This window comes from Vibrio sp. 10N.247.311.13, from assembly GCF_041467595.1.
Lineage (GTDB): Bacteria > Pseudomonadota > Gammaproteobacteria > Enterobacterales > Vibrionaceae > Vibrio > Vibrio crassostreae_C.
The window spans coordinates 57,672-104,410 of record NZ_JBFSUX010000013.1; the positions used below are offsets into that span (position 1 = coordinate 57,672).

A 46,739-nucleotide genomic window follows, 5' to 3' on the forward strand; every position below is an offset into this window, starting at 1 on the left:
AATGGATAGGGAAATGCGTTTTTTGTTCGTCTTTGTCTTAGGCTTGATACGAAGGTAAGTCCTCCAAATTGGAGAAACTTAAAGGGCTGTTCTTTTCACTTAAATTATTTTTATAAAACGTGAAAAGCCAATAAGGAGGGCTAGCCTCCTTATTGGTGTAGTAGGCTTAAAGTAGAGTTACTTTAGAAGGCCCACTTCTTTGTAGTATTTTGCTGCGCCTGGGTGAAGAGGGATAGAGATACCCGCTTTAACCATGTCTTCTTTTTTCAGGTTAGCAAATGCTGGGTGTAGGCGTTTGAAAGTGTCAAAGTTTTCAAATACTGCCTTAGCAACGTTGTATGCAACTTCTTCAGAAACGTCTGAAGTTGTTACCATAGTAGCTGCAACACCGAAGCTGTTTACGTCAGCGTCAGTACCACGGTACATACCAGCAGGAACTGTGCTGTAAGCGTAGTATGGGTTTTCAGCTACGATCTTGTCGATCTGTGGACCTGTTGCTGAAACCAGTTTTGCATCACAAGACGTTGTTGCTTCTTTGATTGATCCGTTCGGGTGACCAACCATGTAGATGAATGCATCAATCTTGTTATCACAAAGTGCTTGTGAACGCTCAGAACCTTTAAGTTCAGAAGCAAGCTTGAAGCTGTCGTTAGTCCAGCCCATAGCGTCCATTACAACACCCATCGTTGCACGGTCACCAGAACCTGGGTTACCAATGTTTACACGCTTACCTGCTAGGTCAGACACATTGTTGATGCCAGCATCAGTACGAGCGATGATGTTGAACGGTTCTGTATGTAGAGAGAACATCGCGCGAAGTTTCTTGTATTCGCCCTGATCTTTGAACTTACTTGTACCGTTGTAGCCGTGGTATTGCCAGTCCGATTGAACAACACCGAAATCTAGTTCACCAGCACGGATGGTGTTAACGTTGTAGATTGAACCACCAGTAGACTCTACAGAACAACGAATGTTGTGGTCTTTGCGGCCCTTGTTCACTAGCTTACAAATCGCACCACCAGTTGGGTAGTAAACACCCGTAACTGAACCAGTACCAATCGTGATGAACTCTTGAGCGTTAACAGCGCCAGCGCCCATTACAGCAGCTGCAATAGCACCAACTTTAATAAGTTTGGTAAATGCCATGAATTTCCCTTCCTTTATTCATTATTAACCCTGAAACAAGTGTAGTTGCTTCAGGAGTTTCCTATTTGGAAACGGCACCTTTTTCAATCCATGTGATGAAAAAGTGGCTGAATAATATCAAAAATTGGCAGAAAATTACTCGAATGTTAAAAGATATAGCTAAAAAATCTAACAAATGATGTCTTGATCTCGTGTTTGATTTGCTACTGAGTTTTTAAAATCAATGGTTTAGTGTGATTTTGGAAGGGAGGTATGGATATTCTAGGATGTGATTTGGATCACGAAGCAAATAGATACTCGTGATCCATTAATAAGGCTGATAGTTATGAAACAGCGATCAATTATCCTGCGTATTCAAACAGTTCACACACTGAATCAAACAGTTGCTTAGTGGTAACCGATAACGTTGGGGTAATGAAGATAGTATCATCACCTGCGACTACGCCCAGTATACCTTCCGACTTACCTAGTGAGTCTAATAAACGAGCAATCAGCTGCGCCGCACCAGGACCTGTGTGTATCACCACCAATGCATTGTTGTGGTCAATATCTAGTACTAATTCTCGTAAAGAGCTAGAAACGGTCGGAACACCTAGCTCAGCAGGAAGACAGTAAACCATCTCCATTTTTGCGTTACGAGTTCGAACGGCACCAAACTTGGTTAACATACGCGAGACTTTAGACTGGTTGATGCTTTCAAAACCTTCGTGTTTTAGGGCATCCACAATTTCGCCTTGTGAGCCAAAACGTTCTTCTTTTAGTAAGGCTTTAAATGCACGAACTAAGTTGTCTTGCTTTTCTGTATTGCGCATATGTCATTCTTATTCATTAACAAAGATGTTTGCATATTCTCGCATACATATTCAATTTTAGCCAAAACATCCCTGTAATTTGTTAGTCATATCACTGTAAATATTTAATAGAATAATGTGTTATTTGCGACGACTTATTTTGTTATTTCAGTCGATTATCGCCATAATGCGAACTTGCTGTGTAGCACGGTTTTATTGACTTGCGCGAAGTCGCAAAGCTAGCGTTAATTGATTGTAATCACTTTGTGATTAATATAGTTTTTTAACTTAGATTTAGCTCAAGAATTACCCTACAAAGAATCTATAAGAGAAAGCTCTCAAGGAGAATAACAATGAAAGTAGCTGTTATTGGTGCCGCTGGTGGCATCGGTCAAGCCCTAGCCCTACTACTTAAGAACCGCCTACCTGCTGGTTCAGATCTTGCACTTTACGACATCGCTCCGGTAACACCGGGTGTTGCTGCCGATCTTAGCCATATCCCAACGCCTGTTTCGATCAAAGGTTACGCGGGTGAAGATCCAACACCAGCACTAGAAGGTGCGGATGTTGTACTTATTTCAGCGGGTGTTGCTCGTAAGCCTGGTATGGATCGTGCGGATCTTTTCAATGTGAACGCTGGCATTGTTAAGTCTCTTGCAGAGAAAATCGCAGTTACTTGTCCGACTGCTTGTGTTGGTATCATTACTAACCCAGTAAACACAACAGTGCCAATCGCGGCTGAAGTACTGAAGAAAGCGGGCGTTTACGACAAGCGTCGTCTATTCGGTATTACGACTCTTGATGTGATTCGTTCTGAAACGTTCGTTGCTGAACTAAAAGACAAAGATCCAGGCGACATCCGTGTTCCTGTTATCGGTGGTCACTCAGGCGTAACGATTCTTCCTCTACTTTCTCAAGTTGAAGGCGTAGAGTTCACTGATGAAGAAATTGCAGCGCTAACGACTCGCATCCAAAATGCAGGTACTGAAGTAGTAGAAGCTAAAGCTGGCGGCGGCAGTGCGACACTGTCTATGGGTCAAGCGGCTTGTCGTTTCGGTCTTGCACTAGTTAAAGCACTTCAAGGTGAAGAAAACGTGATTGAATGTGCATACGTTGAAGGTGAAGGCGAGCACGCTCCATTCTTCGCACAGCCAGTTAAACTAGGCAAAGAGGGCGCTGAAGCGATCCTTAGCTACGGTGAGCTAAGTGACTTCGAACGTAACGCTTTAGATAGCATGCTTGAAACGCTAAATGGTGACATCGAGATTGGTGTTGAATTCGCTAAATAAGCGAAACGCTATTTAACTCAGACTTAAGCTAATTAATAAGGGCCGGTCATTATGATCGGCTTTTTTGATCCTGAAGTTCAAGCTACTCGTATTTAGCTTTACAATTAATGTGAAGGTAAATGTTATGGCTACTGTTCAGAAGGGTATGAATGTCGAATATTTGGGGCACTTAGGAAAAGTATTGGTAATTGATGAGCAAGAGCAGTACGCGCTAGTAGAGACTTACAACGGGCAAGAGCAGTACGCGGTGCCAATGGAAGAGCTTGAAGAGATTGAAGCACAACTGCCGTTATCATTAGAAGCCAGTCGATATTGAATTTGGCTCACCTACAAATATTTGTTGAAAACCAAAAAAAAGAGCCCTGAGGCTCTTTTTGTTATTTATATAGAAGCTAGAAGCGAGTTGTCTATTAACCTGCTTACTTACTGCGTTTAACAGCTAAGTGTGCGAGCGTGGTTAGCGCTTGCTTATATTCTGAGTCAGGAAGTACAGAAAGCTCAGCGATGGCTTTATCGGCCTCTTCGTAGGCTTTATTTGTTGTGTACTCTAAAGAGCCTGTCTCTTTCATTACAGCCATAATATCGTCAAGACGTTCCATGCCGTTCGCTTTCTCAATCGCTTCACGAATCATGCTTGCTTGTTCAGGAGAGCTATTATGCATTGCGTAAAGCAGAGGCAGTGTTGGTTTGCCTTCGGCTAGATCGTCGCCAACGTTTTTACCCATCTCTTTACCATCTGCAGTGTAATCCATCACATCGTCTATCAGCTGGAATGCGGTGCCTAGGTATTTACCATAGTTCTGCATTGCTGTTTCGATCTCTGGTGATGACTCAGTAAGAATCGCGCCGATTTGGGTCGCAGCTTCGAACAAGCGAGCGGTCTTAGAGTAGATCACCTGCATGTAGCTTTCTTCTGTGGTGTCTGGGTTATTGCAGTTCATTAATTGTTGAACTTCACCCTCCGCAATCACGTTTACCGCTTCACTCATTAGCTCGAGGATCTTTAAGGATCCTAGCGTTGTCATCATTTGGAATGAGCGTGTGTAGATAAAGTCACCCACCAAAACGCTAGCTGCATTACCAAAAGCGGCATTGGCCGTCGCTTTACCACGTCTCATGTCCGATTCGTCGACAACATCGTCGTGAAGCAGGGTTGCGGTGTGAATAAACTCGATAAAGGCTGCAGAGGTGATATGAGCTTCACCTTGGTAACCAAGTGCGCGGGCAGATAAAAGAGCTAGCAAAGGGCGTAGGCGCTTTCCACCACCGCTAACGATATAAAAACCAAGCTGGTTGATTAAACTTACGTCAGAATTAAGTTGGGCTTGAATTGTTTCATTCACTTTTGCCATATCATTGGCAGTAAGCGTTTGGATAGCTTTAAAATCCATTGTTCATCCGGCTGAAGTTAGACCCTGTAAGGCTTATACGTTGTATTCAATTGTTGAATAATACACTAAAAAACGTTGATTAATACATCGCTAAAGGGCATGATTGCCGCACTTTTCTTTGGCGAACAGGTTTTCGCCAATTTTTTAAAAATATGGCTTGTCATAGCGCCATGATTCCCGTAGAATCTGCGCCCTATTGATTAGTTTAGCGCACACCCGAGTTGTACAATTAACAACCATAGGCTGTGCGGAAAAAGCGGAGTAAAATATGTACGCTGTTTTCCAATCTGGTGGCAAACAACACCGAGTAAGCGAAGGTCAAACACTTCGTTTAGAGAAATTAGACGTTGAAACTGGTGCAACTGTTGAATTTGATAAAGTTCTTCTTGTTGCTAACGGCGAAGAAATCGCTGTTGGTGCACCTCTTGTTGAAGGTGGCAAGGTTACTGCAGAAGTAGTACAACACGGTCGTGGCGATAAAGTAAAAATCGTTAAGTTCCGTCGTCGTAAGCACTCGCGTAAGCAAGCTGGTCACCGTCAGTGGTTCACTGAAGTGAAAATCACTGGCATTAACGCTTAAGTATTAGGAGAGTTTAACAATGGCACATAAAAAAGCTGGCGGTTCTACTAATAACGGCCGCGATTCAGAAAGCAAACGTCTTGGTGTTAAGCGTTTTGGTGGTGAATCTGTTCTTGCAGGTAACATCATCGTTCGTCAACGTGGTACTAAGTTCCACGCTGGCACAAACGTTGGCATCGGTAAAGACCACACTCTTTTCGCTCTTACTGAAGGTAAAGTGAAATTTGCTGTTAAAGGTCCTAAAAACCGTAAGTTTGTAAGCATCGAAGCTGAGTAATTTAATCTTTAATTAGATTATTTTATTAGCTTTCAAGCTGAATTCAAAAGCCCTGCCGATTCGGCAGGGTTTTTTATTTATAGCAAGAATAAAAAAGCAGACGCTCTTGTTTTGGTTTTGAGAAGCCGTTTTATTTTTTGATAAACAGTTTGGTTTTTAAGAAGCCGTTTGTTTTAAAAGAAATAGAAAGCAAAGAACCTCTCCTTATTTGTTCCTTGGTTGCAGGTCGGCCTAGATCTTAGGTGATCGATCTAAACACGGATCTGCTAGAATTTATATCACTCCTTGATGAGTGGTGACGCAACGTAAGTGCGGAGTTAAAAAATGAAATTCGTTGATGAAGCGGTAGTAAAAATAGAAGCCGGTGATGGCGGTAATGGTACAGTTAGCTTTTGGCGCGAAAAATTCGTCGCTAAAGGTGGTCCTGACGGCGGTGATGGCGGTGACGGTGGTGATGTTTACATCCAAGCGGATGAGAACTTAAACACGCTGATCGATTATCGTTTCCAACGTTTTTACAACGCAGAGCGTGGTGAGAACGGTCGCGGTGGTAACTGTACTGGTAAACGTGGTAAAGACATTACACTGAAAGTGCCTGTAGGTACTCGTGCGGTTGATATCCACACCAACGAAATCGTTGCTGAAGTTGCTGAACACGGCAAGAAAGTAATGGTTGGTAAAGGTGGTTGGCACGGTCTTGGTAACACGCGTTTTAAATCGTCTGTTAACCGTGCCCCTCGTCAAAAGACAATGGGTACTAAAGGCGAAGTTCGTGAACTGCGTTTAGAGCTTCTTCTATTAGCTGACGTTGGTATGCTTGGCCTACCAAACGCAGGTAAATCTACTTTTATTCGTTCAGTATCTGCTGCGAAACCAAAAGTGGCTGATTACCCGTTCACTACCTTGATCCCAAGCTTGGGTGTGGTAAGTGTTGTTCCTGAAAAGAGCTTCGTTGTTGCCGATATCCCAGGTCTAATCGAAGGCGCAGCTGATGGCGCTGGCCTTGGTATCCGATTCCTTAAGCACCTTGAGCGTTGTCGTGTTCTTCTGCATATGATCGACATTATGCCGATCGATCAATCTGATCCTATTCAGAATGCACTAACGATCATCGATGAGCTTGAGCAATACAGTGAAAAAGTTTCACAAAAACCTCGCTGGTTAGTGTTCAATAAAGTTGACCTAATGCCAGAAGACGAAGCAGACGAAAAGATTCAAGAAATCATCGATGCTTTGGGCTGGGAAGGCGAGTACTTCAAGATCTCTGCTGTGAATAAAATCGGCACCAAAGATCTTTGCTTCAAACTAGGTGAGTTTATGGAAAACCTACCTCGTGAAGTTGTAGAAGTTGAAGAAGAAGAAAAAGTAGACTTTATGTGGGATGACTACCATAAAGATGCGATGAGCGGTAAGAATGTCGTTACTGAAGATGACGACGATTGGGACGATTGGGATGACGAAGAGGATGACGGCCATGTTATCTATGTTCGTGACTAATCCTCTTAGTTTCTCATAACGCATCGGTCGCTTCTTACAAGTACACTGATAGTTTTATTAAACCGCAATGAAAATTGCGGTTTTTTTGTATCTAAATCATGACGTCTTACTGTTTTTTATGCAAAATTTATCTTTAGATAATTAACGCCTATGGGAAGGAAATCATGGCATCAAAGCAAAGAGCGATCTCAAGACTCGTCGCTCAATCAGGACAAATGTTATTGGCGCACGGGGCAGAGAGCACACTGGTCGGCGATATCATGCGTCGCATCGGTATTGCTTGTGGGGTGAATGAGGTTGAAGTCGCACTGTCAGCCAATGCGCTTGTTGTAACTACCGTAATGGATGATCACTGTATTACCACTACTCGAAGTTGTGCTGATCGTGGCATTAACATGCAGGTTATCACCGACATTCAACGCATTTGCATCATGATGGAGAAGGGAATTCTCGATTATGATTTGGCGTATAAAAAGATTCAAAACATCAGCCCCGAGCGCTACAACCGTTGGTTAGTGGTTGTGATGATAGGGTTGTCGTGCGCCTCTTTTAGCCACCTTGCGGGCGGAGACTGGCAAGTCTTCATGATGACTTTTATTGCTTCAGCTTGCGGTATGATCGTCAGGCAAGAGATTGGGCACCGCCATTTCAATCCGCTATTAAACTTTGCTATCACAGCATTCGTTACCACGACCATTTCAGCTCAAGCCGTACTTTACAATATTGGCGGCCAACCCACGATCGTGATGGCTTCATCTGTATTAATGTTAGTACCTGGTTTTCCTCTGATTAACTCCGTCGCTGATATGCTTAAAGGCCATATTAATATGGGGTTAGCGCGCTTTACCATGGCCAGCTTATTAACTCTGGCGACGAGCTTGGGCATTGTCGCGGCGATGAGTCTATCAGATGTTTGGGGGTGGGCAAGCTAATGAGTATTTTCGAACTGTTTTTAGGTCTGCTCAACGATATGTTTTTCGCCGCTATTCCTGCGGTTGGGTTTGCATTGGTGTTTAACGTTCCGCAACGTGCTTTAATTTATTGTGCACTCGGTGGTTCTATCGGTCATGGTAGCCGGTATCTGATGATGCACTTTGGTATTCCAATCGAATGGGCGACGTTCTTCGCCGCAACCGTGGTTGGTATGATAGGGGTTCATTGGTCACATAAACTGTTAGCACATCCGAAGGTGTTTACGGTTGCAGCTCTAATTCCTATGGTGCCAGGTGTGTTCGCCTTCAAGGCGATGATTGCGATGGTGGAGATTAACAGGGCAGGCTACACGCCTGAGTTGTTGGCAATGTTGATGGAGAACTTTTTAAAATCGATGTTCATTATCGCAGGGTTGGCGGTTGGCTTAGCTGTGCCAGGGCTGTTATTCTATCGCCGTAGACCTATCGTTTAGCGTTAATTTTCTTTTTAGGGACAGGACTTTCGATTTATGATCATCAGCATGATAGCGGCAATGGCAAACAACCGTATAATTGGTAAAGACAATCAGATGCCTTGGCATTTACCTGCGGATTTTGCATGGTTTAAACGCTCGACTATGGGTAAACCAGTCGTGATGGGACGTAAGACCTACGATTCTATTGGACGCCCTTTGCCGGGTCGGTTGAATGTCGTAATCAGCCGTGATGAGAGTTTAAAGATTGAAGGTGTAACGACGGTAACTTCTATTGAACAGGCTCTAGAGCTACTCAGTGATGTTGAAGAGGTGATGATCATTGGTGGCGGCTCTATTTATGAGAGCTGCTTACCTAAAGCGGACAAGTTGTATCTGACTTACATCGATTTCGCCGTCGATGGAGATACACAATTTCCTGACTGGGGTGAAGGTTGGAAGCAGAGCTTTAACGAGAGCTATCAAGCTGACGAGAAAAACAAACACAACATGGAGTTTGTGATTCTCGAGCGTTAACTGTGGTTATCAATAGCTAGTCTCTGAAAAATGCTTGCGTTACCCTACCAAGGTAGCGCAAGTTTCTCGTATCTTTATAGCGCTTTCTGAGTGAAAAACTGTTTATCTTCCCAGCGAAGAATTGTCAATTCACCTCCCCAGACGCATCCAGTATCAAGTCCAATTACGTCTTTTCCGTTATAGCCTTCAAGCGCAGCCCAGTGTCCAAAAACAACGGTTTTATCGAGCTTTATGCGTTGCGGAAGGTCAAACCATGGCACTAATGGTTCATCGGTAATCTCATTCGGTGGTAGCTTACATGCCATGTCGAGACGGCCATCTTCAAAACAGAAACGCATTCTTGTCAGGCTATTGATCGCATAGCGATAGCGCTCAATATCATGTAAATCCTGATGCCATAAATCAGGCGCGTTGCTGTACATGTTTTCGATTAGCCATTGCCATTTATCGGACTTTAACAAGGATACGATCTCTCGATTTTCAACACGTGCTCTTTCTAGATTCCACTGCGGTGAGATACCCGCATGGCACATCACGAACTCTGGGTGTTCTTGAAGCAAAGGCTGTTGTCTTAACCATTCGATTAGCAGTTCACGATCTTCAGCATCAAGAATCGCTTGAGTCTTATCTTTTGGTTTCGCTGGAAATAGTCCTAAGGACACCGCCAGAAGATGTAAGTCGTGGTTGCCTAATACAACCTTAGCTGCGTCACCAAGGTTACGAATAAAGCGTAACGTCTCCAATGATTTAGGGCCTCGAGCAACTAAGTCTCCGGCGACCCATAAAGTATCTTGGTGTTTATCAAAGTTAATTTTTTCAAGTAGTCCTTGAAGTTCGTCGAAGCACCCTTGGATGTCTCCGACAATGTAATTCGACACAATAATTTCCTGTAGATACGGATGTACGGCTAATTAAGAATATTAGGGATTGCGAGTCTGAATGGGTCAACTTCGGTAATAAAATCAATGCCCTTGTTATCGGTCATCACATAGTGACCTTGCATAACGCCAACAGGGGTTTCGATGACCGTACCACTTGTGTAGGTGTACTCGTCGTTGGCTTCAATCACGGGTTGTTGGCCAACTACACCATCACCCTCAATGGTGAGCTGCTTGCCGTTAGAGTCGGTAATTAACCAGCGGCGAGACATAAGTTGCACCGTTGTTTTACTTAGATTTTTGATGGTAATAATGTAGGCGAAGACATAACGATTCTTCGTTGGCTCAGATTGTTCTTCTATGTACTTAGAGTGAACCTGGCATTTGATACAAGGCGTAGATATATCCATATTCGCACCTTTTGTTGTTGATATACTTAATGTAATTAAAGTATTACATAAAAAAGGCTCCTAACCGAAGTGTAGGAGCCTTTTTTATTTATTTGTCAGCGTTATGACTGTCGTACAACCAGTTTGCCATGTCGACAAACTGCTCGAGCGTTAAGTTCTCAGGACGCATGCTTGGGTTGATACCTAGCTCTTCAAGCACTTCCTTATCGATTAAGCTCTTGTAGCAGTTACGAACTGTTTTACGACGCTGGTTAAAGCCTTCACGACAGACGCGATCTAGCCATTTCAGATCTTTTGCCGGGTAAGGCAGCACTTCGTATGGCTGTAGGCGAACGACTGCTGAGTCTACTTTCGGTGGCGGAACGAAGGCCGTTGGTGGCACTTCTAGTACTGGCGTCACTTTACAGTAGTATTGAGCCATTACAGTAAGGCGACCGTAAGCTTTGCTGCCAGGGCCAGCAGCTAGACGGTTAACCACTTCTTTTTGAAGCATAAAGTGCATGTCTTGCACGTCTTTATGGAATTCAAAAAGGTGGAACATCAATGGTGTAGAGATGTTGTATGGCAAGTTACCGAAGATACGTAGCTTATTGTTTGGCTTAACCAGTTCTTGGAAGTCGAACTTCATCGCATCACCTTCACGGATCGTTAGCTTATCAGCCAGATCTGGATGGTTACGAAGACGTTCTGCAAGGTCTCTATCCAATTCGATAACAGTAAATTTATCGACAAGCTTACCCACAGGCTCAGTAATTGCGCCTAGACCAGGACCGATCTCTACCAAGTTTTGACCTGGTAGTGGGTTAATACTCGATACGATGCCATCAATAATGTATGGATCGTTAAGGAAGTTTTGACCAAAACGTTTACGCGCTTTGTGCCCTAAGTGGACATCATTTCTCATTGCTTTTTCTCTACTAATTCAATGGCGTGCGTGAGCGCTGTTCTAAAGCTCCCTGTATCGGCTTGGCCTTTCCCTGCCAAGTCTAAGGCGGTACCGTGGTCGACTGATGTGCGAATAAACGGTAAGCCAAGCGTGATGTTCACTGAGCGACCAAACCCTTTGTATTTCAATACCGGGAGTACTTGGTCGTGATACATACCTAAAACAGCATCTGCATTTTGCAAATATTTTTCATTAAAGATGGTGTCTGCTGGCAATGGGCCAACTAAATTGATGCCATCTTCTTGGCGAATTTTTTCTAGCGTCGGGGTGATAGTTTCAATCTCTTCACGCCCTAAACAACCATCTTCACCAGCATGTGGATTCAAGCCACATACGTAGATAGTTGGTTTCTCAATAGCAAATTTCTCAACCAAATCTTTATTCAGAATAGCAATAATTTGCTCTAATCTGTCTTCGGTCACTGCTTGAGATACATAAGCTAGTGGGATGTGCGTTGTTACTAGCGCAACACGCAGCCCTTCTGTTGCCAACATCATCACCACCAGTGGTGTATTGGACTTCTCTGCAAAGAACTCGGTATGGCCGCTAAAAGCAACGCCAGCTCGGTTAATTACACCCTTGTGAACGGGGCCGGTGACAATAGCATCAAATTCATCATTCATACAGCCAATTGCTGCGGTTTCTAAAGTATTTAATACGTAATGACCATTAGCCTCATTGAGTTGACCTGCAACTGCCGTTTCAGCAAGTGGAACGTGTTTCACTACCAGTGTGCCAGCACGTTGCGGTTGCTTAGTTGCGTTTGCGTCATAATCTAGCAGATCGACTTCGATACCAAGAATTTTAGCTCGCTCGGATAGCAGTGTTTTATCAGCACAAACCACGAGTTGATGAGGCCAACTTTCTTGAGATAGAGCCAAAGTTAAATCTGGGCCTATCCCTGCTGGTTCACCTGCGGTTATGACAATACGTTTAGTTATTGTCATCTTGGTCGTCCTCAACCATCTCAACAAAGGCACTTGCTCTTACTTCTTGTAGCCAAGCACCAGCTTCTTCGTTGAATTTACGGTTAAATAGAATTTGGTAAGCTTTGTTTTTCAAAGCTGAATCGGTACGGTCGACTTCGCGACGGTCTAGTACTTCAACAATGTGCCAACCGTGTACGGTTTTGAATGGCGCACTGATTTTGCCTTCTGGTAGCGTTTCTACTTGGTGTTTGAATTCTGGTACATACAAATCTGGTGTTTGGTAGCCTAGCTCACCATCTTGTACTGCAGAACCTGGATCTTGGCTGTATTGCTGTGCAAGGTCACCAAAGCTCGCTTCCCCTGCGTTTACGCGGCGCGTGATCTCTTCAAGTTGTTCCTTCGCGCCATCATCACTCAAGATTACGGTTGGCTTAATCAGGATATGACGAGCATTCACTTCCGTTACTGCTACGGTTTCTAAGCCTTTCACATCTTCAATTTTTAGAATATGGAAACCAACGCCACTTCTGAAAGGACCGATGATGCTGCCTATATTTTGCATTTTGATTTGATCAGCAAAGATGGTTGGCATTTCTTCTTTACGCATCCAACCCCAATCACCACCTTGCAGTGCTTTAGGGCCCTTAGAGTAAGTATAAGCCATGGTGCTGAAATCTTTGCCTGAGTTCAGTTCTTCAACCAGTTCAGTAGCTTGAGCTTCTAACTCTTCTTTGGTTTGGTCATCATTAAAGCGCAGTTGAATGTGGCCAATTTTATATTGAACGGTCGCGTTAGTCTCTTGCGCTAAGATATCCGCTAGGTTATCGACTTCCGCAGGAAGAATATTGATACGACGACGAACTAAGGCGTTACGAGCTTCACTTGCTGCAATCTCTTTTCTTACTTGCTCACGAAATGCATTGTAGCTAAGGCCTTCTTCCGCAACCGATGCGGTAAGCTGTTCAACCGTTTGATTGTTGTCTTTCGCGATGCCTTCGATTGCTTGATCGAGTCTAGCATCATCAATACGAACGCCAATACGTTCCGCTTCTTGAGTTTGAATAGTATCGATGATCAGTTTTTCGAGCACTTGCTCATTGAGCACATCTTGCGATGGCAATGTTTGACCGCTTTTCTTAGCGTTTGCGCGCAGCGTCTTCATCGAAGCATCGATGTCGCTTTGTAAGATAACGCCTTCGTTAACGATAACTTTTACGCTGTCTAGCTCAACCGGTGCTGCAAAGCTTGTTGATAAAGTACAAGTCGCTGCAATAGCAATTAATGTGCGTTTCCACAATGTCATGTGTAATCCTTTAAATTTACTGATTTCTTATCAGTAAAGAAAATTAGTTGTTTAAGAAGAATGGGCGACCGTAGCTCAATGAGTTATCAGAACTGCTATCCCCAACAGCGCCTGAATCAGAGCCTAAGTTAGTACCAAAGCCGATAATACCGAAATTCACACCAAAGTTATTTTCATATTCAGGCGTGACATTTGGATCACTAATGTTATTTGTCAGCTGGTTACTATACGTAAATCCGATATACCAACAATCCGATTTATAGTTCAAGCGAGCCAACCATTCTAGATTTTCTTGTGTGGTTAAATCATAGAAATATTGAGCACTGGCATTCCACTTCCGCGAAATCTGGTAAGCACCAAGTAAGCCTGCTTGTGAGATACCATCTCTAGTTATGGATGATACGTCAAAATCTACAGTTTCATTTATGTACTCTTCTGTTACATAGCGGTAGTTGGTTTGTATATAGCCGCCGGCAAAACGGTACTCAATGGTACTGTTAGCAAGTTGCATCGAAGATGAATCAATGTCGTATTGCACACCGCCATGGTAGAAAAGGTAATCATCGTAGTTGAAATCCATTTCAATAGCCCAAGACGAATAATTAGTTTTCTTATTAGAGTCGTCGTTGTCTAAAGTCTGTTTTGTATCTTTATCAAAATAGAAAATTTGACCAAAAGATATGTTTAAGCGCTCTCGGTACTCATCATCAAAAAAGCGAGATGATGCGCCATAGCTAATTTGATTTGCTGACGCAATGCGGTCTACACCACTGTATTTGCGGCTTCTGAATAAGCCATAGTAATCAGTCTGTAGTAGTGTTGTATCGTAAAGGCCAATTTCGCTTTGATCTTCTTCTGGCACGTAAAGGTACTGAACTTGAGGTTCGAGTGTTTGAGTGTAATTACCTACAATTTTTGTATCACGTTCAAGAACGATACCTGCGTGGCTTCTAAACTCAGGTATTACACGTGTTACTGATTCCTCTAAATCTTCATACTCACTATCAATGTCATTCAGATCCTGTTGGTAGTATGTACCAAGTAATCGTGCTTCGGTTGTCCAAGTGCCCCAAGTGTTACCTACTGGGATTGTAATACCAGGTTCAACGTGAACACGAGTGGCTGATGGTTTGCCTGATGCGTCGGTATCGAACATTGATATATGACTGATTAAGTCAAAATCTAGGTAATCCATTACCTCTGGAGCATAGTAGTTATACTCGAGTTGTGGCATTAGACGATAAGGCAAGTTATTGCTGGTGGTAAGAACTTGGAAGTCTCGAACAAGTACAGACGCATCCCAATTTTGAGAACGGTATGTTGCTTGCCCTTCTTGAAGCAGTTGTCCATCTTCACGGTTACCGATATTTGAGCTCATGTCCGAAAAGTAGTCAATATCACTGACTTTAGAGTAATCAATTTCGAATAACCAAGATTGTTGGAATATTCCTGAATGTTCTAGTTGGAAACCCCAACGATCGCCTAGATCAGTGTACTTTTGATCGTCTGGTAAATATTCAGACTCGATACTACCGGAACCAAAATCGCTTAAATATCTGAATTTACTGTTGAGTTGAGTGCCACGCTCTTGCATGTACTTGAAGGTAGTTTCCAAATCGTAGTCTGGTGCTAAGTTCCAATAAACAGGAATTTCAGCTTCAAAACCATCGCTTGAACCATACGAAACTGTTGGGTACAAGAAACCGGTTTTACGTGTATCACCCACCGGTACTGTTAAGTAAGGTAAGTAAAAGACGGGAACACTTTGGATTTCAAAACGTGGATTATAAAAAGTGGCTTGTTCTTCGTCTTGGTCGACACTGATGCTCGATGCTCTTAGACGCCAAGCATTATCGCCGATAGGGCAAGAGGTAATGGAGCCATCTTCAATCTCATAAACCGCTTTACCTGTTTTTGCTATATAAACAGCATCTCCGCGACCGGGCTCGCAAAGGAATTCGTAATCGGTGTTCTCAAGCGTCATTTCATCTGTAGTCAGATTATTGGTCGCTCTGTCTGAGATAGATTTGATTTGACCATCACTAAAGTTTACGTTGCCTTCAGCTACAACGATATTTTCTTGTTGGTGCAGGGTTACGTTATCGGCAAGGATGGTCTTGTTCCCTTGCGTAACGACTACGTCACCTGAATATATTGCTTTGTCACCATTGATAGCTTCTAAGCGATCTGACTCAACATGAGCGGGTAGCTGTGTCTCGTTTTCTGCAGCGGGCTCGATCAAGCATTGATCTATAGAGGGCATTTCCTGCACACTACTATCGGTGATTGTTTCAGCTTGAGTTGTCGACACGTATAACGCCGTACTTATAGACGCGGCTAACAAGGTGCGGGAAAAAGATTGCATGAAGTTGAACTATCCTGTGTCACTAGATGAAGGGTTGATCTAGTATCAATCCAATTAATAAAGCATTTTCCTTATGATAAAGGAAATAATAGCATTCAGCATCATCAGACAGCATTACTCAGATAAAATTCATAGATAGAGAACACATAATGCAAATATTTGGCAAAATTTTGGGCGCGTTTTTTGGCTTTTTATTTGGAGGGCCACTCGGTTTAGTTTTTGGTCTGTTTTTAGGACACCAATTCGATAAAGCTCGCGGATTGAACCAATCAGGCTTCAATAGCTCTGGTTTTGGTCGAGGTCCAAGCCAAGCAGAAAGACAGAACGAGTTTTTTAAATCCGCTTTTGCGGTTATGGGGCACGTTGCTAAAGCGAAAGGGCAGGTAACGCCAGAAGAGATTCAACTCGCTTCTACCATGATGGAGCGTATGAACCTGCATGGCGAACAGCGTAAAGCAGCGCAAGATGCATTCCGTGACGGCAAAGAGAGCGACTTCCCTCTGAACGACGTACTTGAGCGAGTTAAAATCTCATCGGGTGGTCGTTTTGATCTTCTGCAGTTCTTTCTAGAGCTTCAGGTATCTGCCGCATTTGCGGATGGAAGTTTGCACCCGAGTGAACGTCAAGTTCTGCATAAAATAGCGCAAGGGCTTGGGTTTTCGGCAGCACAACTAGAACGCCGCTTGCAGATGCAAGAAGCTGCGTTCCGTTTCCAACAGCAAGGTGGAAGCTTTGGTGGCCATCAGGGTCATGGGCAATCATCAGGTTGGCAACAGGCTTCGCAACAGAACCAACTTGGCGACGCATATAAGGTTCTTGGTGTGAGTGAAAGTGCTGACGGTAAAGAGGTGAAGAAAGCCTACCGCAAGCTGATGAATGAACATCACCCAGATAAACTGATGGCGAAGGGCTTACCGCCTGAGATGATGAATGTTGCGAAAGAGAAATCGCAAGAAATTCAGAATGCTTATGACCTGATAAAGAAAGTAAAAGGTTTTAAGTAATTGAACACTAAACCGAGTAATAACAAAGTTACTCGGTTTTTTATTAAAGGGAATTATATGACGGTAACGTATCAGGATGTTCTAGAGTTTTGGTTCGATGAGTTGACGCCTAAAGATTGGTTTACTGGCGGCGCCGAGATTGACACTTTGATAGAGTCTCGATTTTCTGAATTGCATAAAGCAGCCATTCAAGGCGAGCTATTTGAGTGGCGCCAAACTGCGCAAGGACGATTGGCTGAGATTATCGTACTTGATCAGTTTTCTCGAAATATTGGTAGAAAAAGTCCGACAGCATTTTCTGCTGATCCGATGGCGTTGGCTCTAGCCCAAGAGGCGGTAGCGGGTGGTTTTGATCACCAGCTTAACGAGCAACAGAAAAGCTTCCTGTATATGCCTTATATGCACAGTGAATCTTTGTTAGTCCATGAACAAGCCGTGGAACTCTTTTCTCAAACGGGATTAGAGCATAATCTGGACTTTGAGTTTAAGCACAAGGTTATCATTGAGCGATTTGGTCGCTATCCGCACCGTAATGAGGTGTTAGGGCGAGCTTCGACTCCCGAAGAGATTGAGTTCTTGCAGCAACCGGGCTCAAGCTTTTAATTGTAGAAATACGGTCAAAGAATTGAGAAGAGGCTAGAGGTTAATAAAAACCTCTCGCCTCTTTTTTACTTTAGTGATCAACTTTAGCCTTAGAGCTAGTTTGCTTGGTTGAGCGACCAATCGTATTCATAACTGATGTTTTGAGTATTGGTTACTGCTTCAATTCGATATTGTTCTAAGTGCTGAATAAGCTGTTTCTTCGTACCAAAATCCACAGCAAACCATTCGTAAATCGATGATAGTTGAAGCTTATTGTTTGTAACCATCACGCCTTTGTCACTGCTTACAAACTCAGTTGCAGCTTGCTCTAGCAAGGCTTCAGTATTTTTAGAGGTAAAAGCGTCAGGTTGTAAGTTAGGGCAACCTAGGCTGGCACAGTTCACTGCATAATGCGTGCGAGGATCTTGCCAAATTGGTCTTAGGATTCGGTGTTCAATGTCATTGAGTGTCAGTGATTTCCCATTAACGACTACCACATCATCTCCCCACGGACCGAAACTAAATAGTCCGCCAAGTTTAGTTATGGATTTGATCGGGTAGGCATCAAGAATCAAATCGACAGTCACGGCGTTGTATAGGTTAACCCAATAGGCATACTGCTCCGCTTTTGAATAGTCGAGCGGATTCACCTGTTCGAGTTGCTTGATGTATTGTTTAAGCTTTGTTTTATCGGCGGTGTTCACTGCTTTATAGCGAACTAACGTATTTTGCCCCTGTTTAACCAAGTAGCTATCGAGGAATTGCTGCCAATCTTGATGAGATACCTGTTCTAGTTTGGTTTCGTCGCTTTGGTTCCAGTATGGCCAAAGATCGGACTTAGGCGCAGACCAAGCTAAGGTTGAGAAAAGTAGGCTGATAATAACGAGTAGTTGTTTCATGGCATTCTCCTGATGACTGACTACTAAGACCTTATGCTTTGCGATTTTCTTTCATGGCTCTTCAGTTAAATAACAGAGCAGAGCTTAATAAACACATTAAGTTAAGCTAAAAACTCAGCCAAATAAAAAAGGTTGGCATTAGGCCAACCTTTTATGTGTACACAAAACAGTGCGATTCTATTTCAAGACTTCTTATTTTAGGAAGCTAGGAATCTTAGCTTCAAACTCTGAAATCTTATCGGCGTGTTGAAGTGTTAGGCCGATGTTATCTAGGCCATTCAGTAAGCAGTGACGACGGAACTCATCAATTTCAAACGAGTACTCTTTGCCGTTCGCGCTGACTTTCATTGCTTCTAGATCAACCGTAATTTCTGCACCTTCATTCGCTTCAACGAATTGGAATAGCTCATCCACTTCTTGCTCAGTCAATCGAACTGGCACCATTTGGTTGTTGATCGAGTTACCGTAGAAAATGTCGGCAAAGCTTGGTGCGATCATTACTTGGATACCGTAATCGGCAAGCGCCCACGGTGCGTGTTCACGAGATGAACCACAACCGAAGTTTTCACGAGCTAAAAGAATTGAAGCGCCTTGGTAGCGAGCTTCGTTCATTACAAAATCAGGGTTTGGCTGTTGGCCTGCATCGTCTAGGAAGCGCCAATCGTGGAACAAGTGCTTACCAAAACCGATGCGGTTTACTTTCTGTAGAAACTGCTTTGGAATGATCGCATCAGTATCGATGTTGGCCGTATCTAGAGGAACGACTAATCCGGTGTGTTGTTGAAAACCTGACATGTTAAATCCTCTAATTAAAGTTCACGAATATCGACAAAGTGACCAGCGATAGCCGCTGCGGCTGCCATTGCTGGGCTAACTAGGTGCGTACGACCATCACGGCCTTGGCGACCTTCAAAGTTACGGTTTGATGTAGAAGCACAGCGCTCTTGTGGACCTAGACGGTCGTTGTTCATTGCAAGACACATAGAACAGCCTGGTAAGCGCCATTCAAAGCCGGCTTCGATGAAGATCTTATCTAGGCCTTCAGCTTCAGCTTGTGCTTTAACTTGCTCTGAACCCGGAACGATAAGCGCTTGAACATGTTTCGCTACTTGACGACCTTTCGCTACCGCTGCTGCTGCACGCATGTCTTCGATACGAGAGTTAGTACAAGAACCCACGAACACTTTATCTACGTTGTAATCAGATAGAGATTTACCGGCTTCAAGACCCATGTAAGCCAGCGCTTTTTCAGCTGATGCTTTTTCTACAGGGTCTGCGAAGCTTTCTGGTGCAGGGATTGGTGTGTCTACTGAGATAACCTGACCTGGGTTGGTACCCCAAGTGACTTGTGGTTTGATGTCTGCCGCTTCTAATGTAACAACTGCATCGAATTCTGCATCAGCATCGGTTTTTAACGTATCCCAGTATTCGATTGCTGCTTCTAGGTCTTCGCCTTCTGGAGAGAACTTACGACCTTTGATGTACTCGTATGTCGTTGCATCTGGAGCGATTAAGCCTGCTTTAGCGCCAAGCTCGATTGCCATGTTACATACTGTCATACGACCTTCCATCGTAAGGTCGGTAATTGCCTCACCACAGAATTCAACTACGTAGCCAGTACCGCCAGCAGCCGTTGTTTTACCGATGATCGCTAGCACGATGTCTTTTGCAGTGATGCCAGGAGTAACCTTGCCTTTTACTTCGATCTTCATGGTTTTAGCGCGCGCTTGTTTTAGCGTTTGAGTCGCTAGAACATGCTCTACTTCTGAAGTACCGATACCGAATGCTAATGAACCAAATGCACCGTGTGTAGCCGTGTGCGAGTCACCACATACGATGGTCATGCCCGGTAGCGTAATACCTAGCTCAGGACCCATTACGTGCACAATACCTTGGTATTTGTGGTTTAGATCGTAAAGCGTGACACCAAACTCTTCACAGTTCTTCGATAGCGTTTCCATTTGGATACGAGCCATCTCACCAGAAGCGTTGATGTCTTTAGTTTGTGTCGATACGTTGTGATCCATGGTCGCGAAAGTCTTGCCAACTTGGCGAACTTTGCGGCCTTTCTCACGCAAGCCATCAAATGCTTGAGGTGACGTTACTTCGTGAACTAAGTGACGATCGATATAAAGAATTGGTGTTTCGCCCTTCGCTGCAACCGCAACGTGAGCATCATAAACTTTTTCGTATAAGGTTTTTGCGTGCTGGTTTGTCGACATAGCTTTTCTTCCTTGGGAGCATCAGTCCCAGTGTTTGTTTCGAGCCAAGTCATGCGGTTTACGCTGACTTGGCTTGATATTATTCTTATGTACTTGCTTCTAATCGGAGCCTTTAGCTTATGAAGCTAAGATGTACTCAGCGATCTTGTCACCCATTTCAGAGGTAGTCAGCGCTTGGTTTTTGCCAGCAAGGTCTGCCGTTAGCTCGCCTGCAGAAAGTGCTTTAGAAACCGCTGCTTCGATGTCTTGTGCTGCCGCTTCTTCGCCTAGGCTGTAACGAAGCATTAGGGCTGCAGAAAGGATTTGCGCGACTGGGTTTGCGATGTTCTTACCTGCGATATCTGGTGCGCTGCCACCTGCTGGTTCGTATAGGCCGAAGTTGCTTTCATTTAAACTTGCAGAAGGAAGCATACCCATAGAGCCAGTGATCATTGCGCACTCATCAGAAATGATGTCGCCGAAGATGTTTGAACATAGCATTACGTCAAACTGAGATGGGTCTTTGATTAGCTGCATGGTCGCGTTGTCGATGTACATGTGGTTTAGCGTTACATCTGGGTAATCTTTTGCGATCTCTTCAACGACTTCACGCCATAGGATAGAGCTCTGTAGAACGTTCGCTTTATCGATTGAGTAAACATTTTTGTTACGTAGGCGTGCAGATTCAAACGCAATCTTTGCAATACGTTCGATTTCGTAGCGGTGGTAAACCTCTGTATCAAAAGCTTTTTCAGTTGCGCCTTCGCCTTCACGGCCTTTAGGTTGGCCGAAGTAGATACCGCCTGTTAGCTCACGGACTACCACGATGTCGAAACCGTTACCTGAGATGTCAGCACGTAAAGGCGAGAAAGACTCTAGACCTTTGTGGATTTGTGCAGGACGTAGGTTACAGAACAGTTGGAAGTGTTTACGGAGAGGAAGTAGGGCACCACGCTCTGGTTGATCGTTTGGTGGAAGGTGTTCCCACTTAGGGCCGCCAACCGAGCCAAATAGTACTGCGTCAGATTCTTCACAGCCAGTGACTGTTGCTTCTGGAAGTGGACAGCCGTGGTTATCAATTGCGATACCACCAACATCATACTCTTCACGAGAAAAGCTAATCGCATGCTTCTTTTCAATCGCGTCTAGCACTTTGTGTGCTTGCTGCATTACTTCTGGGCCAATGCCATCACCAGGTAGTACGGCAATTTTGTATGATTTATCAGTCATGTTAATCCTTTAATTCTTTGTTACTGAGCTATTTAGCTCGTTTTAAATTTTGTCCCTAAAGCCAATAACATCGGCTCTAGGGCTCTGTTATTGGGTGCTTAAATTGTTGCGATTCTTTGCTGTTTCATTTCAGCAATGGTGTCTGCGCGTTGAATGCTATTAATAACGTGCAGTAGCGCCTGACCAGAGGCCTCAACGATATCCGTTGAAACGCCTGTACCGTGGTACTTGCGGCCTTTGTAGTTCGCAATAATATCAGCTTGGCCTAAGCCATCTTCGCCTTCACCTTTCGCGGTAAGGTCGAATTTATCCAATGCAATTTCGTAACCCGTTAAGCGGTAGATACATTGGTATAAAGCATCAACCGGGCCGTTACCGACAGCCGCTTCGCATTTCTCTTCATCACCACATTGCAGCTTGATGCTGGTGGTTGACATAACACTACCAGATTGTACGCTTAGGTAGTTAAGTTTATAGAAGTCATCTTCGTCACGTAGATTTGCGAAGTGCATTAGTGCTTCTAGGTCGTAATCGAATACTTGGCCTTTACGGTCAGCCAGTTTCAAAAAGTCTTCGTACAATGAATCTAGGTTGTACTCATTGTCTTTGTAGCCCATTGCGTCCATGTGACTCTTAACGGCTGCACGACCACTGCGGCTTGTTAGGTTCAATGCTTTGTTTTTCAAGCCAATAGACTCAGGTGTCATGATCTCGTAAGTGTTCTTGTTCTTTAGCATGCCATCTTGGTGGATACCTGAAGAGTGGCTGAATGCGTTAGCACCAACGATTGCTTTGTTGTCTTGAATCGGCATGTGGCAAAGCTGGCTCACCAATTTACTGGTACGGTGGATCTCTTGGTGATCTAGGCCGGTATGAACACCTAATAACTCTTGACGAGTCTTGATGATCATTGCGATCTCTTCTAAAGAACAGTTACCCGCGCGTTCACCAATGCCGTTAATGGTACCTTCAACTTGGCGAGCACCTGCTTGTACCGCTGCGATTGAGTTAGCAACCGACATGCCTAAGTCATCGTGACAGTGAACAGAGATGATCGCTTGGTCGATGTTGGGTACGCGATCAAATAGCGTTTTGATAATGCCACCAAACTCGTTAGGTACTGTGTAGCCCACTGTGTCTGGAATGTTGATGGTTTTCGCGCCCGCGTTGATTGCCGCTTCAACCATACGACATAGGTTGTCGATAGGTGTACGACCGGCATCTTCACAAGAGAACTCAACATCGTCAGTGTAGTTGCGCGCATGCTTTACCGCTTTCACTGCCATCTCGACAACATCGTCGTAGCTGCGGCGTAATTTGTCTTGAACGTGAACCGTCGATGTAGAAATGAAGGTATGAATACGGAACTGCTCAGCCACTTTTAGCGCTTCTGCAGCGGCATCGATATCCTTCGCTACAGCACGAGAAAGCGCACAGATACGGCTATCTTTAATATTTTTTGCGATGGTTTGTACTGACTCAAAGTCGCCTGGTGATGACACCGGAAAGCCCGCTTCAATAACATCTACACCCAGTCGTTCAAGTGCATAAGCGATCTGTAATTTCTCTTTTACCGTTAAGCTTGCAGCCAACGCTTGCTCGCCATCACGTAAGGTCGTGTCAAAAATTATCACTTGATCGTTCATGGGTGCTTCCTTATATCGATAATGAATCGATTGCTATCCAAATTATTATTAAGAATGATGTTCTTTTAAAAGTGCCAGTTACAAAAAAACCCGCTCAGCGCGGGTTTTAATATTTGTGTAGTTCTTGACCCACAACTTACCCGCGCGATTGGTTCACGATAAGGAGAAGTTTCAGCAGTCGAGAAGAAGAAAAAATCATTACACAAATATCCGTAAATAAACTGTTAACACCATATTTACCGCAATTTATTCTGAGCGTCAAACAAGAAAATCCAATATCAGCGTGCTTTGGCGGTGTTTTTTTTTGGTTTGTGCTGCTTGCGTGTTGTTTGCTGGTGTTATCAGCTGATTGAGTGTTTTGTACTGGGCGGTTAGTTTATCGTTTGGCTGATGTGTAGGTTAAAACTTTGTAGTAAATCTTTTTGATGGAACGATTCACCAATAAAATTAAAAGGGTGGCTAAATTAATTAATCATTTGATTAAATAGTGAGTAATTAATCTTCTACAACCATGTCGATTTATCCCTATAATTAATCGTGTGATTAATTATAGGGATAGGTCTCAGTGATGGCAGCGCGTAAAGCAGGGCGACCTCAACAGAATCTAGATGTACGGCAGTTACTCATTGAGCACGCTCGAGATCTGTTTGTCGTTCAACCATACGACAAGGTATCGACTCGCTTAGTTGCTGAGCGAGCGGGTGTGAATATTGCGATGATTCGCTATTACTTTGGCAGTAAAGCCGGATTGTTTGAGGCGATGCTACGTGAAACCCTACGACCGATGCAATTGCAGATGCAAAGGTTGGTTGAAGAAAGCAGTCATGAGAACTTTCTTGATTTAATGCGGACTTACTACAAAGAGATGGTCAAGGTGCCCAAGTTTCCACGCTTGATTGCCCAAGTAATGAATATGCCTCCCTCTGAAGTGCAAAGAGAGTTGCTCGAAAAGGTTTTCCTCGATGTGGCCAAGCCAGCCCAAGATGTCATTTTTGAAAAGTTGGTGGCACAAGGTGTCTTAAGAAAAGAGATGGATCCCAAGCTCTGCCGCGTGTCGTATATAAGCTTGATGGTATTTCCATTCATTGCACCGCCCCCTCTATTAGCAATCCATGGTATTGAGATTAATGAAGAATTCCTTAATCGTTTAATCGAACACAACATTCAATTGATGACAGAAGGCTTTATAAACACGCCAAGCCCTTCTTCCGTGCAGGACCAAAGATAATGAAAATAAATAAAAAACTACTCTTCTTTCCAGCACTTGCGGTTGGTGTGATTGGCCTTGTCGCCGCGATTAACTTGAAGCCAGATCTTCCAACCAAACCTGCAGGTGATAGAGCTCGCTTAGTTGATACAGTGAGCCTAGAACAACAACTGATAGCGCCGTTAGCGGTCGGCTTTGGCAAAGTGGTGCCTAAAGTTGAATGGAAAGCGATTGCTGAGGTGACAGGACAGATCGTGTATCGACATCCAGATCTTGAAAAAGGGCAGGTGATCCCTGCAGGAACGGTCGTACTCAAAGTTGATCCATTGGATTACGAATTGAAACTGATACAAGCAGAGGCGGATCTAAAATCAAGCCAAACCTCATTAGCGAAATTGAATCAAGAAGAAGACAACCTTAATCAGACTCTTAAGATCGAAAAGAATCGCTTAGTGATCAGTAATAAAGAGTTACAACGTAAACAGGATCTGCGTAAGAAAGGGCTCACCTCTCAATCGGATGTCGATCTACAAAAACAAAGTGCGCTATCTCAACAGAAGTTGGTATTAGATATCGCGAACCAAATCGCATTAATGCCAGACGAAAAACGTGTTGCGCAAGCGGTGATTAAGGTCAATGTATCTAAAGTCAAAGAGGCGCAACGCTCTCTCGATAAGACTACCGTCACTTTACCAAGAGCGATGCGAGTTGCTCAAGTTTATATCGAGCAAAATCAAGTGGTTAACCTTCAGCAAGAGATGTTTATTGCTCACGGGATTGATGTCATGGAAGTGGAGGCGCAACTTTCTATTCACGATATACAAACTTTAGCCTCCAGCTTTAACCAGTTCCCTCGCGATACCGCAGGAATTCCTAATCCTTATGAAGCGCCAATCAAAGCAAGCATCCAACTTAACAGCGGTAACCTGAATCTTAGCTGGCCTGCGAAGGTAGCAAGAATCAGCGAAACGGTTGATGAAAACCAAGCGACGGCGGGGATTATTCTCGAGATCGCTCAAGACTATTCACAACTGCAGCCAGACAGCGCAACGCCGTTGGTTAATGGTATGTTTGTCAAAGCCGAGATTGAAGGTGTAGCGAATCTAAGTTGGGTGGTTCCAGAGCGAGCACTGCATGGTGATAAGGTTTACTTGATGGATGACAATCAGCGTTTGCAAGTGGTGAATGTTGAAGTGCTTTATCGCAGAGACAATCAAGTGGTTGTGAGTGGCGAGCTACAAACTGGAGATAAACTGGTTCTCAATGATGTCCTGCCAGCAATAGAAGGCATGTTACTGAGAGAGTCCAACTCTGAAGAGGCTGAGCTTGAATCAGATACTCAGGAGAGTGCGTCATGATCAAGTTTTTCTCTCGGCACCCAACAGCAGCAAACTTGTTGATGCTTGGGTTGTTGATCTTGGGTATAAGCTCACTATCAACCATCAAACGTGAAACCTTCCCCGCTTACGATCCGCCTTACATTATGGCTGCGATTGTTTATCCCGGCGCCTCTCCACAAGAAGTGGAAGAGAGCTTGTGTGTGCGAATGGAAGATGCAGTAGACGGCTTAGCCAACATTGAAGAGACTCAGTGTGAAGCCATCGAAGGCAGCGCTCGTTTAATTCTAAAGTTAAATGAAAAAGCGGACATCGGCCGAATGCTGGTGGATGTACAAACTCAAATCAACTCTATCAATGACTTCCCGACTGAGATTGAATCACCTGTTGTTCAAGAGCTAGATTGGAATGAACCGGTTGTTGATATCGCCATCACAGCAGAAACATCGTGGCCGGAGCTTAAGGCCTACGCTGAAGACCTCAAGCGTATCATGAAGCTTGATTATGATGTTTCACTGGTCGATGTTAGCGGCTTCTCTGATCATCAATACCGCGTTGAACTGGATACTCAAGCGATTCGCCAGCTGGGTTTGAGTGTCGGTGATATCGCAGACCAGATTGGCCGTCAGAATGTAAAACTGCCAAGCGGTAACGTTGAAACACCAGACAAGAATTTTCTGATTCGTTTTGATGAAAGACGAATTACACCTGTTGAGCTGGAAAGTATCGTGGTTGGATCTGCGCCCAATGGCTCTGTGATCCGTTTGAGGGACATTGCAAAAATAACCGACCGCTTTGAGCTTGATGAACAGAAGGTGTTGTTTGATGGCAAGCCATCGGCTCTGTTGAAAATCAGTAAGAATAAAGAAGATGATGCGTTACGAATCAAAGAGAACGTGACGCGATTCGTTGAAGATCAAAGCGCTATTGCTCCTGATGGCGTGACACTACAAATGACCAACGATCTCTCGTCGGTACTTTGGGATCGCCTTACTATGATGGTTCGCAATGGCTGGCAAGGTATTGTGCTGGTATTTGCCACCATGTGGCTGTTCTTCAGCTTACGCTATTCATTCTGGGTTGCGGCTGGCTTACCGGTTGCCTTCCTTGGTGGTTTATTCTTAATGGCGAACTTAGGTTTATCGATTAACATTATGTCGCTGGTCGGACTGTTGATGGCGATTGGTATCATGATGGATGACGCCATCGTGATTGCCGAATCGATAGCGTCCCATTTAGACCGGGGGCAAAACGTTGATGATGCGGTGTACAACGGCGTTAAGAAAGTGCTTCCCGGGGTCTTATCTTCTTTCTTAACTACGGTGTGTATTTTCGGTAGCTTGTTGTTCCTCGATGGAGAGATGGGCGCGGTGCTTAAGGCTGTTCCTCAAGTATTGATTTTGGTGCTGTCGTTGAGCTTGATTGAAGCCTTCCTGATTCTGCCTAATCACTTGTCTCATTCATTACACAAAGAAAAGAATGACAAGCCAGCGCTGCGCTTCAAAGTTGTGTTGTTAGAGAAGTTTGAGAACTTTCGTAATACCACTTTGATGAACATGGTTGAGAAAGTGGTGACATTCCGCTACGCCTTTATGGGCGGAGTGCTGACCCTGCTGTTGCTTTCGGTAGCCTTGATTGCTGGTGGCGTTGTTAAGTTCCAACCTTTCCCTGAGCTTGATGGTGATATTGCCGAGGCGCGTATCATTCTTCCGCCGGGGGCGTCACTGTCTCAAACCGAGATAGTGGTCGATAAGATTGTAGCATCAGCCGAGCGTTTAAATGCGCAGTGGAGCGAAGAGGTCGAAGAAGGCAACACCTTGGTTGAGCACATTACTAGCCAATTTAATGCCAACGCAGATGCCAACGAATCTGGTCCGCACTTAGCTACCGTGCGCTTAGACTTACGCGGAGCTGAGAGCCGTAACACGGTTATTGATGACTTTATTGATGCATGGCGAGAAGACATCGGTGACTTGGCTGATCCTATCTCGTTAGTTTTCAAGCAACCGACCATGGGACCGGGCGGCCGTGCGATTGAGATTCGTGCTAAGCATGATGACCTGAGCGCATTGAAATCGGCTTCTTTGGATATTCAGGAATACCTTAATCAGTTTGATGGCGTGCACGGCGTGCTGGATGACATGCGTATGGGTAAAGAAGAGATTTTGGTGAAGCTGCGTCCGGGCGCTGAGACCTACAATGTGAATGGACAGATGATCGCTTCCCAATTACGTGCGGCTTTCTTTGGTCAGACAGCGGATGAGATTCAAATCGGTGTTGAGAATATCTCGATTGAAGTTCGTCTTGATAAAGAACAAGCGGGTGATTTACAGCAGCTGGCTAACTTCCCAATCATCACTGCAGACGGCAGTCAGATTCCATTAGCAACATTGGCAACGTTAGATTTTCAGCGTAACTATGTGCGAATCCAACGTATCGATGGGTTGAGAACCATCAGTATCTTTGGTGATATTGATAATAAGAAAGCGAGTTCATCCGCGATTTTGGCTCAGTTCCAAAAAGATGAAGCCGCCAAACTTATTCAGAAGTACCCGGGTTTACGCTTTGATTTCGAAGGGGAGGCCAAGGATGCAGCCAAGACTGGCGCTTCGATGGGCAAAGGATTCTTGCTCGGCTTATTCGGCGTGTTTGCGATTCTTAGCTATCAGTTCAGAAGCTATTTAGAGCCTGTGGTCGTGATGTTAGCGATTCCACTCGCTTTTATTGGGGTGGTCGTTGGTCACTGGATACTTGGCCATTCTTTGAGTATGCCAAGCATGATGGGCTTTGTGTCGCTTGCCGGTATTGTGGTTAATGATTCCATCTTGTTGGTGCAGTACATTCGTCACCATGTCGATGAGGGAGATAGCGTGCATGACTCGGTGGTGAAAGCCAGTCGCGAGCGTTTCCGAGCGGTATTCTTGACCTCAATGACGACTGCGGCAGGTTTGCTACCGCTGTTGACGGAAACCAGCTTACAGGCTCAGGTTATCCAGCCATTGGTTATTTCGATCGTATTCGGCATATTTGCCTCGACCTTACTGGTGCTGTTTATGATCCCTGCTGCTTACGCGATATTGGCGGATTTCGGTTTGGTTAAAAAGCACGAGCCACTAGCGCTATAGCCTTTAGCGTTTAATTATTTGCGAGCTCTACTATTATTAGCGAGCTCTAGTATCATTAGCGAACGCTATAACCATTGACACGATAGAAGTAGCGTTTGCTTGCTTATATAAAGAATTGAAAACATAGAAGAATAAAGCGGCCTTGGGTCGCTTTATTTTTATCGGTCGCTTCTATCGCCATCCTGACTTGATCCATTGACCTGTCTATCAAGCATGGGAAATTTCATTTTAGTTCATTCAAAACGTCACTTAACTGTCATTTGTTGGGCATAACTTGAGCCTTAACTGAATAAGGATTGTTAAGGAGATCGTATGCGTACTATCGAACCTATTGTCCGCTGGGATGTGGCATTTTCTGTTTTCTGTTTAAAGAGCCGTTATAGCGGGCAACATGCAACGCTCAGTAAAGCGGTGTCTCATACTGGAGATGGACACCTTTATGTTTTGATTGCCTTGATTGCACTGCTGGTCGATAGCAACACCGGTCGAGACTTTCTTTTGGTGGGCTTAACCGCCTTCGCAATCGAACTGCCTATTTACTGGTTTGCTAAAAATACCCTCAAGCGCCGTCGACCAGCTGAATTCTCTTCACTACTTCACTCTCATATTGTGCCATCCGATAAATACAGTCTGCCTTCAGGGCATTCCGCTGCTGCTTTTGTTATGGCGACCCTAATCGGGCATTTCTATCCGAGCTTATACCTCTTTAGCTTGGTGTGGGCAACTGCGATTGCAGGCTCTCGAATCCTGCTCGGTGTGCACTTTTTAACGGACGTACTGATTGGCGCAGCCTTGGGCATCGCTTGTACCAGCCTCGCTATCAGCTTCATCCTGTAATTATTTTGTTGGCAACCACTGCCGAGCTTAAGTGGTAAATTTAAAGGAACATGCATGAAAATTTTATATGGCGTACAAGGCACAGGAAATGGGCACATCGCTCGAGCGAGAGCAATGGCCGTCGCTTTTCGTCAGCAAAATATTGATGTCGATTTTCTGTTCTCTGGGCGAGATGAGAGCAAATACTTTTCGATGGAAGCGTTTGGCAACTATCAGACCCGCAGCGGCTTAACTTTTTACAGCGAGCAGGGGCAGGTTAAATACGGTAAAACATTCATGAAGAACAACATCTGGCGATTTCTCCGTGAGATTAACCAGATCGATCTTACGCCTTATGACTTAGTGATTAATGATTTTGAGCCTGTCACTGCATGGGCGGCTAAGAGACAAGGTGTGCCATGCATTGGGATAAGCCACCAGAATGCGTTTCGTTATGATGTACCCAAAGAAGGGGGCAACTGGATTGAACATTCAGTGATTCAACATTTCGCCCCAACCGAGCACTCTATTGGCTTGCACTGGTATCACTTTGAACAGCCGATTTTGCCGCCTATCGTTCACACGCTGGTTGGTGAGCAACAAATAAAAACAACACAAGACTTTACGTTGGTCTATTTGCCATTTGAGGATCTTGAGTCGATCTCAGAGCTGCTGATGAAGTTCATTTCGCAAAACTTTGTCTGTTACCACCCGGATGTGATTGAGCATAGCCGAGTTGAAAATATTGAGTTCAAACCACTCAGTCATGCGGGCTTTCAATTCGACCTCAATCAGTGCTCTGGTGTGGTCGCAAATGGCGGCTTTGAATTGCCATCTGAAGCCCTAACTTTGGGGAAGAAATTGCTTCTCAAACCACTCGAAGGACAGTTCGAACAACAGAGCAATGTGGCGACGCTAGAGGCCCTTGGGTTAGCTCAAACCATGACGTTTTTAGATGCGGCTATCTTGCGCGCTTGGCTCAGTGAAAAACAGGCCGAAGTGGTCACCTATCCAGACGTGGCAAGTGCACTCGTTGAGTGGGTATTAGCAGGGAATTGGTCTAATCAAGATGATTTAAGAAAGCAACTTTGGGACAAGGTCGACTTTCCAAGTTATGCATCGCTCACCTAACTCATAAGTGCTATTTCTGAATTGACCGGTTGAACAATTCACGAGTTCAATAAATTGTAACAAATGTAACCAAACGATAGAACAGCTAAATAAGTCGAAATTAAACTCATAAGTGACGCATTTTATGTTTTTTTATAACTCTATAAATAATTGATTTTTAGATGTTGTTTAATCATTAAGGTAAAATAAAATTATTCTTTATCAATCTTGTTGGTAGCTCGAGATGCATTGGTTAATAGTAATGTCAATCCGAAAAACATCGGTCTGATAAATATAAGAATTAGTGGTTATCTATTCTCATACCATTACCAATTTAACGCTGTCGAACCGACAAGAGGCAACTTGAATGTTAGATAAGAAAGACGCAATGAGTGCTATTGCAAGCTACAGAATGGAAAGCACACTTCGTGGAGTCGACTTAAATCTTTTGACTGTATTTGATGCAGTTATGCAAGAGCAAAACATTACACGTGCAGCTCACAATCTGGGTATGTCTCAGCCTGCTGTAAGTAACGCTGTTGCTCGTCTAAAAGTGATGTTTAACGACGAACTATTCATGCGTCAAGGTCGTGGTATTCAACCGACTCAACGTGCTCGTCAGTTGTTTGGTCCAATCCGCCAAGCGCTACAGTTAGTACGCAACGAACTACCAAGTTCTGTGTTCTCTCCAGAGTCGTCTTCTCGCCTGTTCAAACTAGCGATTTGCAGCCCTTGTGATATGCGTTTTGCTCCTAAGATTATGTCGACAATCAACGAGCAAGCACCTAGCGTGAAACTGCACATGGATGCTGAATTCGATCGTCAACTTTCTGAGCGTATGCGCTACCAAGAAATCGACTTCGTTATTGATTACGCTCGTTTTGATGAGCAAGGCTTCTCAAGCACTGAAATCTTCCAAGACGAATTAGTTGTGGTTGCTTCTGCTTCTCACCCACGTATCAACGGTGAAGTTTCTGCGGCAGAGCTGCTTAACGAAAAGCACGCAAAACTGTCTCGCATCCATGGTCAACGTAGCTTCTCTGAGCAAGCTTACCGTGACCTAGATTGCACGCCTTTCTACGAAGGTACGAGCTTGAGCAACGTTCTTTACGTTGTAGGCCAATCTGAACTAGTAACAATTGCTCCTCGTTGGATGGTAGAACATGCAGCAAACAAAGAGCAGCTTCAGATTCTAGATTTCCCATTCGATAATGCGGCGATTTCTGGCTTCCTAAGCTGGCACGAATCAAGTGAAAAGGATAAAGGACACATTTGGTTACGAGATCAGTTAATGATGATCTGTGGCGAAGTAGTGGCACTTAACTAGACACTAATCCCTATGATTTATAAGCCCTAAGCTAGGAGACTGGCTTAGGGCTTTTTTATGCGCGCTATTTTAGTAGGTAGAAAACTAAGCGTTAGACGTACTATTACTTATAACTTTGAGCTTCATCAGTTGCCTTTTCCATGATCAGAGGTACACTTGTGCGCTCAAAAAAGCTTACAGGTGTAAGCCTAAAGGTAAAGAGATGGCCAATTTAGATTTTCATATCGTAAAAAGACTTCGTGACCAAATTGCCCAAGGCGGCAACCGTACAGCTTTGAAGCACAAAGTAGACAATGTATGGCAAGGCATTAGCTGGGAACAGTTTGGACAACAAATCGATACGCTTTCATTAGCACTATTGGCTCAGGGACTGAGAGTTCAAGATAAGATCGGTATCTATTCAAATAATATGCCTCAATGGACCGTGGCAGATTTTGCATCTTTACAAGCTCGTCTTGTGACTGTGCCGATTTATCCAACCAACACAGCAGCACAGTCGTCTTACATCATCCAAAATGCGGATGTGAAGATCTTATTCGTTGGTGAGCAAGTTCAATTTGACGCGGCGGTGAGCCTATTCGAAGAGTGTGAACAGCTAGAAGTGGTTGTCGCGATGTCTGATGATATCGATCTTCAAGGCCATAGCTTTGCGGTATCTTGGGCTGATTTCATGGCGCGCGGTGTTGAAGCTCAGCAAGCTGAACTTGATGCTCGTCTTGCAGATGCAAGCATGGACGACTTACTGACTCTTATCTATACCTCTGGTACTACTGGCCAGCCGAAAGGCGTAATGCTTGATTACACCAATATTGGCTATCAATTAGAAGGCCATGACGAGCGTCTAAGTTTAAGCAAAGACGATGTCTCATTGTGTTTCTTACCTCTATCTCACGTATTTGAGCGTGCGTGGACGTTCTACGTTCTCTATAAAGGCGCAACCAACTGTTACTTGCAAGATACCATGCAGGTGCGTGACGCGCTGAGCGACGTGAAGCCAACCGTAATGTGTGCGGTTCCACGTTTCTACGAGAAGATTTTCTCTGCGATTCACGAGAAGGTTTCGAAAGCGCCGTTTATCCGCAAGGTTCTATTTACTTGGGCGGTGAACATGGGAGCGAAACTCTCTGTTTGTCACCAAGAAGGTCGCACTCCTTCGCTAATGCTGAAGAAGAGCCATGCATTAGCAGATAAGCTAGTACTCTCTAAATTGCGTGCGCTGCTGGGCGGTAATATCAACTTCATGCCTTGTGGTGGCGCGAAGCTTGATGAGACGATTGGTCGTTTCTTCCATGCTATCGGCATCAACGTAAAACTTGGCTACGGCATGACAGAAACCACAGCAACGGTGTCTTGCTGGGATGACCGCTGCTTTAACCCTGATTCTATCGGTATGTCGATGCCGGGCGCAGAAGTTAAGATTGGTGCTCAGAACGAGATTCTTGTGCGTGGTCCAATGGTAATGCGTGGCTACTACAAGATGCCTGAAGAAACCGCGAAAACATTCGATGAACACGGCTTCTTGAAAACCGGTGATGCGGGTCATTTTGATGAAAATGGTAACCTGTTCATTACTGATCGTATCAAAGAGCTGATGAAAACCTCTGGCGGTAAATACATTGCACCACAAGTAGTGGAAGGCGCGATTGGTAAAGATCACTTTATCGAACAGATTGCGGTTATCGCTGACACACGTAAATTCGTTTCTGCACTGATTGTTCCTTGCTACGACTCGCTAGAAGAGTATGCAAAAGAACTGAACATCAAGTACCACGACCGTGTTGAGCTTATCAAGCACCACCAAATCGTTGAGATGCTAGAAAAGCGTGTGAATGACCTACAGCAAGAGCTCGCGAAGTTTGAGCAAGTGAAGAAGTTCAAGCTACTGCCAAAAGCGTTTTCTATGGATGATGGCGAACTGACGCCGACCCAGAAACTGCGCCGTAAGGTTATCAACGATAAGTATCAAGACGAAATCGAAGAAATGTACACTGAAAAGTCGAAAGATAAGTAGTTTTCTACTGAGATAAATTTTCAGTTGTTTAAAAATCCCCCTACGAATGTGATTGCATTTTTAGGGGGATTTTTTGTATCTAGTGATCAAGCACAATGTGCGAAAGCGCACACAGATAAGCTCGTTATTTATCGATAATTAGCGATTCATTTAAATATTAAGTGCTTTTTTTTGTTCGCTAACTAGTGTTTAAACCTGGCGTGTGGGGATGAGTTGGGTTTTATTTAATGCTTTGAGCTAATAGTTGGTTTTTTGGCACAGTTGCCGAATAACAGGTGTTAGACCAGATGATAATAAAGCGTTAAAGTTGTTTCGTATTACTGTTTGTTGTTATCACGACAGACAGCCATAGCCGAAAAAGTGGAAGTATTTCGAATTAGGCTACGAATAAGCCCTAGACTATGAAAAACCAGCCCAACATGTTCACCAAATATGATTGGAAACTGGTGAGGAGAGCAATATGACAACAAAACCTGAAACAGCCATGTCATCCGGCGCTGAAATGTTATCCGGCGCTGAGATGGTGGTGCAGTCTCTAATTGAAGAGGGTGTAGAACAAATCTTTGGTTACCCAGGTGGTTCTGTACTTGATATCTACGATGCGTTGCATGCTAAAACTGCTGAAATTAAACACGTATTAGTGCGACACGAACAAGCCGCTACCCACATGGCAGATGGCTATACTCGTTCTACCGGTAAACCGGGTGTAGTACTTGTGTGTTCTGGTCCAGGTGCGACCAATACCGTTACTGGCATTGCAACAGCCTACATGGACTCAATCCCAATGATTGTTATTTCTGGTAACGTACCAAATAACCTTATTGGTAACGACGCCTTCCAAGAGTGTGACATTGTGGGTGTATCACGCCCGATCGTTAAACACAGCTTCTTAGTTAAGAAAGCGGAAGATATCCCTGAAGTCGTTAAAAAAGCATTCTATATTTCAACGACAGGACGTCCCGGTCCTGTGGTTATTGATCTGCCGAAAGACATCTTAAACCCACAAATCAAGCTTCCTTATGAATACCCAGAAACGCTCAAAATGCGTTCGTATAACCCAACGGTTACGGGTCATAAAGGTCAGATCAAAAAGGCGCTAAAAGCCCTTCTTGAAGCGAAGAAGCCGGTACTTTATGTCGGTGGTGGTGCGGTTATTTCTGAGGCAGATAAGCCGCTGTTAAAATTAGCAGAGGCACTGAATTTACCTGTGGTAAGCACCCTAATGGGGCTTGGCGCTTTCCCTGGCACCCATAAGAACTCTTTGGGTATGTTGGGCATGCATGGTTTGTATGAAGCCAATATGGCGATGCACAATGCGGATTTGATCTTTGGTATTGGCGTACGTTTCGATGATCGAACGACTAATAACCTAGATAAGTACTGCCCTGATGCGAAGATCATGCACATTGATATCGACCCATCTTCGATCTCTAAGAACGTAAAAGTGGATCTACCGATTGTAGGTTCTGCTGAAAAGGTTCTAGAGAGCATGGTGAACTTGCTCGTTGAGCAAGGCGGCACTAACGATGCAGAAGCGATTGAAAGCTGGTGGAGTGAAATCAAGCAGTGGCAAGAGCGTGACTGCCTAGCTTATGAGAAATCGTCTGAGCGCATCAAACCTCAACAAGTAATTGAAACACTGCATAAAGTAACCAATGGCGATGCCTATGTTGCTTCTGATGTAGGTCAACACCAAATGTTTGCTGCTTTGTACTACCCATTTAACAAGCCGCGTCGTTGGATTAACTCTGGTGGTCTAGGCACTATGGGCTTTGGCCTGCCTGCTGGTATGGGCGTTAAGTTTGCTAAGCCAGATGAAGAAGTGGTTGTGGTAACCGGTGACGGCAGTATTCAAATGAATATCCAAGAGCTGTCGACTGCGCTGCAATACAATATTCCTGTTAAGATTATTAACCTTAACAACCGTTTCCTAGGCATGGTAAAACAGTGGCAAGACATTGTTTATCAAGGCCGTTACTCTAACTCATATATGGACTCTGTTCCTGATTTTGCTGCTATCGCTGAGGCTTATGGCCACGTTGGTATGCGTATTTCATCTCCGGATGAACTGGAATCAGGTTTGGAAAAAGCACTGGCGATGAAAGACCGTTTGGTATTTGTCGATATTAGTGTGGATGACACCGAGCACGTATACCCAATGCAGATCAAAGGCGAGGGTATGGATAACATGTGGCTAAGCAAAACGGAGAGAACATAATATGAGACACATTATTTCACTACTAATGGAAAACCAACCTGGTGCGCTTTCTCGTGTGGTTGGCTTGTTTTCTCAGCGTGGCTACAACATCGAGTCTTTGAACGTATCTCCAACCGATGATCCGACGCTGTCTCGTTTGAACGTCACTACTAACTCTAGCGAAATGCAGCTTGAGCAGATTCAGAAACAACTGCATAAGCTAATCGACGTACTTAAAGTACAAGAAGTGTCTGAGCTTGAGCATATTGAACGTGAGCTGTTGATGGTTAAAGTTCGTGCGAGCGGCTTTGCTCGAGCAGAAGTGAAGCGCACAGCAGATATCTTCCGTGGTCAGATTGTTGATGTCACGGCTTCTCAATATACGGTTCAAATGGCGGGTACGAGCGAGAAATTGGATGCCTTCATTCAGGCGCTGTCTGAAGTGACGGAAGTGCTTGAAGTGGCTCGAAGTGGTGTTGTTGGCATCGCACGAGGCGAACGTGCGTTGAAAGCCTAGACGATAAGTCTTTAAAAAATAACTTTAAAGCCGCTTTTTTAAGCGGCTTTTATTTTGTTAATTTTTTAGAGTGCTATAATCCCGCGCTGCACTTCCATTCATCTGAGTTAGCAATGCGAAATAAAAAATCAATAATTACATTGCTGATTATCTCTATCATATTGTCTTCTGCAGTATGTCTGTATTATTTGCAGCGTTACAAAGAAGTAAAACAGCAGAGCTTTGACTACTCAGCTAAGCAAGCCGTTCATCAGTTAGTGTATGCCAAGCGAGATTACGATCTTCTCAAGACTCAGTTAGTCTCGGTCATGGAGTTACTCAGTCATAGCCAGAGCTTGGTTAACTTTGCTTCCTCTCCCTCAGACCAAACCAAACATCTACTTGAAGAGGTCTGGCAATCTGTTCTAGTGAACCAGAAGTGGTATACACAAATTCACCTGTTAGATGTCACTGGCAAAGAATTGGTGCGCGTTAACTACTCCTCTGAGACTGGTAGAGTGACGTTTCCTCAACAACTGCAAGATAGATCGGATTCTAACTACTTCCAATACGCTCAAAAACTAGAAGCCGAACAGATTGGCGGTTGGGGTATTGAGCTTGAAACGGAGCATGGTGAAGTCACCTTCCCGTATTCGCCGGTAATCCGTGTCTTTACCCCAGTAGAAACCCCTAACAAAAGAGTCGGATACCTTGTCATCAATCTGGATGTATGGGGTCTATCGTCGCGTCTTAGCTTTTCACCAGATAACGATCTTAGAGCAGAAGTTCTCAATGACGCGGGCTACTTCATCGCGAGTAACAACAGCGGTAAATTGTTCGGAGACTCTATTCCTGAAAGAAAAGGCTACAACCTGAAAAATATCGCGCCGAAGACGTGGGATGCGATCTCCAATGATCAGGTGGGACACGTTTTTGAAGATGGTAATTTGTTTGCCTTTAACACGGTTATGCTCGCGAACAGTCAAAAGGTTCATTTGCTGATTCAACTTAATCAGAAGCAATTGATGGATAGGGCTGAACCGAGCTTAAGTGACCTCTCTCAAGAAGAAGTGTTTGTATTGCTAACGGTGCTGATTTTCGCCTTCCCATTTGCTTACCTGGTGACGCACTACCGACGCCGAAGCCTGGAGAGTAAATTGGCACGCGCCGCATTGAATGGCATGTCGGCAGTGATGATCTCTGATAAGCAGCACCGCACAATGATGATCAATAACGAATTTGAGAACATGACAGGGTACTGCAAAAAACAAGTTATCGGTCAGAATGCATTGCAACTGTTGCTTGAGAATACCGATCAAGTGCTCTCAAGCTCGGCTATTTGGAGTCATTTAGAGCAAGAAGAAGTATGGGAAGGGGAGGTTCAGTGTAAGAACAAGCTGCGTATTCCTTTTACTGCGATCATGCGAGTGCATGCGGTCAAAAACAATTCAGGCAAAGTCAGTTACTACATCACCTCGTTGGTTGATATTTCCGTAAGGAAGGAGCTTGAGGTGCGTTTGAGGATTTTAAGTGAACGTGACTCTTTGAGTAACCTCTGGAACAGACGAAAGTTCGAAGAGCAGTTGGCCTACTATTCTCGCTTGGTTGAGCGTTACCCGAACGAAGCGACCACTTGCTTAGCCTTAGTCGACATCGATAACTTCAAGCGAATCAATGATGAACTTGGCCACGACGAAGGCGACCGTGTGATCGCTGGTGTTGCTAAGCTTCTGCAAGACAGCCTTCGTGGGACGGATTTTGTTGCACGTGTCGGAGGAGAAGAGTTTGCACTCTTGATGCCACACACCTCACTGCCAGAAGCAAAGCGCGTATTGGATCGCTTACGAATCGAGATTGAGCTAGCGGCCGGAACTAAGGTAACAGTGAGTGTTGGCTTTACGGATTTAACCAGTAACAGTACTCGCTCATACAAGTGTGCGGATGTTGCGCTTTACGAATCTAAATCGTCTGGCCGTAATACGGTCTCTATGTGTCCTAGCTACGATGATGTCGCTTAGGTTCGCTTCTATCTAGTCCTGTCTTCTATTTGCTTCACCTCTTCAAGTCGCGCCCCGACTCCTTTCCCTCTTTTTATTAGGAATCTCACTTTTGAGCGACCTGTGTCACAAAATCTATACAGTTAGACTAAAGTCTAATGTTGGTGGAAATTTGAGCTAAAATGAACAGTAAGTAAACTACTTTGCTTCAGATTACATCGTGTTAAACGATGTAATAAATAGAGTGTTTACCAGATGTAAAAGGATGACACCGTTAACTTAATTCAGCTGGTTAGCTAGCCTTATCAATAACTTGAAAGGCAGCAGTAGAATTAGGTTAGCTGGAGCAAGAGTTTGGGGATCATACAGTCTGGTTAAAAGAGGCGTGGTATGTTTGTCGATTTTTTAGTTAGGTTAACCATAGGCACATTAGCCATTCTTGGCTTTCAACTTAGTGCATTGTATTTTTTACCTATGGTTGTGCTGCTCAATACTCATCACAAAGAGTTTTTTGGGTGGTAGTTCAGTCGTGGTACTGGAAACAAAAAAACGGAGCCGCTGGGCTCCGTTTTTATTTGGTTAGAATCTATCTTGGCATCATGCCGCTTCGATAACTTCTTCAATTCGTTTCATTGAACCTAGTAAGTGTTGATCAAGCAGTTCTGTTGCTTGTTCTACATTCTTAGAGAGTACTAGTTTCATGATCATTTCGTGCTCATCAATATTGAACAGATCATCTGATGCGCTTTCTGCAGACATAGCGAGGAAGCGGTAACGTTTCACTTGGTTAATTAGGTCATCAAAGAACTTAAACATGTTCTCTGAATCTGCACCTTCAAGCAGTGCGACATGGAATTGCTGGTGGCGCTCTTCCCATTCTACACAGTCAAACTCTTCAGATACGTACTGTACTCGCGATAGTTTATGGTAAGACGTTAGTACATCCAGTTCCCAGCTCTCATCACCTGCTGCAATCGCTTTTTTAAGCAGAACCGATGATACAACACGAAGGCTTTCGTATAGGTCATTCAGTTCTTTCTTTGATACAGGAGATACCCAGCAGCCTTTTTGTGGCTCTAGCTTTACGTATTTGCTCCAAGATAACTGTACCAAGGCTTCGCGAATAGGGGATGCGCCAACGTTGTAGCGTGCTTTTAGATCAGCAACAACAAGCTTTTGGCCTGGGGTTAACTCACCATTAAGAATATCTTGGCGAATCATCTTTGATACTTTGTCAGTGAGCGTAGGACTAGACATTACAAACCTCATCTATATATGATTTCTAGTCTGCTAATCCGTCTCTTAGAAAGAGTCAGTTGGAGGTTAACAGTACGTAGTTCTATTGTGATTGATAATACAGCGTACTGAAAAGTTAGGCAAGATTTTGTTTCATAAAAAAAGAGGGCTGAAGCCCTCTTTTATATTTTATGCGAATCGGTTCATTCTTATAGAACGTGAACAGATGCCGTGTTTGTAGTACCAGAAGCTACTAGAGCACCAGAAACCATAACTACGATGTCGCCTTTGTTACCTAGGCCAGATTGTAGAGCGATTTCTTTACCGTTGATGTAGAACGCGTCTGTGTTCTCGATAGAGTCAACAAGAACTGGCTTAACACCTTTAGTAAGAACTAGCTGTGCAGCTGTCTTTTCGTTAGTTGTTAGAGCTAGGATGTTTGCAGTTGGGAAGTACTTACGTACTGAACGTGCAGATTTACCGCCTTCAGTTGCAACAACGATTAGAGGAGCAGCTAGCTTCTCTGCTGTGTCTACAGCGCCTTTACATACTGCTTCAGTGATGCGTAGACGTGGGCTGTCTAGACGAGAACCTAGCTCAGCTTTAAGAGCTGAATCAGTACGGTTCGCGATTTGAGCCATGATAGTAACAGCTTCAACTGGGTACTTACCTTTAGCAGTTTCACCAGAAAGCATTACTGCATCAGTACCATCCATGATTGCGTTCGCAACGTCACCCGCTTCAGCACGAGTTGGACGTGGGTTGCTGATCATAGAGTCAAGCATTTGAGTTGCAGTGATAACCATCTTACGTGCACGGTTACACTTCTCGATCATCATCTTCTGAGCGAAGATTACTTCTTCAGCTGGGATTTCAACACCTAGGTCACCACGAGCAACCATGATGCCGTCAGAAGCTTCAAGGATTGAATCGAAGTTATCTACACCTTCTTGGTTTTCAATCTTAGAAATGATGTGGATGTTCTCGCCGCCGTTAGCGTTTAGAAGCTCACGGATTTCTTTAACGTCTTCTTCTTTACGGATGAAAGAAGCAGCAACGAAATCTACGCCTTGCTCACAACCAAACTTAAGGTCAGCTTTGTCTTTCTCAGAAAGAGCAGGAAGTTGAACAGAAACGCCAGGAAGGTTAACACCTTTGTTTTCGCCTAGAGCACCGTTGTTAAGAACTTTACACTTAACTTCAGTTTCTGTTGTTGCGATAACTTCCATTTCGATTAGGCCGTCATCAACAAGGATAGTGTTACCTGCTGTTAGGTCTTTAGCGAAACCTAGGTAAGTTACTGCTACTACGTCTTTGTTACCAACAACTGTTGCGTCAGTTGTGAAAGTGAACTCTTGACCAGCTACTAGATCTACGTCGTTACCATCTTCAAGTTTGATAGTACGGATTTCTGGACCTTTAGTATCTAGAAGGATAGCAAGTTGCTCACCTTTGTTTTCCATTACTTTACGGAAGTTCGCGATACGAGTGCCGTGCTCTGCGAAATCACCGTGAGAGAAGTTAAGACGCATAACGTTCATGCCAGCATCTACTAGTTCAGTTAGCTTCTCTACAGATTCAGTTTTAGGGCCAATCGTACATACGATTTTGGTCTTTTTCATGGAAGGTACTCTCCGGTAAGTATTGTTACAATTTGAAATTTATTTAAGTTCTGAAGATTGGTCCGCTACATCAACATTTTGTGCCTGTTGTGTAAAAGCGCGGGACTTCCAATATGTCCTTCAGAGTTGTAAGTCTTTCATCAATTTTAGTCATTTTATGACTAAAAGATTTTGATTCAATATCGGTTTTCTGTGACTTACCCCACTATATAGGGGGTAAGTTGCAAAAAAATAACAGTCAGTTTTGTAATTTTTTTTCTTTTCGGGTGCGGATTCTACCACCTAATGAGTTCAATATCACTGCTTAACAATTGTCTTAGGACAAGGTTTTATCGCTATTTATTAATTTTTTGGATCAAAATAAATGGACTAAATAGTTTCGTTGTAACTATAATATGTTTCATATCGAAACTTAATGGCCTTTTTTAAATGTCGAAACGAAACACCCAGCTCAGAAGACATGCAATTTCTAACCTAGTGAATGAAAAAGGGGAGGTTAGTGTTGATGAATTATCCGCTAAGTTCGAAACCTCAGAAGTCACTATTAGAAAGGACTTGGCGTCTTTAGAGAAAAACGGTCAGCTTTTACGCCGTTATGGTGGTGCGATTTCGTTACCGAAAGAGGTTGTCAACGAAGAACTGGGTCAACAAGTTTCGACTCGAAAGATTTCATTGGCAAAAGCCGCTGCAGATTTAATTCGCGACCATAACCGCATCGTGATCGATAGTGGCAGTACGACCGGTGCTCTAATTCAGCAGCTTAATGCTAAGCGTGGCTTGGTTGTTATGACCAACTCATTGCACGTTGCTAATGCGCTTAATGAGCTTGAAAGCGAGCCGACGTTATTAATGACTGGCGGCACTTGGGATACCCATTCGGACTCTTTCCAAGGCAAAGTTGCAGAGTCGGTACTTCGTGCTTACGATTTTGACCAACTATTTATTGGGGCTGATGGTATCGACCTCGATAGAGGCACAACCACGTTTAACGAACTGGTTGGCCTGAGCAAAGTAATGGCTGAAGTGTCACGAGAAGTGATCGTGATGGTTGAGTCGGAAAAGGTGGGACGAAAGATCCCGAACTTAGAGCTGGCATGGGAACACATTGACATCTTAATTACCGATACAGACTTAGGCGAAGAATCCAAAGCAAGTATCGAATCACATGATGTTCGAGTGATCCTGACCGATCCAGCGTAAAAACAAATTTAAGTATTATGCATTTACCTTCCTATAATTGATCTTAATGAAGATTTGGCCTTTGCTTGCTGCCAATAGGAATAAAACAAAATTGATGGAGTGAAACTATGTGTGGAATTGTTGGTGCAGTAGCACAGCGTGATGTAGCTGAAATTTTAGTAGAAGGCCTTCGTCGTCTAGAATACCGTGGCTACGATTCAGCTGGTGTCGCTGTCGTCGATACTGCATCTAACCTAACTCGTGTACGCCGCCTAGGTAAAGTACAAGAGCTAGCTGACGCAGTAGAAGAGCAACAAGTGATTGGCGGTACAGGTATCGCTCATACACGTTGGGCGACACATGGTGAGCCGTCTGAAGCGAACGCACACCCACACATGTCTGGTGATATTGCCGTTGTACACAATGGCATTATCGAAAACCACGAAGCACTGCGCGCTATGCTGCAAGAGCGTGGTTACGTATTTACTTCACAAACGGATACAGAAGTTATTGCTCACTTAGTTGAGTGGGAACTTCGCACTTCAGCTTCTTTGGTTGAAGCGCTACAGAAAACAGCAAAACAATTAGACGGTGCGTACGGCACGGTTGCGGTTGATCGTAAAGATCCTAGCCGTATCGTTGTAGCTCGTTCTGGTAGCCCGATCGTTATCGGTTTTGGTGTCGGCGAGAACTTCCTTGCTTCTGATCAACTGGCGCTACTGAGCGTAACTCGTCGCTTCATGTACCTAGAAGAAGGTGATGTTGCTGAGGTAACTCGTCGTGATGTTACGGTATTTGATGTAGCGGGTGAGCGTGTTGAGCGTGAAATCGTTGAGTCAAACGCTGAACACGACGCAGGTGACAAAGGTCAATACCGCCACTTCATGCAGAAAGAGATCTTCGAGCAGCCAACAGCGCTGATCAATACAATGGAAGGCCGTATCTCTGACACTTCGGTTATCACTAACGCGATCGGCGTTAAAGCTGAAGAGATCCTAAGCAAGGTTGAACACGTGCAGATCATCGCATGTGGTACGTCTTACAACTCAGGCATGGCAGCGCGTTACTGGTTTGAATCTCTAGCTGGCGTAAGCTGTGACGTAGAGATTGCTTCTGAATTCCGTTACCGTGATTTCGTTGTTCGTCCGAACAGCCTATTGGTGACTCTGTCTCAATCTGGTGAAACGGCGGATACGCTTGCTGCACTTCGTCTTGCAAAAGAGAAGGGTTATATGTCTGCAATGACTATCTGTAACGTTGCGGGTTCTTCACTGGTTCGTGAATCTGATTTTGCCTTCATGACTCGCGCAGGAACAGAGATCGGTGTTGCTTCTACTAAAGCTTTCACAACTCAACTAGCAGCGATGCTGATGATGGTAACGTCAATTGGTCGTCTACAAGGTCGTATCAATGAAGAAAAAGAAGCGGAAATCGTTCAAGCACTTCACCAACTGCCTGCTGATATCGAGAAAGCATTAGCGTTCGATAAAGAAATTGAAGCACTGGCACCTGATTTTGCTGATAAGCATCACACACTGTTCTTGGGTCGTGGTGAGTTCTACCCAATCGCGATGGAAGCGTCTCTTAAACTGAAAGAGATCTCTTACATCCACGCAGAAGCATACGCAGCTGGTGAGCTTAAGCACGGTCCTTTGGCTCTTATCGATGCAGATATGCCTGTAGTCGTTATTGCACCAAGCAACGACTTACTAGAGAAGCTGAAATCGAACGTTGAAGAAGTGCGTGCTCGTGGCGGTCTACTTTACGTATTCGCTGATGAAGATGCGGGCTTTGAAAGCGATGAGAACATGAAGATCATCAAGATGCCTCACGTAAGTGAAGTAACAGCGCCTATCTACTACACAGTACCGATGCAGCTGCTGTCTTACCATGTCGCACTAATAAAAGGTACCGACGTTGACCAACCTCGTAACCTAGCGAAAGCGGTAACCGTTGAGTAATCGACAGCTTATCTAAGAAATAGATAATAAGAAGCCCATTCAGTGATGGGCTTTTTTATGTCCGTTAGTTAACGATCAGTGTTAGAGCTAGCTGTAGCGTCATTAAGCGCTCAGTGCTTGCTCTAGGTCAGCCAAGATATCGTCGATGTGCTCGATACCTACTGATAGGCGAATCATCTCCGGTGATACACCGGCTTGTTTCTGTTCCGCTTCGCTTAGTTGACGGTGTGTCGTCGAAGCTGGGTGACAAGCGAGAGATTTCGCATCGCCAATGTTAACCAGGCGCTTGAAGATTTGCAGTGCATCATAGAAGCGAACACCGGCTTCATAACCGTCTTTTAAACCAAAAGATAGAATGGCCGATGGCTTACCTTGCATGTACTTTTCAGCGAGTGGATAGAACTCTGAATCAGGTAGGCCAGCGTAACTTACCCAGCTGACTTTCTCGTGTTGCTTGAGGTATTCTGCTACTTTCAAGGCGTTCTCTGTGTGTCGCTCCATGCGCAACGACAACGTCTCCAAACCTTGCATTAACATGAAAGCATTCATAGGTGACAGTGCTGCACCTGTATTACGCAGGGGAACCGTTCTAGCACGACCAATAAACGCAGCCTCACCAAAGGCCTCGGTATAAACCACGCCATGATAAGAAGGCTCTGGCTGATTAAATACAGGGAAGCGGTCTTTGTGTTGTGCCCATGGGAATTTGCCTGAGTCGACAATCACGCCACCTAACGTTGTACCGTGACCACCCACGTATTTAGTTAGTGAGTGCACCACGATGTCAGCACCAAAATCGATAGGTTTACACAGCACAGGTGTCGCCACCGTATTATCAACAATCACAGGTACACCTTGTGCGTGAGCAAGTTCTGCAACACGTTCTAAGTCGATAATATTACCTGCTGGGTTACCAATACTTTCACAGTAAACCGCCTTGGTTTTTTCATCGATCAGTGCCGCTAAGCTTTCTGGTTTATCGTCTTTAGCAAAACGAACTTCTATCCCTTGGTTTGGCAGCATATGAGCAAATAGGGTGTAAGTACCACCGTAAAGCTGAGGCGTTGAAACAATGTTGTCACCGATTTGCGCCAACGTCTGAATCGCATAGTTGATCGCAGCACTGCCTGCACTCACCACTAAGCCTGCAATTCCACCTTCTAAGGCTGCCATGCGTTTTTCCAACACATCATTGGTTGGGTTCATTATACGAGTGTAGATATTACCTGGCACCGCAAGGTTAAAGAGGTCGGCGCCGTGTTGTGCGTCATCGAATTCGTAAGCAACGGTTTGGTAAATAGGTGTCGCAACCGATTTGGTTGTTGGATCAGTGTCGTAACCGAAGTGAATCGAGAGTGTTTCGTCTTTCATGAGTCTTCCCTGAACTATTGAGCGATTGATGTACTCTCATATTGCCGATTTTTTTATAAAAGAAAAGTATGTTTAGTCACAGAGAGGCAATTGGAATTGTGTGCGGGACTATTCGTTTTTGGTTCGGAAGTGCAGGGCGTGATTGGTACGGAACCAGAAAAGCAAAAAGCCAGAGCAGCGTGAACTGTTCTGGCTTTTCTAATTTGGTGGCCCCTCCCAGATTTGAACTGGGGACCGAACGATTATGAGTCGTGCGCTCTAACCACTGAGCTAAGGGGCCGTAGGGCATAGATTATAGGGGAAGCATTCAGTGGTGTCTAGACACTATAAGGGGCAATTCCGCTTACATCTTAGCCACTTAAATCATACGGATAAAAAAAAGGTGAGCCAACGCTCACCTTTTCTTATTGTGCGCCGAGCATGGCGTTGATCTAGGAGGTGAAAGTCCTCTACGGGCTCAGT

The 46,739-nt window shown here is 44.3% G+C and carries 39 protein-coding genes and 1 tRNA gene; 22 read left to right on the forward strand and 18 right to left on the reverse strand.

Annotated elements, in window-relative coordinates:
• Positions 1-177 precede the first annotated feature (177 nt).
• A complete protein-coding gene (locus AB6E52_RS08045) occupies positions 178-1,146 on the reverse strand; it encodes a TAXI family TRAP transporter solute-binding subunit (protein WP_017061374.1) in 969 nt (322 codons plus the stop codon).
• Between the two features lie 341 nt (positions 1,147-1,487).
• Complete coding sequence (gene argR, locus AB6E52_RS08050; RefSeq protein ID WP_004740827.1) at positions 1,488-1,958, reverse strand: transcriptional regulator ArgR; 471 nt, start codon at positions 1,956-1,958, stop codon at positions 1,488-1,490.
• A gap of 332 nt (positions 1,959-2,290) precedes the next feature.
• Between argR and mdh the strand changes: the two genes are divergently transcribed.
• Complete coding sequence (gene mdh, locus AB6E52_RS08055; protein WP_009847834.1) at positions 2,291-3,226, forward strand: malate dehydrogenase; 936 nt, start codon at positions 2,291-2,293, stop codon at positions 3,224-3,226.
• 124 nt (positions 3,227-3,350) lie between these two features.
• Positions 3,351-3,542, forward strand: a complete 192-nt coding sequence (locus tag AB6E52_RS08060; RefSeq protein WP_017068805.1) for a hypothetical protein — start codon at positions 3,351-3,353, stop codon at positions 3,540-3,542.
• Between the two features lie 103 nt (positions 3,543-3,645).
• Here AB6E52_RS08060 and ispB read toward each other — a convergent pair whose 3' ends face one another.
• Positions 3,646-4,617 carry an octaprenyl diphosphate synthase gene (gene ispB, locus AB6E52_RS08065; RefSeq protein ID WP_102321208.1) on the reverse strand — a complete coding sequence of 324 codons (972 nt, stop codon included), beginning with the start codon at positions 4,615-4,617 and terminating at the stop codon, positions 3,646-3,648.
• Between the two features lie 268 nt (positions 4,618-4,885).
• On the opposite strand from ispB, the gene rplU reads away from it, so the two are divergent.
• The 6 genes from rplU (at position 4,886) to folA (ending at position 8,892) form a co-directional block, all read left to right on the forward strand.
• Positions 4,886-5,197 (forward strand): 50S ribosomal protein L21, encoded by a 312-nt coding sequence (gene rplU, locus AB6E52_RS08070; RefSeq protein ID WP_004740823.1) that lies wholly within the window; start codon positions 4,886-4,888, stop codon positions 5,195-5,197.
• A 19-nt stretch (positions 5,198-5,216) separates the two neighbouring features.
• Complete coding sequence (rpmA, locus tag AB6E52_RS08075; RefSeq protein ID WP_004735905.1) at positions 5,217-5,474, forward strand: 50S ribosomal protein L27; 258 nt, start codon at positions 5,217-5,219, stop codon at positions 5,472-5,474.
• 324 nt (positions 5,475-5,798) lie between these two features.
• Complete coding sequence (gene cgtA / locus AB6E52_RS08080) at positions 5,799-6,971, forward strand: Obg family GTPase CgtA (RefSeq protein ID WP_017061377.1); 1,173 nt, start codon at positions 5,799-5,801, stop codon at positions 6,969-6,971.
• Between the two features lie 164 nt (positions 6,972-7,135).
• Positions 7,136-7,903 (forward strand): threonine/serine exporter ThrE family protein, encoded by a 768-nt coding sequence (locus AB6E52_RS08085; RefSeq protein WP_017061378.1) that lies wholly within the window; start codon positions 7,136-7,138, stop codon positions 7,901-7,903.
• Positions 7,903-8,376 carry a threonine/serine exporter family protein gene (locus AB6E52_RS08090; protein ID WP_017062945.1) on the forward strand — a complete coding sequence of 158 codons (474 nt, stop codon included), beginning with the start codon at positions 7,903-7,905 and terminating at the stop codon, positions 8,374-8,376. The genes AB6E52_RS08085 and AB6E52_RS08090 overlap by 1 nt, the downstream gene beginning before the upstream one ends.
• A gap of 36 nt (positions 8,377-8,412) precedes the next feature.
• Positions 8,413-8,892, forward strand: coding sequence for a type 3 dihydrofolate reductase (gene folA / locus AB6E52_RS08095; RefSeq protein WP_017062944.1), 480 nt, complete (start codon positions 8,413-8,415; stop codon positions 8,890-8,892).
• 74 nt (positions 8,893-8,966) lie between these two features.
• On the opposite strand, the gene AB6E52_RS08100 is transcribed toward folA, so the two are convergent.
• From AB6E52_RS08100 to lptD, 6 genes are all read right to left on the reverse strand, one after another.
• A complete protein-coding gene (locus AB6E52_RS08100; protein ID WP_017062943.1) occupies positions 8,967-9,770 on the reverse strand; it encodes a symmetrical bis(5'-nucleosyl)-tetraphosphatase in 804 nt (267 codons plus the stop codon).
• Between the two features lie 29 nt (positions 9,771-9,799).
• On the reverse strand, positions 9,800-10,180 hold the full coding sequence (apaG, locus tag AB6E52_RS08105) for a Co2+/Mg2+ efflux protein ApaG (RefSeq protein WP_004735899.1): 381 nt from the start codon (positions 10,178-10,180) through the stop codon (positions 9,800-9,802).
• A gap of 88 nt (positions 10,181-10,268) precedes the next feature.
• The gene (rsmA, locus tag AB6E52_RS08110) at positions 10,269-11,084 is read right to left on the reverse strand and encodes a 16S rRNA (adenine(1518)-N(6)/adenine(1519)-N(6))-dimethyltransferase RsmA (protein ID WP_017062942.1); all 816 of its coding nucleotides are present in this window, start codon (positions 11,082-11,084) and stop codon (positions 10,269-10,271) included.
• Positions 11,081-12,073, reverse strand: a complete 993-nt coding sequence (gene pdxA / locus AB6E52_RS08115; protein WP_102321206.1) for a 4-hydroxythreonine-4-phosphate dehydrogenase PdxA — start codon at positions 12,071-12,073, stop codon at positions 11,081-11,083. The genes rsmA and pdxA overlap by 4 nt, the downstream gene beginning before the upstream one ends.
• The gene (surA, locus tag AB6E52_RS08120) at positions 12,060-13,358 is read right to left on the reverse strand and encodes a peptidylprolyl isomerase SurA (protein WP_102321205.1); all 1,299 of its coding nucleotides are present in this window, start codon (positions 13,356-13,358) and stop codon (positions 12,060-12,062) included. Before surA ends, pdxA begins: the two co-directional genes overlap by 14 nt.
• A gap of 43 nt (positions 13,359-13,401) precedes the next feature.
• Positions 13,402-15,723: an LPS assembly protein LptD gene (lptD, locus tag AB6E52_RS08125; RefSeq protein ID WP_102321204.1), complete on the reverse strand. Its 2,322-nt coding sequence runs from the start codon at positions 15,721-15,723 to the stop codon at positions 13,402-13,404.
• A 149-nt stretch (positions 15,724-15,872) separates the two neighbouring features.
• On the opposite strand from lptD, the gene djlA reads away from it, so the two are divergent.
• Complete coding sequence (gene djlA / locus AB6E52_RS08130) at positions 15,873-16,727, forward strand: co-chaperone DjlA (RefSeq protein WP_017061385.1); 855 nt, start codon at positions 15,873-15,875, stop codon at positions 16,725-16,727.
• Between the two features lie 57 nt (positions 16,728-16,784).
• Positions 16,785-17,330: a DUF924 family protein gene (locus tag AB6E52_RS08135; RefSeq protein ID WP_017061386.1), complete on the forward strand. Its 546-nt coding sequence runs from the start codon at positions 16,785-16,787 to the stop codon at positions 17,328-17,330.
• Positions 17,331-17,425: 95 nt separating this feature from the next.
• Here the strand turns inward: AB6E52_RS08135 and AB6E52_RS08140 are convergent, their stop codons facing one another.
• The 5 genes from AB6E52_RS08140 to leuA all read right to left on the reverse strand — a co-directional run bounded on the left by AB6E52_RS08140 (position 17,426) and on the right by leuA (position 23,285).
• Positions 17,426-18,208 carry a DUF547 domain-containing protein gene (locus AB6E52_RS08140; RefSeq protein WP_102321203.1) on the reverse strand — a complete coding sequence of 261 codons (783 nt, stop codon included), beginning with the start codon at positions 18,206-18,208 and terminating at the stop codon, positions 17,426-17,428.
• A 192-nt stretch (positions 18,209-18,400) separates the two neighbouring features.
• Entirely contained in the window at positions 18,401-19,003 is a 603-nt protein-coding gene (leuD, locus tag AB6E52_RS08145; RefSeq protein ID WP_017062937.1) for a 3-isopropylmalate dehydratase small subunit, read from the reverse strand.
• Positions 19,004-19,017: 14 nt separating this feature from the next.
• Positions 19,018-20,430: a 3-isopropylmalate dehydratase large subunit gene (gene leuC, locus AB6E52_RS08150; protein WP_017062936.1), complete on the reverse strand. Its 1,413-nt coding sequence runs from the start codon at positions 20,428-20,430 to the stop codon at positions 19,018-19,020.
• 117 nt (positions 20,431-20,547) lie between these two features.
• Entirely contained in the window at positions 20,548-21,639 is a 1,092-nt protein-coding gene (leuB, locus tag AB6E52_RS08155; RefSeq protein WP_017061390.1) for a 3-isopropylmalate dehydrogenase, read from the reverse strand.
• A 98-nt stretch (positions 21,640-21,737) separates the two neighbouring features.
• Entirely contained in the window at positions 21,738-23,285 is a 1,548-nt protein-coding gene (gene leuA / locus AB6E52_RS08160) for a 2-isopropylmalate synthase (protein ID WP_102321202.1), read from the reverse strand.
• Positions 23,286-23,853: 568 nt separating this feature from the next.
• On the opposite strand from leuA, the gene AB6E52_RS08165 reads away from it, so the two are divergent.
• The 10 genes from AB6E52_RS08165 to AB6E52_RS08210 all read left to right on the forward strand — a co-directional run bounded on the left by AB6E52_RS08165 (position 23,854) and on the right by AB6E52_RS08210 (position 38,929).
• On the forward strand, positions 23,854-24,513 hold the full coding sequence (locus AB6E52_RS08165) for a TetR/AcrR family transcriptional regulator (protein WP_102321201.1): 660 nt from the start codon (positions 23,854-23,856) through the stop codon (positions 24,511-24,513).
• Entirely contained in the window at positions 24,513-25,850 is a 1,338-nt protein-coding gene (locus tag AB6E52_RS08170) for an efflux RND transporter periplasmic adaptor subunit (protein WP_102321200.1), read from the forward strand. The genes AB6E52_RS08165 and AB6E52_RS08170 overlap by 1 nt, the downstream gene beginning before the upstream one ends.
• Complete coding sequence (locus tag AB6E52_RS08175; RefSeq protein WP_102321199.1) at positions 25,847-28,954, forward strand: efflux RND transporter permease subunit; 3,108 nt, start codon at positions 25,847-25,849, stop codon at positions 28,952-28,954. The genes AB6E52_RS08170 and AB6E52_RS08175 overlap by 4 nt, the downstream gene beginning before the upstream one ends.
• Positions 28,955-29,266: 312 nt before the next feature.
• Positions 29,267-29,791 carry a phosphatase PAP2 family protein gene (locus AB6E52_RS08180; RefSeq protein WP_017061395.1) on the forward strand — a complete coding sequence of 175 codons (525 nt, stop codon included), beginning with the start codon at positions 29,267-29,269 and terminating at the stop codon, positions 29,789-29,791.
• 54 nt (positions 29,792-29,845) lie between these two features.
• Positions 29,846-30,901: an MJ1255/VC2487 family glycosyltransferase gene (locus AB6E52_RS08185; RefSeq protein ID WP_102321198.1), complete on the forward strand. Its 1,056-nt coding sequence runs from the start codon at positions 29,846-29,848 to the stop codon at positions 30,899-30,901.
• A gap of 346 nt (positions 30,902-31,247) precedes the next feature.
• Entirely contained in the window at positions 31,248-32,207 is a 960-nt protein-coding gene (gene leuO / locus AB6E52_RS08190) for a transcriptional regulator LeuO (RefSeq protein ID WP_017061397.1), read from the forward strand.
• Between the two features lie 202 nt (positions 32,208-32,409).
• The gene (locus tag AB6E52_RS08195) at positions 32,410-34,218 is read left to right on the forward strand and encodes a long-chain fatty acid--CoA ligase (protein WP_102321197.1); all 1,809 of its coding nucleotides are present in this window, start codon (positions 32,410-32,412) and stop codon (positions 34,216-34,218) included.
• Between the two features lie 460 nt (positions 34,219-34,678).
• Complete coding sequence (locus AB6E52_RS08200) at positions 34,679-36,436, forward strand: acetolactate synthase 3 large subunit (RefSeq protein ID WP_017062926.1); 1,758 nt, start codon at positions 34,679-34,681, stop codon at positions 36,434-36,436.
• 1 nt (position 36,437) lies between these two features.
• Entirely contained in the window at positions 36,438-36,932 is a 495-nt protein-coding gene (gene ilvN, locus AB6E52_RS08205) for an acetolactate synthase small subunit (RefSeq protein WP_008219984.1), read from the forward strand.
• Positions 36,933-37,045: 113 nt separating this feature from the next.
• Complete coding sequence (locus tag AB6E52_RS08210; protein WP_102321196.1) at positions 37,046-38,929, forward strand: diguanylate cyclase; 1,884 nt, start codon at positions 37,046-37,048, stop codon at positions 38,927-38,929.
• A 576-nt stretch (positions 38,930-39,505) separates the two neighbouring features.
• Here AB6E52_RS08210 and AB6E52_RS08215 read toward each other — a convergent pair.
• Both AB6E52_RS08215 and pykF read right to left on the reverse strand, forming a co-directional pair.
• On the reverse strand, positions 39,506-40,177 hold the full coding sequence (locus AB6E52_RS08215; protein ID WP_080582236.1) for a GntR family transcriptional regulator: 672 nt from the start codon (positions 40,175-40,177) through the stop codon (positions 39,506-39,508).
• Between the two features lie 176 nt (positions 40,178-40,353).
• Entirely contained in the window at positions 40,354-41,766 is a 1,413-nt protein-coding gene (pykF, locus tag AB6E52_RS08220) for a pyruvate kinase PykF (RefSeq protein WP_017061403.1), read from the reverse strand.
• 429 nt (positions 41,767-42,195) lie between these two features.
• Here pykF and AB6E52_RS08225 point away from each other — a divergent pair, with 429 nt between their 5' ends.
• The gene (locus AB6E52_RS08225) at positions 42,196-42,966 is read left to right on the forward strand and encodes a DeoR/GlpR family DNA-binding transcription regulator (protein WP_017061404.1); all 771 of its coding nucleotides are present in this window, start codon (positions 42,196-42,198) and stop codon (positions 42,964-42,966) included.
• A gap of 107 nt (positions 42,967-43,073) precedes the next feature.
• Positions 43,074-44,906, forward strand: a complete 1,833-nt coding sequence (gene glmS / locus AB6E52_RS08230) for a glutamine--fructose-6-phosphate transaminase (isomerizing) (RefSeq protein WP_017067690.1) — start codon at positions 43,074-43,076, stop codon at positions 44,904-44,906.
• Positions 44,907-45,008: 102 nt separating this feature from the next.
• Here glmS and AB6E52_RS08235 read toward each other — a convergent pair whose 3' ends face one another.
• On the reverse strand, positions 45,009-46,277 hold the full coding sequence (locus AB6E52_RS08235; protein ID WP_017061406.1) for an O-acetylhomoserine aminocarboxypropyltransferase/cysteine synthase family protein: 1,269 nt from the start codon (positions 46,275-46,277) through the stop codon (positions 45,009-45,011).
• Positions 46,278-46,481: 204 nt separating this feature from the next.
• Positions 46,482-46,557: transfer RNA gene (locus tag AB6E52_RS08240), tRNA-Ile, on the reverse strand.
• Positions 46,558-46,739 lie beyond the last annotated feature (182 nt).

What these genes read in the sequence shown, in the direction of transcription:
- AB6E52_RS08045 (WP_017061374.1), bottom strand. Translation starts at nt 1,146, where the DNA reads ATGGCATTTACCAAACTTATTAAAGTTGGTGCTATTGCAGCTGCTGTA.
- argR (WP_004740827.1), bottom strand. Translation starts at nt 1,958, where the DNA reads ATGCGCAATACAGAAAAGCAAGACAACTTAGTTCGTGCATTTAAAGCC.
- mdh (WP_009847834.1), top strand. Translation starts at nt 2,291, where the DNA reads ATGAAAGTAGCTGTTATTGGTGCCGCTGGTGGCATCGGTCAAGCCCTA.
- AB6E52_RS08060 (WP_017068805.1), top strand. Translation starts at nt 3,351, where the DNA reads ATGGCTACTGTTCAGAAGGGTATGAATGTCGAATATTTGGGGCACTTA.
- ispB (WP_102321208.1), bottom strand. Translation starts at nt 4,617, where the DNA reads ATGGATTTTAAAGCTATCCAAACGCTTACTGCCAATGATATGGCAAAA.
- rplU (WP_004740823.1), top strand. Translation starts at nt 4,886, where the DNA reads ATGTACGCTGTTTTCCAATCTGGTGGCAAACAACACCGAGTAAGCGAA.
- rpmA (WP_004735905.1), top strand. Translation starts at nt 5,217, where the DNA reads ATGGCACATAAAAAAGCTGGCGGTTCTACTAATAACGGCCGCGATTCA.
- cgtA (WP_017061377.1), top strand. Translation starts at nt 5,799, where the DNA reads ATGAAATTCGTTGATGAAGCGGTAGTAAAAATAGAAGCCGGTGATGGC.
- AB6E52_RS08085 (WP_017061378.1), top strand. Translation starts at nt 7,136, where the DNA reads ATGGCATCAAAGCAAAGAGCGATCTCAAGACTCGTCGCTCAATCAGGA.
- AB6E52_RS08090 (WP_017062945.1), top strand. Translation starts at nt 7,903, where the DNA reads ATGAGTATTTTCGAACTGTTTTTAGGTCTGCTCAACGATATGTTTTTC.
- folA (WP_017062944.1), top strand. Translation starts at nt 8,413, where the DNA reads ATGATCATCAGCATGATAGCGGCAATGGCAAACAACCGTATAATTGGT.
- apaG (WP_004735899.1), bottom strand. Translation starts at nt 10,180, where the DNA reads ATGGATATATCTACGCCTTGTATCAAATGCCAGGTTCACTCTAAGTAC.
- rsmA (WP_017062942.1), bottom strand. Translation starts at nt 11,084, where the DNA reads ATGAGAAATGATGTCCACTTAGGGCACAAAGCGCGTAAACGTTTTGGT.
- pdxA (WP_102321206.1), bottom strand. Translation starts at nt 12,073, where the DNA reads ATGACAATAACTAAACGTATTGTCATAACCGCAGGTGAACCAGCAGGG.
- surA (WP_102321205.1), bottom strand. Translation starts at nt 13,358, where the DNA reads ATGACATTGTGGAAACGCACATTAATTGCTATTGCAGCGACTTGTACT.
- lptD (WP_102321204.1), bottom strand. Translation starts at nt 15,723, where the DNA reads ATGCAATCTTTTTCCCGCACCTTGTTAGCCGCGTCTATAAGTACGGCG.
- djlA (WP_017061385.1), top strand. Translation starts at nt 15,873, where the DNA reads ATGCAAATATTTGGCAAAATTTTGGGCGCGTTTTTTGGCTTTTTATTT.
- AB6E52_RS08135 (WP_017061386.1), top strand. Translation starts at nt 16,785, where the DNA reads ATGACGGTAACGTATCAGGATGTTCTAGAGTTTTGGTTCGATGAGTTG.
- AB6E52_RS08140 (WP_102321203.1), bottom strand. Translation starts at nt 18,208, where the DNA reads ATGAAACAACTACTCGTTATTATCAGCCTACTTTTCTCAACCTTAGCT.
- leuD (WP_017062937.1), bottom strand. Translation starts at nt 19,003, where the DNA reads ATGTCAGGTTTTCAACAACACACCGGATTAGTCGTTCCTCTAGATACG.
- leuC (WP_017062936.1), bottom strand. Translation starts at nt 20,430, where the DNA reads ATGTCGACAAACCAGCACGCAAAAACCTTATACGAAAAAGTTTATGAT.
- leuB (WP_017061390.1), bottom strand. Translation starts at nt 21,639, where the DNA reads ATGACTGATAAATCATACAAAATTGCCGTACTACCTGGTGATGGCATT.
- leuA (WP_102321202.1), bottom strand. Translation starts at nt 23,285, where the DNA reads ATGAACGATCAAGTGATAATTTTTGACACGACCTTACGTGATGGCGAG.
- AB6E52_RS08165 (WP_102321201.1), top strand. Translation starts at nt 23,854, where the DNA reads ATGGCAGCGCGTAAAGCAGGGCGACCTCAACAGAATCTAGATGTACGG.
- AB6E52_RS08170 (WP_102321200.1), top strand. Translation starts at nt 24,513, where the DNA reads ATGAAAATAAATAAAAAACTACTCTTCTTTCCAGCACTTGCGGTTGGT.
- AB6E52_RS08175 (WP_102321199.1), top strand. Translation starts at nt 25,847, where the DNA reads ATGATCAAGTTTTTCTCTCGGCACCCAACAGCAGCAAACTTGTTGATG.
- AB6E52_RS08180 (WP_017061395.1), top strand. Translation starts at nt 29,267, where the DNA reads ATGCGTACTATCGAACCTATTGTCCGCTGGGATGTGGCATTTTCTGTT.
- AB6E52_RS08185 (WP_102321198.1), top strand. Translation starts at nt 29,846, where the DNA reads ATGAAAATTTTATATGGCGTACAAGGCACAGGAAATGGGCACATCGCT.
- leuO (WP_017061397.1), top strand. Translation starts at nt 31,248, where the DNA reads ATGTTAGATAAGAAAGACGCAATGAGTGCTATTGCAAGCTACAGAATG.
- AB6E52_RS08195 (WP_102321197.1), top strand. Translation starts at nt 32,410, where the DNA reads ATGGCCAATTTAGATTTTCATATCGTAAAAAGACTTCGTGACCAAATT.
- AB6E52_RS08200 (WP_017062926.1), top strand. Translation starts at nt 34,679, where the DNA reads ATGACAACAAAACCTGAAACAGCCATGTCATCCGGCGCTGAAATGTTA.
- ilvN (WP_008219984.1), top strand. Translation starts at nt 36,438, where the DNA reads ATGAGACACATTATTTCACTACTAATGGAAAACCAACCTGGTGCGCTT.
- AB6E52_RS08210 (WP_102321196.1), top strand. Translation starts at nt 37,046, where the DNA reads ATGCGAAATAAAAAATCAATAATTACATTGCTGATTATCTCTATCATA.
- AB6E52_RS08215 (WP_080582236.1), bottom strand. Translation starts at nt 40,177, where the DNA reads ATGAGGTTTGTAATGTCTAGTCCTACGCTCACTGACAAAGTATCAAAG.
- pykF (WP_017061403.1), bottom strand. Translation starts at nt 41,766, where the DNA reads ATGAAAAAGACCAAAATCGTATGTACGATTGGCCCTAAAACTGAATCT.
- AB6E52_RS08225 (WP_017061404.1), top strand. Translation starts at nt 42,196, where the DNA reads ATGTCGAAACGAAACACCCAGCTCAGAAGACATGCAATTTCTAACCTA.
- glmS (WP_017067690.1), top strand. Translation starts at nt 43,074, where the DNA reads ATGTGTGGAATTGTTGGTGCAGTAGCACAGCGTGATGTAGCTGAAATT.
- AB6E52_RS08235 (WP_017061406.1), bottom strand. Translation starts at nt 46,277, where the DNA reads ATGAAAGACGAAACACTCTCGATTCACTTCGGTTACGACACTGATCCA.